At 73.1% G+C, this 54,906-nt stretch carries 60 protein-coding genes, 1 pseudogene and 2 riboswitches (2 of these 63 running past the window's edge); of the genes and pseudogenes, 28 read left to right on the forward strand and 33 right to left on the reverse strand.

The window, feature by feature from the left end; translation table 11 throughout:
- From B0I33_RS23690 to B0I33_RS30555, 7 genes and pseudogenes are all read left to right on the forward strand, one after another.
- Positions 1-1,093: the 3' portion of a Glu/Leu/Phe/Val dehydrogenase dimerization domain-containing protein gene (locus B0I33_RS23690; RefSeq protein ID WP_106181060.1), read on the forward strand. The gene continues 92 nt to the left of window position 1, outside the view; only the last 1,093 of its 1,185 coding nucleotides appear in the window; its start codon lies off the left edge, out of view; it ends in the stop codon at positions 1,091-1,093.
- Between the two features lie 166 nt (positions 1,094-1,259).
- Positions 1,260-1,847, forward strand: a complete 588-nt coding sequence (locus tag B0I33_RS23695) for a TetR/AcrR family transcriptional regulator (protein ID WP_106181061.1) — start codon at positions 1,260-1,262, stop codon at positions 1,845-1,847.
- Positions 1,848-2,042: 195 nt separating this feature from the next.
- Positions 2,043-3,365 (forward strand): hemolysin family protein, encoded by a 1,323-nt coding sequence (locus B0I33_RS23700; RefSeq protein WP_106181062.1) that lies wholly within the window; start codon positions 2,043-2,045, stop codon positions 3,363-3,365.
- On the forward strand, positions 3,362-4,411 hold the full coding sequence (locus tag B0I33_RS23705; RefSeq protein WP_106181063.1) for a hemolysin family protein: 1,050 nt from the start codon (positions 3,362-3,364) through the stop codon (positions 4,409-4,411). Before B0I33_RS23700 ends, B0I33_RS23705 begins: the two co-directional genes overlap by 4 nt.
- A gap of 3 nt (positions 4,412-4,414) precedes the next feature.
- Entirely contained in the window at positions 4,415-5,317 is a 903-nt protein-coding gene (locus B0I33_RS23710; protein ID WP_106181064.1) for a 3-methyladenine DNA glycosylase, read from the forward strand.
- A gap of 101 nt (positions 5,318-5,418) precedes the next feature.
- Positions 5,419-6,072, forward strand: a complete 654-nt coding sequence (locus tag B0I33_RS23715) for a hypothetical protein (RefSeq protein WP_106181065.1) — start codon at positions 5,419-5,421, stop codon at positions 6,070-6,072.
- Positions 6,073-6,121: 49 nt separating this feature from the next.
- Positions 6,122-7,234 (forward strand): annotated as a pseudogene (locus tag B0I33_RS30555) (MFS transporter); the annotation flags it as partial.
- A gap of 37 nt (positions 7,235-7,271) precedes the next feature.
- On the opposite strand, the gene B0I33_RS23725 reads toward B0I33_RS30555, so the two are convergent.
- The gene (locus B0I33_RS23725) at positions 7,272-8,093 is read right to left on the reverse strand and encodes a helix-turn-helix transcriptional regulator (RefSeq protein WP_106181067.1); all 822 of its coding nucleotides are present in this window, start codon (positions 8,091-8,093) and stop codon (positions 7,272-7,274) included.
- A gap of 153 nt (positions 8,094-8,246) precedes the next feature.
- Between B0I33_RS23725 and B0I33_RS23730 the strand changes: the two genes are divergently transcribed.
- The 4 genes from B0I33_RS23730 (at position 8,247) to B0I33_RS23745 (ending at position 11,050) form a co-directional block, all read left to right on the forward strand.
- Positions 8,247-8,612, forward strand: a complete 366-nt coding sequence (locus B0I33_RS23730) for a nuclear transport factor 2 family protein (RefSeq protein WP_106181068.1) — start codon at positions 8,247-8,249, stop codon at positions 8,610-8,612.
- Between the two features lie 130 nt (positions 8,613-8,742).
- Positions 8,743-9,135, forward strand: coding sequence for a GntR family transcriptional regulator (locus tag B0I33_RS23735; protein ID WP_106181069.1), 393 nt, complete (start codon positions 8,743-8,745; stop codon positions 9,133-9,135).
- A complete protein-coding gene (locus B0I33_RS23740) occupies positions 9,132-10,019 on the forward strand; it encodes an ABC transporter ATP-binding protein (RefSeq protein WP_106181070.1) in 888 nt (295 codons plus the stop codon). Before B0I33_RS23735 ends, B0I33_RS23740 begins: the two co-directional genes overlap by 4 nt.
- Positions 10,016-11,050: an ABC transporter permease subunit gene (locus tag B0I33_RS23745; RefSeq protein ID WP_106181071.1), complete on the forward strand. Its 1,035-nt coding sequence runs from the start codon at positions 10,016-10,018 to the stop codon at positions 11,048-11,050. Before B0I33_RS23740 ends, B0I33_RS23745 begins: the two co-directional genes overlap by 4 nt.
- Positions 11,051-11,068: 18 nt before the next feature.
- Here B0I33_RS23745 and gcvP read toward each other — a convergent pair whose 3' ends face one another.
- A complete protein-coding gene (gene gcvP / locus B0I33_RS23750; RefSeq protein ID WP_106181072.1) occupies positions 11,069-13,957 on the reverse strand; it encodes an aminomethyl-transferring glycine dehydrogenase in 2,889 nt (962 codons plus the stop codon).
- A 46-nt stretch (positions 13,958-14,003) separates the two neighbouring features.
- Positions 14,004-14,123, reverse strand: a riboswitch (glycine riboswitch).
- Positions 14,124-14,221, reverse strand: a riboswitch (glycine riboswitch). It lies immediately after the preceding riboswitch.
- An 18-nt stretch (positions 14,222-14,239) separates the two neighbouring features.
- Positions 14,240-14,704 carry a MarR family winged helix-turn-helix transcriptional regulator gene (locus B0I33_RS23755; RefSeq protein WP_106181073.1) on the reverse strand — a complete coding sequence of 155 codons (465 nt, stop codon included), beginning with the start codon at positions 14,702-14,704 and terminating at the stop codon, positions 14,240-14,242.
- Between the two features lie 87 nt (positions 14,705-14,791).
- Here B0I33_RS23755 and B0I33_RS23760 point away from each other — a divergent pair, with 87 nt between their 5' ends.
- Entirely contained in the window at positions 14,792-15,979 is a 1,188-nt protein-coding gene (locus B0I33_RS23760) for an MFS transporter (protein WP_106181074.1), read from the forward strand.
- Positions 15,980-15,985: 6 nt separating this feature from the next.
- On the opposite strand, the gene B0I33_RS23765 is transcribed toward B0I33_RS23760, so the two are convergent.
- Positions 15,986-16,552: a MerR family transcriptional regulator gene (locus B0I33_RS23765; protein WP_106181075.1), complete on the reverse strand. Its 567-nt coding sequence runs from the start codon at positions 16,550-16,552 to the stop codon at positions 15,986-15,988.
- A 249-nt stretch (positions 16,553-16,801) separates the two neighbouring features.
- On the opposite strand from B0I33_RS23765, the gene B0I33_RS23770 reads away from it, so the two are divergent.
- Positions 16,802-17,431, forward strand: a complete 630-nt coding sequence (locus tag B0I33_RS23770) for a TetR/AcrR family transcriptional regulator (protein ID WP_106181076.1) — start codon at positions 16,802-16,804, stop codon at positions 17,429-17,431.
- Positions 17,432-17,441: 10 nt separating this feature from the next.
- Here the strand turns inward: B0I33_RS23770 and B0I33_RS23775 are convergent, their stop codons facing one another.
- From B0I33_RS23775 to B0I33_RS23810, 8 genes are all read right to left on the reverse strand, one after another.
- The gene (locus B0I33_RS23775) at positions 17,442-17,915 is read right to left on the reverse strand and encodes a bifunctional nuclease family protein (protein ID WP_106181077.1); all 474 of its coding nucleotides are present in this window, start codon (positions 17,913-17,915) and stop codon (positions 17,442-17,444) included.
- A 227-nt stretch (positions 17,916-18,142) separates the two neighbouring features.
- On the reverse strand, positions 18,143-18,895 hold the full coding sequence (gene ftsR, locus B0I33_RS23780) for a transcriptional regulator FtsR (protein ID WP_181193427.1): 753 nt from the start codon (positions 18,893-18,895) through the stop codon (positions 18,143-18,145).
- On the reverse strand, positions 18,892-19,353 hold the full coding sequence (gene garA / locus B0I33_RS23785; protein ID WP_106181078.1) for a glycogen accumulation regulator GarA: 462 nt from the start codon (positions 19,351-19,353) through the stop codon (positions 18,892-18,894). Before garA ends, ftsR begins: the two co-directional genes overlap by 4 nt.
- 93 nt (positions 19,354-19,446) lie before the next feature.
- The gene (gcvH, locus tag B0I33_RS23790; protein ID WP_106181079.1) at positions 19,447-19,830 is read right to left on the reverse strand and encodes a glycine cleavage system protein GcvH; all 384 of its coding nucleotides are present in this window, start codon (positions 19,828-19,830) and stop codon (positions 19,447-19,449) included.
- A 54-nt stretch (positions 19,831-19,884) separates the two neighbouring features.
- Positions 19,885-20,538, reverse strand: coding sequence for a cardiolipin synthase ClsA (gene clsA, locus B0I33_RS23795; protein ID WP_106181080.1), 654 nt, complete (start codon positions 20,536-20,538; stop codon positions 19,885-19,887).
- Positions 20,539-20,579: 41 nt separating this feature from the next.
- Positions 20,580-20,804, reverse strand: a complete 225-nt coding sequence (locus tag B0I33_RS23800) for a hypothetical protein (RefSeq protein ID WP_106181081.1) — start codon at positions 20,802-20,804, stop codon at positions 20,580-20,582.
- 326 nt (positions 20,805-21,130) lie between these two features.
- On the reverse strand, positions 21,131-22,843 hold the full coding sequence (locus B0I33_RS23805) for an AMP-binding protein (protein ID WP_106181082.1): 1,713 nt from the start codon (positions 22,841-22,843) through the stop codon (positions 21,131-21,133).
- Positions 22,844-22,883: 40 nt separating this feature from the next.
- Complete coding sequence (locus tag B0I33_RS23810; protein ID WP_106181083.1) at positions 22,884-23,726, reverse strand: crotonase/enoyl-CoA hydratase family protein; 843 nt, start codon at positions 23,724-23,726, stop codon at positions 22,884-22,886.
- Between the two features lie 89 nt (positions 23,727-23,815).
- Here B0I33_RS23810 and B0I33_RS23815 point away from each other — a divergent pair, with 89 nt between their 5' ends.
- The gene (locus B0I33_RS23815; protein ID WP_106181084.1) at positions 23,816-24,691 is read left to right on the forward strand and encodes an alpha/beta fold hydrolase; all 876 of its coding nucleotides are present in this window, start codon (positions 23,816-23,818) and stop codon (positions 24,689-24,691) included.
- Here the strand turns inward: B0I33_RS23815 and cobA are convergent.
- The 5 genes from cobA to rpmB all read right to left on the reverse strand — a co-directional run bounded on the left by cobA (position 24,679) and on the right by rpmB (position 27,022).
- Positions 24,679-25,908 carry a uroporphyrinogen-III C-methyltransferase gene (gene cobA / locus B0I33_RS23820; protein WP_106181085.1) on the reverse strand — a complete coding sequence of 410 codons (1,230 nt, stop codon included), beginning with the start codon at positions 25,906-25,908 and terminating at the stop codon, positions 24,679-24,681. The two genes, B0I33_RS23815 and cobA, sit on opposite strands and share 13 nt — an antisense overlap.
- Before the next feature lie 160 nt (positions 25,909-26,068).
- The gene (gene rpsR, locus B0I33_RS23825; RefSeq protein ID WP_106181169.1) at positions 26,069-26,308 is read right to left on the reverse strand and encodes a 30S ribosomal protein S18; all 240 of its coding nucleotides are present in this window, start codon (positions 26,306-26,308) and stop codon (positions 26,069-26,071) included.
- Positions 26,309-26,316: 8 nt separating this feature from the next.
- Positions 26,317-26,622, reverse strand: a complete 306-nt coding sequence (gene rpsN, locus B0I33_RS23830) for a 30S ribosomal protein S14 (protein WP_106181086.1) — start codon at positions 26,620-26,622, stop codon at positions 26,317-26,319.
- Positions 26,622-26,786 (reverse strand): 50S ribosomal protein L33, encoded by a 165-nt coding sequence (rpmG, locus tag B0I33_RS23835; protein WP_106181087.1) that lies wholly within the window; start codon positions 26,784-26,786, stop codon positions 26,622-26,624. The genes rpsN and rpmG overlap by 1 nt, the downstream gene beginning before the upstream one ends.
- Positions 26,786-27,022: a 50S ribosomal protein L28 gene (rpmB, locus tag B0I33_RS23840; RefSeq protein ID WP_106181088.1), complete on the reverse strand. Its 237-nt coding sequence runs from the start codon at positions 27,020-27,022 to the stop codon at positions 26,786-26,788. Before rpmB ends, rpmG begins: the two co-directional genes overlap by 1 nt.
- Positions 27,023-27,071: 49 nt before the next feature.
- Here rpmB and mrf point away from each other — a divergent pair, with 49 nt between their 5' ends.
- Genes mrf through B0I33_RS23860 form a run of 4 tightly spaced genes read left to right on the forward strand, consistent with a single transcriptional unit; the run spans position 27,072 to position 29,550 of the window.
- On the forward strand, positions 27,072-28,322 hold the full coding sequence (mrf, locus tag B0I33_RS23845) for a ribosome hibernation factor-recruiting GTPase MRF (protein WP_106181089.1): 1,251 nt from the start codon (positions 27,072-27,074) through the stop codon (positions 28,320-28,322).
- Complete coding sequence (locus tag B0I33_RS23850; RefSeq protein WP_106181090.1) at positions 28,319-28,582, forward strand: type B 50S ribosomal protein L31; 264 nt, start codon at positions 28,319-28,321, stop codon at positions 28,580-28,582. Before mrf ends, B0I33_RS23850 begins: the two co-directional genes overlap by 4 nt.
- Positions 28,583-28,741 carry a 50S ribosomal protein L32 gene (gene rpmF, locus B0I33_RS23855; RefSeq protein WP_106181091.1) on the forward strand — a complete coding sequence of 53 codons (159 nt, stop codon included), beginning with the start codon at positions 28,583-28,585 and terminating at the stop codon, positions 28,739-28,741.
- Positions 28,738-29,550: a class I SAM-dependent methyltransferase gene (locus B0I33_RS23860; protein ID WP_106181092.1), complete on the forward strand. Its 813-nt coding sequence runs from the start codon at positions 28,738-28,740 to the stop codon at positions 29,548-29,550. The genes rpmF and B0I33_RS23860 overlap by 4 nt, the downstream gene beginning before the upstream one ends.
- Here B0I33_RS23860 and B0I33_RS23865 read toward each other — a convergent pair.
- The 4 genes from B0I33_RS23865 to B0I33_RS23880 form a co-directional block, all read right to left on the reverse strand.
- Positions 29,545-30,936 (reverse strand): pyridoxal phosphate-dependent decarboxylase family protein, encoded by a 1,392-nt coding sequence (locus tag B0I33_RS23865; RefSeq protein WP_106181170.1) that lies wholly within the window; start codon positions 30,934-30,936, stop codon positions 29,545-29,547. The genes B0I33_RS23860 and B0I33_RS23865 overlap by 6 nt on opposite strands.
- Positions 30,937-31,007: 71 nt before the next feature.
- A complete protein-coding gene (locus tag B0I33_RS23870; protein ID WP_106181093.1) occupies positions 31,008-32,342 on the reverse strand; it encodes an MFS transporter in 1,335 nt (444 codons plus the stop codon).
- A gap of 3 nt (positions 32,343-32,345) precedes the next feature.
- Positions 32,346-33,365 carry an LLM class F420-dependent oxidoreductase gene (locus tag B0I33_RS23875; RefSeq protein WP_106181094.1) on the reverse strand — a complete coding sequence of 340 codons (1,020 nt, stop codon included), beginning with the start codon at positions 33,363-33,365 and terminating at the stop codon, positions 32,346-32,348.
- 9 nt (positions 33,366-33,374) lie between these two features.
- Positions 33,375-34,334, reverse strand: coding sequence for an oxygenase MpaB family protein (locus tag B0I33_RS23880; RefSeq protein ID WP_106181095.1), 960 nt, complete (start codon positions 34,332-34,334; stop codon positions 33,375-33,377).
- 87 nt (positions 34,335-34,421) lie between these two features.
- Here B0I33_RS23880 and B0I33_RS23885 point away from each other — a divergent pair, with 87 nt between their 5' ends.
- Positions 34,422-35,030 carry a TetR/AcrR family transcriptional regulator gene (locus B0I33_RS23885; protein ID WP_106181096.1) on the forward strand — a complete coding sequence of 203 codons (609 nt, stop codon included), beginning with the start codon at positions 34,422-34,424 and terminating at the stop codon, positions 35,028-35,030.
- Here the strand turns inward: B0I33_RS23885 and dmpG are convergent, their stop codons facing one another.
- Positions 35,031-36,047, reverse strand: a complete 1,017-nt coding sequence (gene dmpG, locus B0I33_RS23890) for a 4-hydroxy-2-oxovalerate aldolase (protein ID WP_106181097.1) — start codon at positions 36,045-36,047, stop codon at positions 35,031-35,033.
- Complete coding sequence (locus B0I33_RS23895; RefSeq protein WP_106181098.1) at positions 36,044-36,958, reverse strand: acetaldehyde dehydrogenase (acetylating); 915 nt, start codon at positions 36,956-36,958, stop codon at positions 36,044-36,046. Before B0I33_RS23895 ends, dmpG begins: the two co-directional genes overlap by 4 nt.
- 40 nt (positions 36,959-36,998) lie before the next feature.
- On the opposite strand from B0I33_RS23895, the gene B0I33_RS23900 reads away from it, so the two are divergent.
- On the forward strand, positions 36,999-37,757 hold the full coding sequence (locus tag B0I33_RS23900; protein ID WP_106181099.1) for an IclR family transcriptional regulator: 759 nt from the start codon (positions 36,999-37,001) through the stop codon (positions 37,755-37,757).
- Positions 37,758-37,891: 134 nt separating this feature from the next.
- Here the strand turns inward: B0I33_RS23900 and xylA are convergent, their stop codons facing one another.
- Entirely contained in the window at positions 37,892-39,067 is a 1,176-nt protein-coding gene (xylA, locus tag B0I33_RS23905; protein WP_106181171.1) for a xylose isomerase, read from the reverse strand.
- Between the two features lie 102 nt (positions 39,068-39,169).
- Here xylA and B0I33_RS23910 point away from each other — a divergent pair, with 102 nt between their 5' ends.
- Positions 39,170-40,360 (forward strand): ROK family transcriptional regulator, encoded by a 1,191-nt coding sequence (locus B0I33_RS23910; RefSeq protein WP_106181100.1) that lies wholly within the window; start codon positions 39,170-39,172, stop codon positions 40,358-40,360.
- Here B0I33_RS23910 and B0I33_RS23915 read toward each other — a convergent pair.
- Positions 40,353-42,362, reverse strand: a complete 2,010-nt coding sequence (locus B0I33_RS23915) for a S9 family peptidase (RefSeq protein WP_106181101.1) — start codon at positions 42,360-42,362, stop codon at positions 40,353-40,355. The genes B0I33_RS23910 and B0I33_RS23915 overlap by 8 nt on opposite strands.
- Positions 42,363-42,439: 77 nt before the next feature.
- Between B0I33_RS23915 and B0I33_RS23920 the strand changes: the two genes are divergently transcribed.
- The 4 genes from B0I33_RS23920 to B0I33_RS23935 are packed head-to-tail and all read left to right on the forward strand — an operon-like array spanning position 42,440 to position 45,969.
- Entirely contained in the window at positions 42,440-43,078 is a 639-nt protein-coding gene (locus B0I33_RS23920; RefSeq protein WP_219927248.1) for a sigma-70 family RNA polymerase sigma factor, read from the forward strand.
- A complete protein-coding gene (locus tag B0I33_RS23925; protein WP_106181102.1) occupies positions 43,062-44,156 on the forward strand; it encodes a hypothetical protein in 1,095 nt (364 codons plus the stop codon). The genes B0I33_RS23920 and B0I33_RS23925 overlap by 17 nt, the downstream gene beginning before the upstream one ends.
- Positions 44,153-45,124 (forward strand): ABC transporter ATP-binding protein, encoded by a 972-nt coding sequence (locus B0I33_RS23930; RefSeq protein WP_106181103.1) that lies wholly within the window; start codon positions 44,153-44,155, stop codon positions 45,122-45,124. The genes B0I33_RS23925 and B0I33_RS23930 overlap by 4 nt, the downstream gene beginning before the upstream one ends.
- On the forward strand, positions 45,121-45,969 hold the full coding sequence (locus B0I33_RS23935) for an ABC transporter permease (protein WP_106181104.1): 849 nt from the start codon (positions 45,121-45,123) through the stop codon (positions 45,967-45,969). Before B0I33_RS23930 ends, B0I33_RS23935 begins: the two co-directional genes overlap by 4 nt.
- 13 nt (positions 45,970-45,982) lie before the next feature.
- Here the strand turns inward: B0I33_RS23935 and B0I33_RS23940 are convergent, their stop codons facing one another.
- The 5 genes from B0I33_RS23940 to B0I33_RS23960 are packed head-to-tail and all read right to left on the reverse strand — an operon-like array spanning position 45,983 to position 51,594.
- Positions 45,983-47,023 (reverse strand): LacI family DNA-binding transcriptional regulator, encoded by a 1,041-nt coding sequence (locus B0I33_RS23940; protein WP_106181105.1) that lies wholly within the window; start codon positions 47,021-47,023, stop codon positions 45,983-45,985.
- Entirely contained in the window at positions 47,020-48,444 is a 1,425-nt protein-coding gene (locus B0I33_RS23945) for a GH1 family beta-glucosidase (RefSeq protein ID WP_245900978.1), read from the reverse strand. Before B0I33_RS23945 ends, B0I33_RS23940 begins: the two co-directional genes overlap by 4 nt.
- A 4-nt stretch (positions 48,445-48,448) precedes the next feature.
- Positions 48,449-49,318 (reverse strand): carbohydrate ABC transporter permease, encoded by an 870-nt coding sequence (locus B0I33_RS23950; RefSeq protein WP_106181107.1) that lies wholly within the window; start codon positions 49,316-49,318, stop codon positions 48,449-48,451.
- Complete coding sequence (locus B0I33_RS23955; RefSeq protein ID WP_106181173.1) at positions 49,315-50,289, reverse strand: carbohydrate ABC transporter permease; 975 nt, start codon at positions 50,287-50,289, stop codon at positions 49,315-49,317. The genes B0I33_RS23950 and B0I33_RS23955 overlap by 4 nt, the downstream gene beginning before the upstream one ends.
- A gap of 36 nt (positions 50,290-50,325) precedes the next feature.
- Positions 50,326-51,594, reverse strand: coding sequence for an ABC transporter substrate-binding protein (locus B0I33_RS23960; RefSeq protein ID WP_106181174.1), 1,269 nt, complete (start codon positions 51,592-51,594; stop codon positions 50,326-50,328).
- Between the two features lie 237 nt (positions 51,595-51,831).
- Between B0I33_RS23960 and B0I33_RS23965 the strand changes: the two genes are divergently transcribed.
- Entirely contained in the window at positions 51,832-52,236 is a 405-nt protein-coding gene (locus tag B0I33_RS23965) for a pyridoxamine 5'-phosphate oxidase family protein (protein ID WP_425440514.1), read from the forward strand.
- A gap of 6 nt (positions 52,237-52,242) precedes the next feature.
- On the opposite strand, the gene B0I33_RS23970 is transcribed toward B0I33_RS23965, so the two are convergent.
- Both B0I33_RS23970 and B0I33_RS23975 read right to left on the reverse strand, forming a co-directional pair.
- Entirely contained in the window at positions 52,243-52,587 is a 345-nt protein-coding gene (locus tag B0I33_RS23970; RefSeq protein WP_106181108.1) for a nuclear transport factor 2 family protein, read from the reverse strand.
- 69 nt (positions 52,588-52,656) lie between these two features.
- Positions 52,657-53,367 carry an MBL fold metallo-hydrolase gene (locus B0I33_RS23975; protein WP_106181109.1) on the reverse strand — a complete coding sequence of 237 codons (711 nt, stop codon included), beginning with the start codon at positions 53,365-53,367 and terminating at the stop codon, positions 52,657-52,659.
- A 112-nt stretch (positions 53,368-53,479) separates the two neighbouring features.
- Between B0I33_RS23975 and B0I33_RS23980 the strand changes: the two genes are divergently transcribed.
- Both B0I33_RS23980 and dprE2 read left to right on the forward strand, forming a co-directional pair.
- Positions 53,480-53,899 carry a hypothetical protein gene (locus B0I33_RS23980; RefSeq protein WP_106181110.1) on the forward strand — a complete coding sequence of 140 codons (420 nt, stop codon included), beginning with the start codon at positions 53,480-53,482 and terminating at the stop codon, positions 53,897-53,899.
- A gap of 26 nt (positions 53,900-53,925) precedes the next feature.
- The gene (gene dprE2 / locus B0I33_RS23985; RefSeq protein ID WP_106181111.1) at positions 53,926-54,669 is read left to right on the forward strand and encodes a decaprenylphospho-beta-D-erythro-pentofuranosid-2-ulose 2-reductase; all 744 of its coding nucleotides are present in this window, start codon (positions 53,926-53,928) and stop codon (positions 54,667-54,669) included.
- 35 nt (positions 54,670-54,704) lie between these two features.
- On the opposite strand, the gene fahA is transcribed toward dprE2, so the two are convergent.
- On the reverse strand, positions 54,705-54,906 hold the 3' portion of the coding sequence (gene fahA, locus B0I33_RS23990) for a fumarylacetoacetase (RefSeq protein WP_106181112.1). The gene runs 992 nt beyond the window's last position; the window shows 202 of its 1,194 coding nt (coding positions 993-1,194); its start codon lies beyond the right edge, outside the window; it ends in the stop codon at positions 54,705-54,707.

A 54,906-nucleotide genomic window follows, 5' to 3' on the forward strand; every position in this document is an offset into this window, starting at 1 on the left:
CGTCTCGGGGCTGGCGACCGGCGGCACCCGGATGCGGCCCGGCTGCACGCTGTCCGAGGTGGAGGATCTGGCGCGCGGGATGGCCGCGAAGACCGCGACGTTCGGGCTCCCTGTCGGCGGCGCCAAGGGCGGCATCGACTTCGACCCGAAGGACCCGGGGGCGACGGAGGTGCTCGAGCGGTTCTGCGCGGCGATGCGCCCGTGGATCGACGCCCACTGGGTGACCGCCGAGGACCTCGGGGTGCCGCAGCACGTGATCGACGAGGTGTTCGCCAAGCTGGGCCTGCAACAGTCCTACCACGCGGCGATCCGCCGCTCGCCCGACCCGGAGCGCACGCTGCGCCGGGTGCACGCGGGCCTGCACGCACCGGTGCCCGGCGGCCTGCTGCTCGGCGACGTCATCGGCGGCTATGGCGTGGCGCAGGCCTGCCTCGGCGCCGCCGGGGCGTGGGGCTGGCCCGCCGAGGAGACGACAGTGGCGATCCAGGGCATCGGCACGATGGGCGGCGGCGCGGCCTGGTACCTGCACGAGGCGGGGATGAAGGTCGTCGCGGCGGCGGACGCCGCGGGGACGCTGTACGACCCGGCCGGGCTCGACGTGCCCGCGCTGCTGGAACTGCGCGACTCCTACGGCGAGGTGGACCGTTCGCGGCTGCCCGAGGGCGTGCGGCAACTGCCGCGGTCCGCGGTGATCGGGATCGAGGCCGACATCCTCGTGCCCGCCGCCATCTCCTACGCCATCACGCCGGACAACTCGTTCGACGTGGCCGCGCGGGTGGTGGTGGAGGCCGCCAACTCCGCGACGACGCCGGAGGCGGAGGCGATGCTCGCCGCCCGCGGCATTCCGGTGATCCCGGACTTCGTGGCCAACGCGGGCGCCGCCGCGTGGGCGTGGTGGCTGCTGCTCGGGCAGGTCGGCGCCGACCCCGCGGACTCGTTCCTCCGCCTGCGCACCGAGATGCAGGCGAAGGTGGCGCTGCTGCTGACCGAGTGGAACACCGACCGGGTGCCCCCGCGCCGCACCGCGCTGGCGTTCATCGAGACCCAGCGTGCCGCCCCGGCCACGGACGAGGCGCCGCTGCTCATCCCCTGAGACGCCGGGTAGCTCCCGAATGCCACATTCGGTGCGGTGAACGCACCGAATGTGGCATTCGGTGCGTTCACCGCCACCAATGCCACATTGGGGAGCTTGCTGGCACGTGGCTCTCAGTACGTACGTACGGATTGCGTCTGCCGGGTCGTGGTGTCAAGATCGTGGGATGCCACGGGTGAGCCAGGACCACCTCGACGCGCGCCGGCGCCAGATCCTCGACGGCGCGCGGGTGTGCTTCGCGCGCCACGGGTACGAGGGTGCCACGGTCCGGCGGCTGGAGGAAGCGACCGGGCTGTCCCGGGGCGCCATCTTCCACCACTTCCGGGACAAGGAGTCGCTGTTCCTCGCGCTCGCCGAGGACGACGCCGCCCGGATGGCCGAGGTCGTCGCCGAGCAGGGTCTCGTCCAGGTGATGCGGGACCTCCTCGCGGGCGGCAGCGCGCACCCGGCCGACTGGCTGGGCACGCGGCTGGAGGTCTCCCGCAGGCTGCGCACCGACCCGGAGTTCCGCGCCCGCTGGGCCGAACGGTCCGAGCAGCTCACCACCGCGACCAGGAAGCGCCTGCTGCGCCAGCGGGACGCGGGCAACCTCCGCGACGACGTCGACGTGGACGTGCTCACCGCCTACCTGGAACTCGTGCTGGAGGGTCTCGTCTCCCACCTGGCCATGGGCCTGCCCGCCGACGACCTGGAACGCGTGCTCGATCTCGTCGAGGAGAGCGTCCGCAGGCACAGCGCGCGGCCGCGCGGCTGACCCGCGACCCGCGCGCCGGGAACAGCACGGGCGCGCGAACCGTTCGACCTGGTTAAGATGACGCCACTTTCCTGGCTGTCCCCTACGAGGAGTGAAAACATCCGTGCGCGACGCGCAGTCACCTGACGGCAGTACCGAGCCGGGTGACGAACCCGGCTTCCTCGACTCTCCCGGCGCCCAGGACGGTGTCCGCTGATGGACGTCCTGCTCACCGTCGCCGGTGTCCTTTTCGTCCTTCTGCTGACCGTCGGCACCGGCCTGGCCGTCGCGGCGGAGTTCTCGCTGACCGCGCTGGAGCGCAGCACGGTCGAGGCCAATGTCCGGCAGGTGGGCGACCGGCGGTCCAAGAGGGTGCTGCACGCGCACCGGACCCTCTCGTTCCAGCTGTCCGGCGCCCAGGTCGCGATCACGATCACCACGCTGGTCACCGGTTACGTGGCCGAGCCGCTGATCGGCGGGCTCGTGCGGCCCGCCTTCACGGGGATGGGCCTCTCGGAGAGCGCCGCGGCGGGCGGTTCCCTGCTGGTGGCCCTGTTCCTGGCCACCTCACTGTCCATGGTGGTCGGCGAGATGCTGCCGAAGAACCTCGCCGTCGCCAGGCCGCTGCAGACCGCTCGCGCCGTGGCGGGCTACCACTCGCGGTTCTCGGCGCTGTTCCGCTGGCTCATCACGTTCATGAACAACAGCGCCAACTGGGTCGTGCGCAAGTTCGGCATCGAGCCGCAGGAGGAGCTGCGGTCCGCCCGATCCCCGCAGGAGCTCGGCTCGATCGTGCGCAGCAGCGCCGAGCGCGGGACCCTGGACGTGTCCACGGCGGAGCTGCTCGACCGGTCGCTGCGGTTCGGCGAGCGCACCGCGGGCGAGCTGATGACCCCGCGGGTACGGCTGGAAGCGCTCACCGTCGACGACACGATCCACGACCTCGTCGAGCTGGCGCGGCGCACCGGGTTCTCCCGTTTCCCCGTGCACAGCGAGGACCTCGACGACGTGCAGGGCGCGGTGCACGTGAAGCAGGCGTTCACGGTGCCGGCCGCCGAGCGCGACACGGTGCGGATCGGCTCGGTCATGCGGCCCATGCCGACCGTGCCGGAGTCGTTGCCGGGCGACGCGCTGCTCACCCGCCTGCGCGACTCCCGCTTCCAGCTCGCGATCGTGGTGGACGAGTACGGCGGCACCGCGGGGCTGGTGACGCTGGAGGACGTGGTCGAGGAGATCATCGGCGACGTCCGTGACGAGCACGACGAACGGGAGGCACCCACCTCGCAGCAGCTGACGGCCGACAGCTGGATGGTGTCCGGCCAGCTGCGCGACGACGAGGTGCGTGAGGTCACCGGCTTCCGCATGCCGGAAGGGGACTTCGAGACGATCGCGGGCCTGATGCTGGAGCGGCTCGGACGCATCCCCGACGTCGGCGACGCGATCGACATCGACGGCTGGCGGCTGGTCGTGACGAGCATGGACCGGCACCGGATCGCGGAGATCAACGTGCAGCGGCGGGAAGCGCGGGAGGAGTCATGAGCGACGGACTCGCGATCGGGCTGATCGCGGTGCTGCTGCTCGCCAACGCGTTCTTCGTCGGCGCCGAGTTCGCCCTGCTCTCCTCCCGCCGCGACCGGCTGGAGGCGCTGCTCGAACAGGGCAAGGGCCGCGCGCGGATCGTGATCAACGCGAGCCGCCACGTGTCGCAGATGCTGGCCGGCGCCCAGCTGGGCATCACGATCTGCTCGCTGCTGCTGCTGCAGTTCGGCGAGCCCGCCGTCGCCCACCAGCTGGAGGCGCTGTTCGCCGCGCTCGGCGTCCCGCTGCCCGGGTACGTGGTGCACCCCATCGCGTTCGCGGTCGCGCTCGTGGCGATGACCCTGCTGCACGTGCTGATCGGCGAGATGGTGCCGAAGAACATCGCCATCGCCGAGCCCGAGCGGCTGGCGCTGTGGCTCGTCCCCGTGCACGTCGCGTGGGTGCGGCTGGCCAACCCGTTCATCTGGCTGCTCAACACCGTCGCGAACTCGCTGCTGCGGCTGGCGCGGGTCCAGCCGAAGGACGAGCTCGAGACCGCCTACACGTCGGACGAGCTGGCCGAGCTGCTCAGCGAGTCGCGGCGGGAGGGCCTGCTGGAGCAGTCCGAGCACCACCGGCTCAGCCAGGCGCTGTCGTCGGTGGAGAAGACGGTGGGCGACGTGCTGGTGCCGACCGACCAGCTGACCACCCTGCCGCCCTCGCCCACGGTGGGGGATGTCGAGCGCGCGGTGTCGTCGACCGGCTTCTCCCGCTTCCCGGTCGAGACCGGGTCCGGCACGCTGACCGGCTACATCCACGTCAAGGACGTGCTCGACCAGGTGGGCGACGACCCGGCGGCGACCGTCCCGGTGACGAAGCGGCGCAACCTGACCGACCTGCCGGTGCACGCGCGCCTCGACGAGGCACTGTCGGCGATGCGCCGCGAGGGCAGTCACCTCGCCCGCGCGCTCGACGCGGAGGGCACCGTGGTCGGCGTCGTGGCGCTGGAGGACCTCGTCGAGCAGTACGTGGGTACGGTCCGCGACGGCACGCACGTCACCATGTAGGCGATGACCGAGTACCTGGCGCGCCTGGCCGAACCGGAGTGGCAGCGGCGGGAACGCGCGCACGCCGAGCGGATGCGCCGCTGGACGGAGCCCCACCAGCGGCGCCGCTCGCGCGGCGAGAAGCACCCCGTGCTGGACTTCCTGTTCACCTACTACTCGCATCCGCCGTCGCACCTGGAGCGGTGGCAGCCGGGGCCCGGTGTCGTGCTCGGGGGCGTCTCGGCGCGCCGGTTCCTCGACCGGCGCGGGTACCGCGACACCGGCGACGGAGTCGCGCTCGACCTGGCCGCGTGCACGCCGAGACGGGAGCGCACCCTCCGCCACGTCGCGTCCCTGCTGGAGGCGACGGCGGGCCGCGCGCCGCGGCTGAGCTGTTTCGGCCTGCACGAGTGGGCGATGGTGTACCGGCAGCCGCCGGACGAGGTACGGCACGCCCAGCTCCCGCTCCGCCTCGGCTCGGCCGGCACCGACGCGGTGGTCGACGAGCTGGGCGTGCGGTGCGGGCACTTCGACGCGTACCGCTTCTTCACGGAGCCGGCGCGGCCGCTGAACCGGCTGCGGCCCACGCGGGAGACACAGCGCGACTTCGAGCAGCCCGGCTGCCTGCACGCCAACATGGACCTCTACAAGTGGGCCTACAAGCTCGGTCCGTTCGTCCCGGCCGAGCTGGTCGGCGACTGCTTCGAGCTGGCCGCCGACATCCGGTTGCTCGACATGCGGGCGAGCCCGTACGACCTGTCCGCGCTGGGACACTCCCCCGTCCGGATCGAGACCCCGGAGGGACGCGCCGAGTACGCCCGCGCCCAGGCGGCGTTCGCGCGCCGGGCCGCTCCGCTGCGTGACCGCCTCCTCCGGCTCTGTCGCGACCTGCTGGACGTTACCGGCGCGGCCGGAAACACCGTCTGATCTTTGTCACACTCGGTTCCTACGCTTCGCCTGTTAGAGTGATAACGTTTTGGTTTCGGACACCGAGCGTATTCGCACGGTCGACAGGCGAGAGGACATCGATGGGGCGGCACAGCCGGGTCGAGACTCCGGAGCGTCCTGACAGCGTCACCTCCACCGGTACCCACCGCGCGGTCGGCAAGGCCGCGGGTCGCCGCCGCGTCGCGGCGTGGCCGATCGCTTGCCTGGTACTGGTCGGGCTGCTGGTGGCAGGCTGGTTCGGATGGAACTGGGCGGACGGCGTCCTGCAGAGCCGCGCGGAGGCCCTGGCGGCCGGCTGCCAGGAGGGCGACGCCCGGATCAGCGTGGTCGTGGATCCCGCCGCGGAGCAGCCGGTGACCACGGCGGCGCAGCGCTGGAACGCGGCCAGGACCGTGGTACACGGGCACTGCATCACCGTGGCCGTGCACACCGCGGCGTCCGACCAGGTGCTCGACGTGCTGCTCGGCGACGCGGACCCGGGCCCGATCGGCGGCACGCCCTCGGCCTGGCTGCCCGCCACCGGCGACGCCGCCGAGCGGCTGCGTGCCGAGCGGCCCGAGCTCGTCGGTTCGCTGCCCGAGTCGGTCACCGGCACCGACGGCGAGTACCCGTACCTCGCGCTCGCCGGTGCGGGTGTCGACGACGTGCAGGAGCGGGCGGCGCAGTCCTTCGGCGCCTACCTGACGCGGCCCGCACAACAGGCGGCCTTCACCGACGCCGGGCTGAGCAGCTGAGACAAGCGTCTCAGCGACCGGCACCCCCGCGGGTTGCCACGATGGTGAGGTGATCGTCCGTCGCCTGGCGCAGCCGCTGGTCCTGGTCGCGCTGGCGACACTCGGCGTGCACCTCACCACGTTCCTGGCCCGCCCCGTCGCCTCCTACCGCGTGCTCGCGCTCGGTGGGGACGCCAGGGCCGTCGGGCTGGTCGCGGCGGCGGGCGCGTTCCTGCCGATCTTCCTCGCCCTCCCGATGGGCCGCTCGGCCGACCGGGGGCGGCTGCCCTGGCTCCTGCTCGGCGGCGCACTGCTGCTGGCCGCGGGCACGTTCCTGCTGGCCAACGCCGGCTCGCTCGGTGCGATGGCCGGCGGCAACGTCGTGCTCGGCACCGGTCAGCTGGCACTGATGCTGGCCTTCCAGTCGCTGGTCGCCGCGCTGTCCGCGCCCGAGCACCAGGACCGCAACTTCGGCTGGTTCACCGCCGCGGCGTCGGCCGGGCAGCTGGCCGGACCGCTCGTCGGCGGCTGGGTCGTCGGCGGAGGGTCCGGCGACCTGCTCGCCGAGACCCGCGTCGCGTTCCTCATCGGCACCGCGGCGAGTGCCGCGATCCTGCTGTTGTGCGTCCCGCTGGCGGCGTCCGCCCGCCGCGGGGCGCCCACCGGCCGCACCCCCGTGCGGCGCGGCTCGGCGACCGTGCTGCTGCGCAACCGGCGGCTCCTCGTGGCGATCTTCACCAGCTTCGCGGTGATGTCCAGCGTCGACGTGCTGACCGCCTACCTGCCGGTCCTCGGTCACGAACGGGGCCTGGCCCCCTCCGTCGTCGGGGCGCTGCTGGCGGTGCGCGCCGGTTTCTCGTTCGTCTCCCGCCTGCTGATCCCCCTGCTGCTGGCCCGCGCGGGCAGGCTCACGGTGCTCATGGTCAGCGGAGCCCTCTCGGCGGCGAGCCTCGTCGCGCTGGTGTTCGCCACGCAGGCGTGGCACGTGGCCGTGCTGATGGCCGTGCTCGGCACGGTGCTCGGGCTGGGCCAGCCGCTGACGATGACCTGGACGGTCCGCGAGGCACCGGAGAACCTCCGGTCCACCGCGCTGGGCCTGCGGCTGACCGGCAACCGCGTGGCGCAGGCGGTGGCCCCCGCGGCGGCGGGTGCGGTGTCGGCACTGGTCGGCGTCGCCGGGCCGTTCCTGTTCATCGCCGCACTGCTCGCCGCCTCCACCGTCACGGTGCTGCCGGGCTGGCGGGCCGAGCGCGGCGCAGCAGGCTGGCGGTGGCGTCGTCGGCCGGGTAGAACGACTCGATCGACAACTCGGCCAGGGTCACGTCGAGCGGCGTGCCGAAGGTGGCCACCGTGCTGAACAACGCCAGCTCGGCGCCCCCGTGCCGGAGCCGCAGCGGCACCAGGAAGTCGCCGGGACCGGGCACCTCCACCTCGGGCACCGGCTGCGCGCACGGGTAGCCCCGCAGCTCGGCCAGCAGGTCGGCCAGCCCGGCGTCCGCCGTGGCCGCCACCTCCCTGCGCAGCCTGCCGAGCAGATGCGCTCGCCACTCGCCCAGGTTGACGATCGCGGGCGCCATGCCGTCCGGGTGCAGGGTCACCCGCAGCACGTTCACCGGCGGCCGGAGCAGCTCGGGGGCCACTCCCTCGAGCAGCAGCGCCGCCCCGGCGTTGGCCTCGACGAGGTTCCACCGGCGGTCCAGGACGACCGCCGGGTACGGCTCGTGACCCGTGAGCAGCCTGCGCACCGCCTCGCGCACCACCGCCATCTCGGGATCGTCCAGCGCGCTCTCGCCGTACACGGGCGCGTATCCCGCGGCGAGCAGCAGCCGGTTGCGCTCACGGAGCGGCACGCCGAGGTGTTCGCCGAGCCGCAGCACCATGTCGCGACTGGGCGTGGCCCGGCCCGTCTCGACGAAGCTGAGGTGCCGGGTGGACACCCCGGCTTCGAGGGCGAGGTCCAGCTGACTGATCCGGCGGCGGTCGCGCCACTCCCGCAGCAGCTCCCCCACCGGCCTTGTCCGGACGGGCGCACTGGTGGTCACGCGGTGGACGTTACGGGGCCCGCCGCCTCCGTGCCATGACCTCGCAGGTCATCGACGGGTGCCGCCGCCGAGGGCACAGTCTGCGAATGAGCCGCGACAAGGCGGCGCTGTATAGGTCGTTATACATCGACCGTTCCCGCAAGGAGGAGACCCGTGACCGACCACCAGCACCTCGCCGAACGCTACGTCGACGTGTGGAACACCACCGACGCCCGGCGCCGGCGGGACCTCGTGGAACGGCTGTTCGCGCCGGACGCGACCTACACCGACCCGCTCGGCGCCGTCCGCGGCTGGGACGGCATCGACGAGTTCATCGCGGGCGCCCAGCGGCAGTTCGCCGGGATGTCGTTCCGGCTCGGCGGACCGGTCGACGGTCACCACGACACCGCGCGGTTCACCTGGCTCCTCGGCGCGGACGGCACCGAGGAGCCGGTCGTGATCGGCTTCGACGTGATCGTCACCGAGGGTTCCGACCGCATCGGCCGGGTCTACGGCTTCCTGGACAAGGTCCCGGCCTGACACCGGGACCGGGCAGGCGCGCGGCGAGGGCTCCCGGTCCCCCGGGGACGGGAGCCCTCGCCGCGCCGTGCTTGACAGTCAATCCATCGAGGAGTCTATTGTACTAGTTAAATAGATAAATGGAGGATCGGTGATCGAGTTCCACTTGGATGCGCGCTCCGGCGTCTCGCCCTACCTGCAGCTGGTCCGCCAGGTACGGCAGGCGCTCCGGCTGGGACTGCTGCGCGAGGGTGACCAGCTGCCGACGGTCAAGGACGTGGTGGCGCGGCTGGCCATCAACCCGAACACCGTGCTCAAGGCGTACCGGGAGCTGGAGCACGAAGGGCTGATCGCCGCGAGGCCGGGTGTGGGGACGTTCGTCACCCGGACGCTCAGCGACGCTTCCCTCGCCGCGCACGGGCACCTCCGCCACGAGCTCCGGCGCTGGCTCTCCCGTGCCCGCCAGGCAGGCCTCGACGACGAGAGCATCGAAGCCCTGTTCATGACGACGTTTCGGGCCGCCGCTGAGGAGGACATCGCATGACCACCCTTCTTCGGACCCGTGAGCTGGGCAAGCGGTACCGGCGGCGCTGGGCGTTGCGCGACTGCACCCTGGACATCCCGGCCGGCCGGATCGTCGGCCTGGTGGGCCCCAACGGCGCGGGGAAGTCCACACTGCTGAACATCGCCGCGGGCCAGCTGGCACCGAGCGCGGGCAGCATCGAGGTGCTCGGCGGGCATCCGGCGAGCGGACCGGCCCAGCTCGCCAAGGTGGGGTTCGTCGCGCAGGACACCCCCGCCTATGCGGCGCTCACCGTGGCCGACCACCTGCGCCTCGGGGCCCGGCTCAACCCACGCTGGGACGCCGCCGCCGCGCGGAACCGCATCGAGCGCGTCGGTCTCGATCCCGCCCAGCGGACGGGCACACTGTCCGGCGGTCAACGCGCGCAGCTCGCGCTGACGCTCGGCGTCGCGAAACGACCCGAGTTGCTGATCCTCGACGAGCCCGTGGCCGCGGTGGACCCGCTCGCCAGGCGCGAGTTCCTGCAGGGTCTCATGGAGGCGGCCGCGGAGTACGAGCTCAGCGTCCTCCTGTCCTCCCACCTGGTGACCGATGTGGAACGGGTGTGCGACTACCTCGTGGTTCTCGTCGACTCCCACGTCCGGGTGGCCGGCGACGTCGACGAGCTGCTGTCCAGCCACCACCGGCTCACCGGCCCGCGGCGCGACCCCGGGACCCTCCCCGCGGGGCAGCACGTCGTGTCCGTCAGCCACACCGAACGGCAGACGACGCTGCTCCTGCGCGCCGAGTCCCCCATCCACGATCCGGCATGGACGGTGAGCCGTGTCGGCCTCGAGGACCTCGTCCTCGCCTACCTGTCCCCGCCCACCGCCGCCGGCAGGCCCGCACTGGAGGTGCTCCGGTGATCTGGCTGACCTGGCGGCAGTTCCGCGTCCAGGCCGCGGTCGTGTTCGGCGCGATCGTCGCGCTCGCCGTCGTGCTCGTGGTCACCGGCCGGGAACTCGCCGACAGCTACGCGGCGGGACTCGCCGCGTGCACGGCGAGCGGTGGCTGCTCCGCGTTTCTCACGAATTTCCTCCGCGACCACGACGCCCAGTACTACGGGCTCGCCGCCGTCACGATGGCCCTGCCCGGCATTCTCGGCGTGTTCTGGGGTGCGCCGCTGGTCAGCCGCGAGCTGGAGACCGGTACCCACCGGCTGGTGTGGAGCCAGAGCATCACCCGCACCCGCTGGCTGGCCGTCAAACTCGGGCTCGTGGGCCTCGCTTCGATGCTGGCCGCCGGCCTGCTGAGCCTGGCCGTGAGCTGGTGGGCCACGCCGCTCGACGAGGCCGGCGCGAGCGCCCGGCCCCGGCTGTCCCCGGTCGTCTTCGCGGCGCGCGACCTCGCCCCGATCGGCTACGTCGCCTTCGCCTTCGTGGTCGGCGTCGCGGTCGGCATGCTGGTCCGCCGCGCCCTGCCCGCGATGGCGGTCACGCTCGCGATCTTCGTCGCCCTCCAGATCGCGGTACCGCTGTGGGTCAGGCCGAGCCTCCTCCCTCCCGTGGAGGCGACCGTCGCGATCACGCCGGAGAACCTCCGCGGCATCGGTATGTCCAGTCCGGACGGTACGGCGCGGGAGCTCACCATCGCCGTCGAGGAATCCGGTTCCTGGATCCTCGACAGCGACACCGTCGGCGCGGACGGCGCGCCGGTCGGCGCGCTGCCGGCCTGGTTCTCCGAGTGCGACCCGATCATGTTGACCGGGCCGCCCACGGATCCGGCGGTCCGGAACTGCTTCGACCGGCTCGCCGAAGAGGGCTACCGGCAGCACATCACCTATCACCCGGGGAGCCGCTACTGGACGTTCCAATGGCTCGAGGTCGCACTGTACGGCGCCGCCACGCTGGCCGCCGCCGGGTTCGCCTTCTGGTGGCTCCGCAAGCGGCTGTGCTGACCGGTACCGCTCGGCGGCTCAGACGTAGGCGTCCACCGGCGGACAGGAGCACACCAGGTTCCGGTCCCCCGCGGCCTGGTCGATCCGCCGCACCGGAGGCCAGATCTTCTCGCCCCGGCCGCCCGCGGGGTACGCGGCCTCCTCCCGCGAGTACGGGTGGTTCCACTCCCCGGCAAGGCTGCGCGCGGTGTGCGGCGCGTGCCGCAACGGGCTGTCCGCCACCGTCCACTCGCCGTCGGCGACCCGGTCGATCTCGCCGCGGATCGCGATCATCGCGTCGCAGAACAGGTCGAGCTCGGCCAGCTCCTCGCTCTCGGTGGGCTCCACCATGAGCGTGCCCGCCACGGGGAACGACATCGTCGGCGCGTGCAGGCCGTAGTCCGCCAGCCGCTTGGCCACGTCGTCGACCGTCACCCCGGTCCGCTTCGTCAGCTCGCGCAGGTCGAGCACGCACTCGTGCGCGACCAGCCCGTCGTGCCCGGAGTAGAGCACCGGGAAGTACGGGTGGAGCCTGCGTGCCACGTAGTTCGCGGCGGCGACGGCGGTCAGGGTGGCCCTGCGCAGGCCCTCGGCTCCCATCATCCGCACGAAGGCCCACGAGATCGGCAGGATCGACGCGCTGCCCCACGGCGCGGCGCTGATCGGGCCCACCCCGGTCGCGGGCCCCGCGGCGGGCTGCAGCGGGTGGTTGGGCAGGAACGGCGCGAGGTGGGCACGCACGCCGATCGGGCCGACCCCGGGGCCGCCACCGCCGTGCGGGATGCAGAAGGTCTTGTGCAGGTTCAGGTGCGAGACGTCGGCACCGAACTCGCCGTACCGGGCCAGGCCGATGAGCGCATTGAGGTTGGCACCGTCCACGTAGACCTGCCCGCCCGCCTCGTGCACGAGCGAGCACACCTCGGTGATCGTGTCCTCGTACACGCCGTGCGTGGAAGGGTACGTCACCATGATCGCGGCGAGCACGTCGCGATGCTCCTCCACAGTGGACCTGAGGTGATCGATGTCCACATTGCCCTGCTCGTCACAACGCACGACGACCACCCGCATCCCGGCCATGACGGCGCTCGCCGCGTTGGTGCCGTGCGCGCTGGCCGGGATCAGGCAGACGTCGCGCCGCGCCTCCCCGCGGTCGCGATGGTAGGCACGGATGGCCAGCAGTCCGGCGAGCTCACCCTGGCTGCCCGCGTTCGGCTGCACCGACACGGCGTCGTAGCCCGTGATCTCCGCCAGCCAGCGCTCCAGGTCGGCCACCACGCGCAGCAGGCCGGCGGCGTCCTCCGCGGGCGCGAACGGGTGCAGCCCGGCGAACTCGGGCCAGGTGATCGGTTCCATCTCGGCGGCCGCGTTGAGCTTCATGGTGCACGAGCCGAGCGGGATCATGCTGCGGTCCAGCGCCACGTCCTTGTCGGCCAGCGCGCGCAGGTACCGCAACAGGGCGGTCTCCGAGCGATACCGGTGGAACACCGGATGCGTGAGGAACTCGCTCGTGCGGGCCAGCTCGGCGGGCAGGGCGTCCGCGCTGTCCGCGTCGAGGGAGTCCACATCGGACACGGCGACGCCGAAGGCCTTCCACACCAGCCCGAGGTGCTCGCGCGTGGTGGTCTCGTCACAAGCGATGCCGACGTGGTCGTCGTCCACCGGGCGCAGGTTCACGCCGAGGTCGCGGGCCGCGGCCACGACCGCTCCGGCACGGCCGGGAACGACGGCGGTGACGGTGTCGAAGAACTCGCCGTGCGCGACCTCGATGCCGCCCTCGGCGAGCCCGGCCGCGAGCACGGTGGCCATGCGGTGCGCCCGGGTCGCGATCCGGCGCAGCCCGTCCGGTCCGTGGTGGACGGCGTACATGGCGGCGAGCACGGCGAGCAGGACCTGGGCGGTGCAGATGTTGCTGGTGGCCTTCTCCCGGCGGATGTGCTGCTCGCGGGTCTGCAGCGCGAGCCGGTACGCGGGCGCGCCGTCGGCGTCGACGGACACCCCCACCAGCCTGCCGGGCAGCTGCCGCTGCAGCCCCTCGCGCACGGCGAGGTAGGCCGCGTGCGGCCCGCCGAACCCGAGCGGCACCCCGAACCGCTGCGTGGACCCCACGGCGACGTCGGCGCCGAGTTCGCCGGGCGGGCGCAGCAGGGTCAGCGCGAGCGGATCCGCCGCGACGACGACCGCGGCGCCGTGTTCCTTCGCCTCGCCGATGACCGGCGCGAGGTCGCGGACCGCGCCGGAGGCACCGGGGCAGGACAGCAGCACGCCGAAGAAGTCACCGCCGAGGCCGAGGCCGTGCAGGCCCTGGGCCAGGTCGGCGACGACGATCTCGATGCCGAGCGGCTCGGCGCGGGTGCGGAGCACCTCGATGGTCTGCGGCAGTGTGTCGGCGTCCACCACGAACCGGTTCGAGGACGGCCTGCCCGCACGGCGGACGAGCGTCATCGCCTCCGCCGCTGCGGTCGCCTCGTCCAGCATCGACGCGTTGGCGATCGGCAGCCCGGTGAGGTCGGCGACCATCGTCTGGAAGTTGAGCAGCGCCTCCAGCCTGCCCTGCGAGATCTCCGGCTGGTACGGCGTGTAGGCGGTGTACCAGGCCGGGTTCTCCAGCACGTTGCGCCGGATCACCGCGGGCGTGACCGTGTCGTGGTAGCCCAGCCCGATCATCTGGACCATCGGCCGGTTCCGCGCGGCCAGGTCGCGCAGCTCCGCCAGGGCCCGCGCCTCTCCGGCGGGCGCCGGCAGCCGCGGTGGCCCGGGTTCCGGTTCGGTGATCGAACGCGGAACGGCCCGCCGGGCCAGCTCCTCGAGCGAGCCCACGCCGATCACCTCGAGCATCCGGGCCAGTTCGTCCGGCCTCGGGCCAAGGTGGCGGTCGGCGAACGACCCGCCGTGCTCCAGCGCGGCGAGGGGAAGTCGGTCCGTACCCATGGGCGCACCTCCGGATCTCGGGTCGGGGCCAGGACGACCGTCGAGGCCCTCCCCCTCTGTCCCTGCCCGTGCGGGCGCCTGAGAGGTTCACCCGGCTTTTGCGCTGGGCTTGCACCTTCGGCGGGGGCGCCGGATGGTGGCCCGGCGACCCGCTTTCCAGAGGCGTCTCCCCCGCGCGGTCCTGGTGCCTGAGAGGTTCCGGGGAGGAGTTGCTCCTTCGGCGCCGGCCCACTGTTCGTGGCCGGACTCTCCCGCGCGGCGTCGTACGACTACCCGTCGAGCCTACCTCGCCGGCATGCGGGTGATGCGCACGAGGAGGTCGTACAGCTGCTCGCGCTCGGCCCCGGACAGCTCGGCGAGCAGCTCGGCGTTGGCCTCGTCCACGAGGACGTCGGTCCGGGCGAGCACCCGCGCGGTCTCGGATGTCGCGACGACGATGTTGCGCCTGCGGTCCTCGGGGTCGGGGTTGCGCCGGACCAGGTGCTCGGCCTCCAGCGCGTTGATGATCGCCACCATGTCGCTGCGGTCGACACCGAGCCTGCGCCCCAGCTCCGCCTGGGTCATGCCGCCGAACTCGAGCAGCGCCGCCAGCACGGCGTGGTGATGCTTGCGCAGGCCCTCCGCGGCGAGCTTGCCGGCGACCAGCTGGTGCGAGCGGGCGCCCGCCTGGCTCAGCTGCCAGCTCACCAGCCGGCGCAGTGCCGTGGGCGGCAGCGGGCGTTCCGCGGGATCGACGTAGTCCGACATGGGCTCATCGTACGCAGTTGTTGGACCTGCCAACAGTTGATACGTTGGCAATCCCAACATTGGTGCCACCAACGAGAAGGAGCCGCCGTGCCATCCACCCTCGGCACCGCCACCACGGCGGAGCGCGGACCCGCGCCGAGGGGCGCGCTGCCGCTGCTGCTGCTCGCCTCGACGCTGAGCGTCCTCGCGGGCGCCGTGATCAGCCCGGTGCTGCCCATGATCCGCGCCGACCTGCGGCTCTCGGGCACCGCCGTCGGACTCGTCCTCACCACCCACGGCCTGGTCATCGCGGTGGCGAGCCCGCTGGTGGGCCGGGCGGTCGACCGCTGGGGGTTCCGCGGGCCGCTCGCCGCGGGCCTGCTCGTCTACGCCCTCGCGGGGGCGGCCGGGCTGGTCGTCGAGTCCTACCGGCTGCTGATCGCCAGCCGGGTGGTCTTCGGCGTCGGAGCCGCCCTGCTGTTCGCCGCCACCACCACGGCCATGCTCACCCTCTACACCGGGCCGCACCGCGACCGCGCGATGGGCTGGCGGTCCAGCGCCACCGCGGCGGGCGGGATCGTCTGGCCGCTGGCCGGGGGCGCGCTCGGGGCCCTGTCGTGGCACGCGCCGTTCGGCGTGTACCTCATCGCGCTGCCGTTCGCGCTGGGCGCCCTGGCGCTGCTGCCGTCCGCCGCACCGGTGCCGGGCGAGCGGGAGCGCGGCGGTCTGCCCGCGCTGCTGCGGGCCCGTCCGGTGCTGCTGCTCTACTACGGCCTGCAGCTCACGATGGCCTCGCTGCTGTACTGCATCGTCGTGTTCCTGCCCCTGCGGCTCGCCGACCTCGGTGTGCGCTCGCCGCTCCTGCTGTCCGTCTTCACGGCGGTCACCTCGGCCGCGGCCACCGCCGTCGGGTTCGGCTACGCGCGGCTGCGGGCGACCGCGTCATACACCGCGCTGCTGCGCTCGTCGGTCGCACTGTGGGCGGCGGGGTTCCTGCTGCTGGGCGTGGCGGCCCACCCGGTGCCGCTCGGCGCGGGAGCGGCGCTGTTCGGACTGGGGCAGGGCGTCGCCTTCCCCGCGCTCACGGTGCTGATCGGCGACGCCGCGCCGGAGCGCCTGCGGGGCAGGGCCACCGCGCTGACCGGGACGACGATGTTCCTCGGGCAGTTCGCCACCCCGCTGCTGTTCGGCCCGCTGGCGGACCGGATCGGCGTCGCGCGCGGATACCTCATCGTGGCGGGGATCCTGGCGGCGCTGGCCACCGGGCTCGCGTGCTCGCGGCCCGGCCCGCGGTGATCGCGCTCAGCCGGTGCGGCGGGCGTTGCGCCGCTCCGACAGCTCGTCCGGCACGGCGGGCTCGAACACCCCGCCGTCCGCCCGCTCCGCGGGGAACTCGTGGATCGTGCCGCTGATCTCCTGCATCGCACCGCTCACCGCGATCCCGAACACGCCCTGCCCGCCCTGGAGTAAATCGACGATCTCCTCGGGGGACGTGCATTCGTAGACGGTGGTGCCGTCGGAGAACAGGGTGACGCGGGCGAGGTCCCGGACCCCCCGTGCGCGCAGGTGCTCGACGGCGACGCGGATGTTCTGCAGGGAGACACCCGTGTCGAGGAGCCGCTTCACGATCTTGAGGACGAGGATGTCCTTGAACGAGTACAGCCGCTGCGAACCGGAACCGTGTGCGCTGCGGATGCTCGGCGCGACCAGCTTCGTGCGCGCCCAGTAGTCGAGCTGCCGGTAGGTGATGCCGGCGATCTGACACGCCGCGGGCCCGCGGTAGCCGACCAGCTCGTCCGGCAGCGACGCGTCGGGAAACAGCTCACCCTGCTCACCGCCGGTACCACGGACGGGGCCTTCCTCGACCACGCACGCCTCCCCTCGCCCGGCCTCGCGGCCGGCGAAACAAGACCGCCGAACCCGCACGGGAACGGCCGGTATGGCAACCGCGCCGGGCAGAGTCGACCCAACCGGACTAATCACACCGGCGCGATTCATTCTCTCCGACGGTAAGCCTGCCCGCCGGGCCGGTCAACGCGACGCGCGGGCACCCTCGATCCGGTCTCGAGAGTTGCCTCCCGACCACGCGGTCTTACTCGGCCATGTAATCTTTTACTCATGCGGATAAACACCGGGACGTTCCTTCGCGGGTCCGGGATGACCCCCACGGAGGCAGCCCGGCGCGCCCAGATCATCGAGGCGACGATCGACACGGTGGCCGAACTCGGGTACGGGAAGGCGTCGTTCGCGCGGATCGTCGAGCGCGCGGGGCTGAGCAGCACGCGCATGATCTCCTACCACTTCGCGGGCAAGGAGGACCTGATGCTCGCGACCATGGGGGCCGTCGTCGACGCCTGCGACCGGTTCCTGGAGGAGCGGCTGCCGGCGGACGCGGACCGGGCGGCCATGCTGCGGGCCCGGATCGAGGCCGAGGCGGCGTTCGTGGGTGCCCATCCGCGCGCGGCACGGGCACTGATCGAGATCGGCACCCACGGCAGAACGGAGGACGGCGCGTCGCTGTCCGAGCTGGTGAGCCGGGACGTCCGGGTGGGGAGGCTGCAGCGGCTGCTGCTGCAGGGGCAGCGAGAGGGAGCGTTCGGCGAGTTCGACGCCGAGGTGATGGCGATGACGATCCGGCACGCCCTCGACGGGGTGGCGCTGCGCCGCACGCGGGAGCCGGGACTCGATGTCGAGGCCTACGGCCGCGAACTCGCGGGGCTTTTCGACCGGGCCACGCGGCCCGGCTGAGCCGCTCCGTTTACGTGTCGGCGCCCCGGAAGTCCTCCGGCGACACGGAGTCGAGGAACTCGCGGAACTTCTCGACCTCGTCCTCCTGCTCGTCCGGGATGATCAGCCCCGCCTCCTCCAGCACCGAGTCCTCGGCGTGGATCGGCACGCCCACGCGGAGCGCGAGGGCCACGGAGTCACTGGGCCGCGCCGAAACGCGGACATCCCCGTCGAACACGAGCTCCGCGAAGAAGGTGCCCTCGCGGAGGTCGGTGATCACCACCTGCTCGAGCTCCCGGCCCAACGCGCCGATGACCTCCTTGAGCAGGTCGTGCGTCAACGGCCGGGCGGGCCGCACACCCTGTTGCTCCAGTGCGATGGCGGTGGCCTCGACCGAGCCGATCCAGATCGGCAGGTACCGCTCGCCCTCGGTCTCCCGCAGCAACAAGATCGGCTGGTTCGCGGGCAGCTCGACCCGCACGCCGACGACGCGCATCTCGCTCATCGGGCTTCGCCTCCCTCTCCTGCGCGCGGGCTGCAGCGCTGTCCTGAGGATCCCGCATCGACTCCTGTCGACGCTACCCGTCATCTGGGCGCTGTGCTCGCCGCGAATTCTCTTGCCGGCTCCACTGCCAACTCTGCACCAACCGTACGACATCCGTGCCGGACCGTTGGCTCATCGATATCTGGCGTCGTGCACGCGAATTCCGTCGCAACCCTGCGATTCCGAGTCTACCCGCCGGTCACGCCGCGGATGCCCGCCTTGACCAGCAGGGTGTGAAGTGTGACCGACAACGCCGCGAGCTCGCGCACCAGTTCGTCGCCGCGGGCCCTCGCCTCGGTGTCGCGGTGCCGGTACACCGGAGCGACAATCTGCTCCAGCAGACCGACTTCGCGATCGGCGGACGCGCGGAACGCACGCAGATGTCTCGGCTCGATACCGAATTCCGTCATCGACTTGACAGTCCTCGCGATGAGAACCGCGTCGGAATCGTAGAATCCCGCGGCGCCGGGCCGCACGAGTCCGTACTGGCAGAGTTCGTCGAGCAGGGCGGTGTCGATTCCCGCCTCGGCGAGCAGCTCCTCCTGGGTGAGCCGCACCTCGTGGTCGGTGGCGAAGTCCCCGGGCGCCGGCAGGCCGGAACGGTCGCCGTCCCCCGCCCCGCGCAGGGACACGAGCCTGCGCGGCAGCCGCGGCGCAGGCATGGCCGGCTCGAGGCCGCGGTCGGCGGCGTCCAGCTGCTCCTTGATGACCTTGAGCGGCAGGTAGTGGTCGCGCTGCGCGGCCAGCACGAACCGCAGCCGCTCCACGTCCGCCGCTGTGAACTGCCGGTAGCCGGACGGCGTGCGGCCAGGCTGGACGAGCCCTTCGGACTCGAGAAACCTGATCTTGGAGATCGTCACGTCGGGGAACTCGCCGCGCAGCTGTGCGAGTACCGCCCCGATGCTCAGCCCGTCCCGCTGTGGCCGCCCGGCCGCCGTCACTGCGCCCCCTGACCCCCGTGCCCGGGGCCGGTCAGGAAGACGAGGCGGAACTTGCCGATCTGCACCTCGTCGCCGCCGGCGAGCACAGCCTGGTCGACCGGCTCGCGGTTGACATAGGTCCCGTTCAGGCTGCCGACGTCGATCACCACGAACTCCCCGCCCTCGCGGCGGAACTCCGCGTGCCGCCGGGACACGGTGACGTCATCGAGGAAGATGTCGCTGTCCGGGTGCCTGCCCGCGCTCGTGGTGTCACGATCGAGCAGGAAGCGGGAACCCGCGTTCGGCCCGCGCTTCACCACCAGCAGTGCCGAGCCTGCCGGAAGCGCGTCGACACCGGCGACCGGCGGCTCCGCCTGGGCCTCCTGGCCTTCCACCTCGGAAAGGAAGTCGGCCCGGAAGACGGAGGTCCGTTCCGGAGACTGCTCCGGGGGAACGCCGGGCCCGTCGTTCGTGCTCACCTGAGCTCTCCTTACGCACTGAAGTGTCGTCGTCGAAACGTGGTGTGGCCAACGTACCGTGCCTGGTCGGGCGAGAGAGCCCGGGCTCCCGGATCAGCCCTCGATCACCCGCTGGTAGGCATCCGCATCGAGCAGGCCGTCGATCGCGGCCGCGTCGGACACCCGGACCTCGACGAGCCAGCCCTCACCGTACGGATCGCTGTTGATCAGCTCCGGCGAGTCGGCGACCGCGCCGTTGACGGCGACGATCTCGCCGTCCAGCGGGGCGAACAGCTCGGACACGCTCTTGGTGGACTCGACCTCGCCGAACGCCTCGCCCGCGTCGACCTGGCGGCCGACCTCGGGCAGGTCGACGAAGACCACGTCACCGAGCTGGTCCTGCGCGTACTCGGTGATCCCGACGCGCACGGTGTCCGCGTCGCGGACCGCCACCCACTCGTGCTCCTCGGTGTACCGCAGCTCTTCCGGAGTCGACAACTCCGTCCCCTTTCGTGCTCCTCGCTGGTCACTGCTGCGCGCATCCTTGCACAGTCAGCCCGGTGCGGTGGCGCGCGAGCGCGGCGACACCGCCCGCACCGTCTGCAGCACGTAGAGCGCACCGGACCACAGGTACAGCGCACCACCCCAGATCGTGAAGGCGTACGCGAGCGGCCGCGCCACCTCGGCGACCGCCGAGTCCCCCTGCATGAGCAGCAGCAACGGGAAGGCGTACATGAGGTTGAACGTGGCGCCCTTGCCGACGTAGCTGACCTCGGGCGGCGCGAACCCGTACCGGCGCAGGACGAGCAGGCACCCGCCGACGACCAGCTCGCGGCCGAGCAGCGCCGCGACGACCCACCACGGCACGATGTCCCGGACGAGGAACGCGACCAGCGTCGCGACGATGTAGAGCCGGTCGGCGGCCGGGTCGAGCAGCTGGCCGAGCCTGCTGGTCTGGTCGAGCCAGCGGGCCAGCTTCCCGTCCAGCCAGTCCGACAGGGCGCTGACGACGAGGACGGTGAGGGCCCAGCCGTCCTCCTCGGGCCCGAGCAGCAGCCACAGGAACAGCGGCACGCCCGCGAGCCGCAGGATCGACAGGATGTTGGGCGCGGTCAGCGCCTGCCGGGCGAGGGACGGCTCGGCGGGTCTCGCGGGCCGGTCCGGCTCCGGGGAGCCGCCGTCGTCTGGGGTCGCCGACTCGGTCACCCGCTCACCGTATCCGCCGCGGGAGCGCCGTCCCTCCCGGCTCACCGGGAACGCCGGTAGCTCCAGCCCCTCCGCTGCAGGTCGGCGCCGGTGAGCTGCTGCGGCCTGCCGTGGTTGTCGGTGCCCATCCAGCGCGGCCTGCCCGACGCGCTCTCCAGGACGTACGGCCTGCCCTGGCTCCACACCACGGTGCACGGTGTGGTCGGCGGGGCCGACGTGGTGGGCTCGCCCGGGGTCTTCCCGTCTTCGTCCGTTTCCGTACTCATCGCTCTCCGTGCTCGATTCGGGTGGTCGTGCGAAAGTCCTGTTCTGCGGGTTGCCGCTGAGCCGGGACCTACACATGGCCGCTGTCGCGCTCACCGAAAGCATCGGTTCACCGAGCCGAACCGTTAACCCGCACGACGGCGCTTTCACCCGGGTGCGCGCGAGCACATTGGGAGAGCTGCTCAACCGTCGTCCACAAAGGACTCCGCGCGCAGCCCCGTTCATCACGGAGAGTGATCACCGGCGATGAGCAGTGCAGGCCACCTTCACTGCGTTCAGCGCACCGAAGGTGGCCTGCGCTGCCCCGGGGCCGCCCGCGGGGAGGGGCTCAGCCCTTGAGGGCCGGGAAGTCCTCCTCGCGGAACTCCGCGGGCTGCCGGGTCTCCCCCGCGGCCTCCTCCTTGCCGCGCAGCTCCACGCGCCGGATCTTGCCGGAGATCGTCTTGGGCAGCTCGGCGAACTCGAGGCGCCGGATGCGCTTGTACGGCGCGAGGTGCTCGCGGCAGAACCGCAGGATGCTCTCGGCCGTGCCGGCGTCCGGCTCGTGGCCGCTGGTGAGGACCACGTACGCCTTCGGCACCGCCAGCCGGATCGGGTCGGGCGCGGGCACCACGGCCGCCTCGGCCACCGCCTCGTGCTCCAGCAGCACGCTCTCCAGCTCGAACGGCGAGATCCGGTAGTCGGAGGCCTTGAACACGTCGTCGGTGCGCCCGACGTAGGTGATGTAGCCGTTCTCGTCGATCGAACCGACGTCGCCGGTGTGGTAGTACCCGCCCGCGAACGCCGCCGCCGTGCGCTCCTCGTCGTCGGTGTAGCCCACCATGAGCCCGGTCGGCCGCCGGGACAGGTCGAGGCAGATCTCGCCCTCGTCGGCGGGCTGCCCGGTGAGCGGGTCGAGCAGCGTCACCGTGAACCCCGGCACGGCCCGGCCCATCGACCCCGGCTTGACGTGCTGGCCGGGGGTGTTGGCGATCTGCACGCTGGTCTCGGTCTGGCCGAACCCGTCGCGGATCGTCACGCCCCACGCCTTGCCGATCTGCTCGATCACCTCGGGGTTGAGCGGCTCCCCCGCGCCGACGACCTTCCTCGGCGGGGTCCGCAGCGCGCCGAGGTCGGCCTGGATGAGCATCCGCCAGACGGTGGGCGGTGCGCAGAAGCTGGTGACGCCGCAGCGGTCCAGCTGTGCCATGAGGGCCGCCGGGTCGAACCGGGAGTAGTTGTAGAGGAACACCGTCGCCTCGGCGTTCCACGGCGCGAACACGTTGCTCCAGGCGTGCTTGGCCCAGCCCGGCGAGGAGATGTTGAGGTGCACGTCCCCGGGTTCCAGGCCGATCCAGTACATCGTCGAGAGGTGGCCCACCGGGTACGAGGTGTGCGTGTGCTGCACGAGCTTCGGCTTGGCGGTGGTGCCGGAGGTGAAGTACAGCAGCAGCGGGTCGTCCGCGGCGGTCGGGCCGTCGGGCGTGAAGTCCTCCGCCGCCGAGTACGCGTCCGCGAACGAGCGCCAGCCGTCCACCGGATCGCCCGCGACGATCCGCGTGTAGTCGCCGGGGACGTCGGCGAACTTCCCGGCGTCGGCGGAGCGGACGACGACGTGCCGGGCGTCGCCGCGCTCCACCCGGTCCCGCAGGTCGGCGGGCCCGAGCAGGGTCGAGGCCGGGATGATCACCGCGCCCAGCTTGATCGCGGCGAGGATGGTCTCCCACAGCTCGCCCTGGTTGCCGAGCATGAGGATGAGCCGGTCGCCGCGCCGCACGCCCTGCTCCCGCAGCCAGTTCGCCACCTGGGCGGACCGGCGGGACATCTCGGGGAAGGTCCAGCGGTTCTCCGAGCCGTCCTCCTCGACGATCCACAGGGCGGGGCGCTCGGCGTTGGCGGGATCGGCCGCGATGCGGTCGAACCAGTCGAGCGCCCAGTTGAACTCGGTGAACTCCGGCCAGGCGAAGTTCGCGTAGGCGGTGTCGTAGTCCTCGCGGTGGGCGAGCAGGTAGTCCCGCGCCGCGCGGAACTGCCCGTGGACGTCGGTGGCGCCGTTGCTCACGTTGGTCTCCTCGGTCGGCTGGGTCGGTGGGGTCGGCGTTTCACTCACCCCGGAACACAGGGTCCCGCCGTTCCATGAATGCTTGTACCGCCTCCTGGAGATCCCGGCTCGGCAGGAACGCGGAGTTCCACGCGGAGACGTACCGCAGACCGGCCGCGACCTGCTGCTCGGTGTTCACCGACAGCACGTCCTTCACGCCCTGCACGACCAGCGGCGGGTTGGCCGCGATCTCGGCGGCGAGGTCGCGGGCGGCGGCCAGCACGGTCTCCGCGTCCGGGTACACGTCGTTGACCAGGCCGATCCGTTCGGCCCGCGCCGCGTCGATGTCCTTGCCGGTGAACGCGAGCTCCCGCAGGTGCCCCTCCCCGATGATCGCGCCGAGCCGCTGCAGGCTGCCCAGGTCGGCGACGATCGCGACCTTCACCTCGCGGACACTGAACTTCGCGTCGGCGCTGGCCAGGCGGATGTCGGCGGCGCTGATCAGGTCCACGCCACCGCCGATGCACCAGCCGGCCACGGCCGCCACGACCGGCTTGCGGGTCGCCGCGACCGAGCCGACGGCGTCCTGCAGCCTGCGGACCTCGTCCAGGAACTTCGTCCGGGGCCCGGCCAGCGCCTCACCGCCCAGGTACTCGGCCCAGCTCGGCATCATCGCGGGCAGGTCGAGGCCGTAGGAGAAGTGGGCGCCACCGCCGGTGAGCACGATCGCCCTGACCTCCGGGTCGTCGTCCAGGGCGCCGAACACGAGTGGCAGCTCGCGCCAGAAGTCGGGCCCCATGGCGTTGCCCTTGCCCGGGCCGAGCAGCGTCACCTCGGCGACATGCCCGGTGCGGTCCACCGTCATCGACACCAGGTCGCGCAGGTTGTCGGAGCTTCGAGTCATGCCTGTCATCCTGACGTACGCCATTGGCGACCTGCCAGCGGCTACGGTGAGCGCACGGCTTCCGCCGAGTGGGAAGGACGGTGACCGCGATGAGCAGCCTGCCCGCACCGAACGAGCCGCCGCCCGCACCGGCGCCACCGCGGGCTTCCCGGGTCCGGCCGCTGGAGCTGGCGGGTGCGTTCACGTGCGGAGGTCACCGCCTCGCCTACACCGAGTACGGGGCGGGCGACGCCGTCGTGGTGCTCACCCACGGGATCATGTTCAGCCGGCGGATGCACACCCCGCTCGCGCGCGAGCTGGCCGCGGCGGGCTACCGCGTGGTCACCCTCGACCTGCTCGGCCACGGCGAGTCGGACCGGCCGCACGACTCGTGGGAGTACTCGATGCCCGCGTTCGCCGAGCAGGCCGTGGCGCTGCTCGACCACCTCGGCGTGGACCGGGCCGTGGTGGGCGGCACCTCGCTGGGCGCGAACGTGGCGCTGGAGGTCGCGGTGTCGGCGCCGGAGCGGCTGCACGGGATCGTCGTCGAGATGCCCGTGCTGGACAACGCGATCGTCGCCGGGTTGCTGACGTTCGGCCCGCTGCTGTTCGCCGCCCGGTTCGTGCCGCTGACCGTGCGCGCGGTCGGGGCGCTCGCCCGCGCGGTGCCGCGCGGCAGCCAGTGGGTCGACGTCGTCACCGACACCCTCGACCAGGAGCCGTCGGCCATGGCGGCACTGCTGCACGGCGTCCTGTTCGGCCGGGTGGCGCCGGAGCGGGCCCAGCGCCGCCGGATCACCGTGCCCGCGCTGGTGATCGGGCACGAACGGGATCCGATCCACCCGTTCGGCGACGCCGACACGCTGGCCGCGGACCTCCCGAGCGCCGAGTTCGTGCGGGCCCGCAGCCCGGTCGAGCTGCGCCTGCAGCCGGACCGGCTGACCGACGAGATCACCGCGTTCGTCGGCCGCTGCTACGGCCGCTGACCGGGCGCCAGCCCCGCGACCGGGCCGATCACGGTCACCGCGGGGGGCCGGATGCCCGCCTCCGCGGCGTCGGCGGCGATCTCCTTGAGCGTGGAGCGGACCACCCGCTGGCCGCGCATCGTGCCCTCCTGGATCATCGCGACCGGCGTGCCGGCGGGGCGGCCCGCCGCGAGCAGCGCGTCGGCGAACTGCCCGATGCGCTCGACGCCCATCATCAGCACGATCGTGCCGCGCATCCGGCCGAGGGCGTCCCAGTCGGTCAGCGACTGCTCGTGACCGGGCGGGACGTGCCCGGAGACGACCACGACCTCGTGCGCGACGCCACGGTGCGTGACGGGCACGTCGGCCACCGCGGGAACCGCGAAGGCACTGGTGATGCCGGGCACGATGGTGACCGGCACGCCCGCCTCGGCGCAGGCGAGGACCTCCTCGAACCCCCGTCCGAAGACGTACGGGTCGCCACCCTTGAGCCGGACGACGAACCGGCCCGCCCGCGCGTTGTCCACGAGCGCGCTGTTGATCACGTCCTGGCTGGCCGCGCGACCGTACGGGATCTTGGCCGCGTCGATCACCTCGACGTGCGGCGGCAGCTCGTCGAGCAGCTCGCGGGGGGCGAGCCGGTCGACCACCACGACGTCGGCCCTGGCGAGCAGCCGCCTGCCGCGCACGGTGATCAGCTCGGGGTCGCCGGGGCCGCCGCCGACCAGCGCGACGCCGGCCGGTTCACCGGAGGTGTCCAGGTCGGCGCCGGGGTCGGCGACGGTGCCCGCGCGCAGGCCGTCGAGCAGGTTGTCGCGGACGGTCGCCGAGCGGTGGTGGTTGCCGCCGGACAGCACGCCGACGAGCAGGCCGTCGTGCTCACCAGTGGCGGGGGTGACGGCGCTGCCCTCCGCCCCGGCGTCGGCCCGGACGCAGAACACCTTCTCGCGCTCGGCCTCGGCGCAGACGGCGGCGTTGACCGCGGGGTCGTCGGTGCAGGCCAGGGCGTACCAGGCGCCGGCGAGGTCGCCGTCGGCGTAGCGGCGCCCGTGCCAGGTGATCTCCCCGGCGTCCGCCATCGCGCTCACCGAGGGGGTGGTGTGCGGGGAGACGAGCTCCACCGCGGCTCCCGCCCGCACGAGCCGGGGCAGCCGCCGCTGGGCGACCGTGCCGCCACCGATCACGACGACCCGCCGCCCTTCGAGGTCCAGTCCGGCCAGGTAGTGCTCCTCCGCCATGCGCCAAGCATGCCGGGCGGCTCCCGGACCGCCTCGTCAGGGTTGCGGAAGAGTGAGCAGCTCCTCACTCCCGTGTGCGGGCGGCGGCGCGGCAGTGAAGGCCACCTTCACTGCGCTCAACGCACCCAGGGTGGCCTTCACTGCCGCCGGCGACGTCCGGTCAGCCGCCGCGCTTCGGGGTGGGGTACGGCAGCAGGGCCATCTCCCTGGCGTTCTTGATCGCCACGGCGACCTCCCGCTGCTGCCGGGGCGTGAGCCCGGTGACGCGCCGGGCGCGGATCTTCCCCCGGTCGGAGAGGAACGTGCGCAGCAGCGCGACGTCCTTCCAGTCGACCTCCTCGATCCCGGCCGCGTGCAGCGGGTTGCGCTTGCGGCGGACCGGCCGGTACGGCTTCGGCATGTCGCTGCTCACCAGCTCGACTTCGTGACGCCGGGCAGTTCGCCGCGGTGGGCCATCTCCCGCAGCCGGATCCGGGAGAGCCCGAACGCGCGGAAGTACCCGCGCGGCCGCCCGTCGACGGCGTCGCGGTTGCGCAGCCGGGTCGGGCTGGAGTCGCGCGGCAAGGCCTGCAGCGCGGACACCGCGGCCGCTCGCTCGTCCCCGGTGGAGCGCGGCGAGCGGATCACCGCCTTCAGCTCCGCCCTGCGCTCGGCGTGCCGGGCCACCAGCACCCGCCGCCGGGCGTCCTGCGCGATCTTGGACTTCTTCGCCATCAGCGCTCCTCCCGGTACTCGACGTGCCTGCGGACCACCGGGTCGTACTTGCGCAGGACCATCCGGTCGGGGTCGTTGCGCCGGTTCTTCCTGGTCACGTACGTGTGGCCGGTGCCGGCGGTGGAACGGAGCTTGATGATCGGGCGGATGTCGTTGCGCGCCATCAGAACTTCTCCCCCCGCGCCCGCAGGCCGGCGACCACGGCGTCGATCCCTCGCTTGTCGATCGTCCGCATCCCCTTGACCGACACCCGCAGCCGGACCCAGCGGCCCTCGCTCGGCACCCAGTACCGGCGGGTCTGCAGGTTCGGCTCCCAGCGCCGCGACGTCCGCCGGTGTGAGTGCGACACCTGCTTGCCGTATCCCGGCCTGCGGCCGGTGACCTGGCACACGGCTGACATGCACCCTCCCAAATGGTTTTGGTTTTCGTTTTCAATTACAGTACACGCCGTGACCGAGAACGACCGAGTACCCCTCACCCTGATCAGCGGCCTGTCCCCCGGGCCGGCCCTGCGGCTGGCCGACCTGCTGCACCACGCCGACCGCGCCACCGCGGTCGTGCACTACGACCTGCGCCAGGTGGAGCGCGGCATCGTGCACCGGAGGCTGCGGCTCGGCCCCCGTGACCAACTCACCGCGCTGGAACTGGGCCACGGCTGCGTGTCGTGCACGCTGCGCGAGGACCTGCTGCCCCTGCTGCGCAGGCTCAGCGGCATGCCGCAGGTCCGCCGCATCGCCGTCCACCTCGACGAGGCCATGGAGCCCGAACCGGTGTGCTGGGCCCTGGAGCACGTGCTGGTCGGTGACCGCCCGGTGAGCACGGACGTGGAGATCGACGCCGTGGTGACGGTGCTCGACAGGACGACCTGGCTCGACGACGCCACCGGCGACGACACGCTCGCCGACCGCGGCCTGCGCGCGAGCCCCGACGACGAGCGGACACTCGCCCAGGTGGCCCTGTCCCAGGTGGAGTTCGCCGACGTCCTCGTGCTCGCGGGAGCGGCGCCGGACGCCTGGCACGCGGCCCGCACCGGAGCGGTGCTGGACCGCGTCGCGCCCACGGCCGCGCTGGTCGAGCTGACCGGTCTGGACCCGGCCGGGCTGCGTGCCGCCGTCCCCGCCGGTGCGCGGCGCGGCACCCTCGTCGACCCGCACGGCCCGCTGCTCGCCGGGCAGCCGCCGCTGCACGCCGACTGCGGCATCGCCGTCCTCACCTTCACCGAACGCAGGCCCTTCCACCCGGAGCGGCTCCACGACGCCCTCGACGTCCTGCTCGACGGCGTCGTGCGCACCCGGGGCCGCGCGTGGGTGGCCAGCAGGCCGGACACCGCGCTGTGGCTCGAGTCCGCGGGCGGCGGACTCGGCATCGGCAACGCCGGGCCGTGGCTGGACTCTCCCGGCGGGCCCGCGTGGGAGGACGTGTCCCCCGAGCGGAGGGCCCTCGCGTCACTGCGCTGGGACCCGGTGTTCGGTGACCGCGCCCAGGAGCTGGTGGTCGTGACCCACCAGGCGGCACCGGCCGAGATCGAGGCCGCCCTGCGCGGCGCCCTGCTCACCGATGCCGAGCTCGCGGAGGGCCGCACGGCGTGGCGGGCCTATCCCGACCCGTTCGGCGAGTGGCACACCGAGCCGTGCGAGGACACCGAGGACAGGCAGCACCCCGGCGTCTCCGTCAACCAGGGAAGGGACGAGCGCCCGTGAGGAAAGGCATCCACCCCGACTACCACCCGGTGGTGTTCCAGGACTCGTCGACCGGCGACGCGTTCCTCACCCGGTCGACCATCACCTCCGACCGCACGATCGAGTGGAGCGACGGCAACACCTACCCGCTCGTGCTGGTCGACGTGAGCTCGTGGTCGCACCCGTTCTGGACCGGGACGCGGCGCATCATGGACACGGCGGGACAGGTGGAGAAGTTCCATCGCCGCTACGGCAGGCGAGGACAGGGAGGCGCGAGGTAGATGGCGGTTCCGAAGCGGAGGATGTCCCGCGCGAACACGCGGTCGCGGCGCGCGCGGTGGAAGGCCGAGGCACCGGACCTCGTTCCGGTCGTGGTGGACGGCGAGCGCAGGCTGGTGCCGCGCAGGCTCGTCCGGGACGCCCACCGGTCCGGCCGGTGAACCCCGAGTGGGTGGGCGGCGTGTTCGACGCCGCCCACCACGAGTTCGCACACTGGTCGGCCCGCCTGTGGCGGCCGCTCGGCGAGATCACCGCGGCCGTCGCCCGGCCCGCTCCTGGCGAACGCGTCCTCGACGCGTGCTGCGGCGCGGGCGCGTCCGCGATCCCCGCCGCGGTGGCGGTGGGCGGCGGGGACGAGGGTGGCACCGTGGACGCCGTGGACGTGTCCGGTTCGCTGCTGGAGCTGGGGCGGCGTGAGGCGGCCGAGCGCGGCCTGGACCGGATCCGGTTCACGCGGGCTGACGTGCTCGGCTGGCGGGGCGGCCCGTACGACCTCGTGCAGTGCTGCTACGGCGTGTTCTTCTTCCCCGACATGGACGCGGGCACGCGGCGGCTGCTCGGCCTGCTGCGCCCCGGCGGGCGGCTCGCGGTGAGCACGTGGCTGCGGGACGGTATGGCGCGGCTCGTGCCGATCGGCCGGGCGGCGGCGCTGCCCGAGCGGCCGGAGCTCGCCGAGTCGGCCGGGCAGCCCGACCCGAGTGCCCGGGTGAACACGCCGGAGCGGCTGCGCGACTGGCTCGGTTCCCTCGGCCTGCGCGACGTCGAGGTGCACGAGGTGCGGTTCGAGCAGCCGCTGCACCCCGATGACGCGTGGACGTTCCTGCTCAACGCGGCGATGCGCGGGTTCGTGGCGGGACTCGACGAACCCGCGCTGGACCGGGTGCGGACGCGGTTCCTCGACGGCCTCCGCGGCGCGGGAATCGACACGCTCGACGCCAGCTCCCTCGTCGGCGTCGGGCGCGTGTCATGAGCCGGGGCGGTAGAGCAGGCCGAGGAACTCCAGCAGCACCCGTTCGCGCAGCCGGGCGGGCGCGGCGGCCAGCAGGGCGTTGACCGGGGCCATCCGCTCGGGCAGCGCGCCGTCGCCCGCCAGCCCCGCACCCGCGAGCAGGCCTTCGAACTGCTCCGCCGTCAACGTGTCCGGGTCGAGCGCTCCGATCGCCGCCACCAGCTCGGGCGCGACCGCGACCGGTCCGGCCGCGCGGGCGGCGCGCACGGCGGCGGCGAGGTCGGTGAGGAAGGCGTCCTCACCGCCCCGGTTGGCGGCCGTGACGGTGAGGTGCAGGTTCACCGGTGACGAGCGGTGCGCGAACTGGGGCTGGACGTACCAGCCACGCGCCCGCATCTCGTCGGCCACGGTGAACAGGTCGAAGTCCGGCTCGCCGGTGGCGGGCCCGGCCGGCTCGCCGGTGAAGGCCAGCAGCGTGGCATCCGGGTCACCGAGCACGCGCAGGCCCGCGATCCGGCCGATGCCCTCACGCAGCGCGGCGGTCGCGGCACGTGTGTCGCGGGCGAGGCGGAGGTACCCGTCGTCGCCGACGTGCCGGAGCACCGCCCAGGCCGCCGCGAGCGGGCCACCGGACTTGGTCGACTGGATCGTGGTGTTGAGCATCGTGTAACCGGGCCAGTCCGCGCTGGCGAAGTAGTGCCCACCGCGCAGCGCCGGGTCGGCGTGCAGCAGCACGGAGACGCCCTTCGGGCAGTAGGCGTACTTGTGCAGGTCCACCGAGATGCTGGTGACCCCGGGCACGGAGAAGTCGAACGGCGGCACAGCGGCGCCGAGCCGCCGCAGGTACGGCAGCACCCAGCCGCCGATGCACGCGTCGACGTGCATCCGCACCCCGCGGGCCGCCGCGGCGGCGGCGATCTCGCCGACCGGGTCGACGACGCCGTGCGCGTACGACGGCGCGCTCGCCACCACCAGGACGGTGTGCTCGTCGATGGCCGCCGCCATGGCGGCCGGGTCGGCGCGGAACGTCACCGGGTCCACCGGCACCTCCACGGCCCGCACGCCGAACAGGTGCGCCGCCTTGCGGAACGCCGCGTGCGCGGTGGCGGGCAGCACGACGGCGGGCGCGGCCACGTCCCGCCTGCCCTCCCGCGCGGCGAGCACCGCCAGCAGGCACGACTCCGTGCCGCCGGAGGTCACCGAACCGACCGTGGCCGTGGTGCCGCCGAGCAGTCCGGCGGCGGCCGCCACCACGTCGTTCTCCATGCGCAGCAGGCTGGGGAACGCGGTCGGGTCGAGCCCGTTCGCCGGCGACGCCAGCGCGTACGCCGCCATGCCCAGCTCGTCGAGTCCCCGGCGCCCGCTGTCGTAGACGTAGGCCAGGGTGCGGCCGCCGTGGGTGGGCATGTCCGCCGAGCGCAGCGCGCGCAGCTGGGCCAGCACGTCCTCCGCGTCGAGCCCGTCCGGGGGCAGCGCCGTCACGAGCCCACCACCTCCGCCTTCCGTTCCCCGTCGAGGACGCTGCGCCGCAGCAGCGGGATACCCAGCAGGATCAGCACGGCGGGCAGCGCCGAGAACCCGACCGTGATCGCGGTGACCGCGCTGTCGGGCTGCGCCACCAGCCGGCCGCCCGCGCTGGAGACGTAACCGCCCGCGCCGAGCACCAGCCCGAACAGCCCGGGCCCGAGCGCGAGCCCGAGCGTCTCGGCGGCCGTCCACACGCCCGCCGTCACCCCGGCCCTGGTGGCGCCCGTGCGTTCCTCCTCGGCGGTGATCAGGTCGGGCAGGATCGCCAGCGGGAAGACCTGGATGCCCGCGTAGCCGACCCCGGCCGCGGCCACGAAACAGAACACCGCCGCCAGCGGCAGCACCTGCGCGAACAGCAGGCCCACCAGTGCCGCGCCGAACACCGCGGACGCGACGCGGAAGCCGGTGAGCTTGCCACCGGTGCGCCCGATCCGGTCCCACAGCGGCATCACCAGCAGCGCGGGACCGACGAACCCGGCGAACAGCAGCGCCTGCAGGTCGGCGTCGCCGAGCACGTACCGCGCCACGTAGCTGACCCCGGCGAGCAGCGTCGCGACGCCGAGCGCCTGAACGAAGTACACGGCGAGCAGCCAGCGGAACGACCGCCACCGCCGCATCGTGGCCAGCAGCGCCCGCCACGTGGGCGTGGGCTGCAGCAGCCGCCCGGCGGGCGCGCGCCGGAGGCCGAGGTACACGCCGATCGTGCCCGCGACGATGAGCACCCCGACGAAGACGCCCATCACCCGGTAACCGGGCACGCCGCCCAGCGCGCTCACGATCGCGGGGGCGCCCGCACCGGACACGAGGATGGCCAGCGCCAGCACGGCGATCCGCCACGTGGTGAGCCTGGTCCGCTCGTGGTAACCGGCGGTGAGCTCGGCGGGCAGCGCGTTGAACGGCACCTGGAAGAACGCGAACGCGGTGGCGCAGGCGAAGAACACCGCGACCACGTAGGCCGCGTCGGTGGCGGGGCTGCCGAAGCCGGGGTGGGCGAACAGCGCCGCGAAGCACACCGCCAGCGCCAGCCCGCCGAGCAGCAGCGAGCGCCGCCTGCTGCCGCGCCGGGCGAGGCCCGCGTCGGAGATGCGGCCCGCGACCGGGTTGAACAGCACGTCCCATGCCTTGGGCAGCAGCACGATCGCGCCGGCCGCGGCGGCGGGCACCGCCATCGTGTCGGTCAGGTAGGGCAACAGCAACAGCCCTGGCACGGTGCCGAACGCGCCGGTGACGAACGAGCCCAGCGAGTACCCGAGACGCGTCCGTCTCCCCAGCGCGACGTTGCTCACGGGTCAGGAGAGTACGGCAGCCACCTTCCGCAGCATGGCCGCATCGCCGCGGACGAGGATCGTGGTCACCACCGACTCCTCCCACGCGGCGAGCTCGTCCCTGATCTTCTCCGGCGGCCCGATGAGCGAGGTGTCCTCCACGAGGCTCGTCGGGATCGCGGCCGTCGCCTCCTCCTTGCGGCCGGACAGGTAGAGGTCCTGCACCTTGTCGGCGACGTCGGCGTAGCCCATGCGCGCGAACACGTCGTGGTGGAAGTTCATGTTCCGCGCGCCCATGCCGCCGATGTAGAGCGCCAGCGACGGCTTGATCCAGCTCGCGGCCTCCTCGACGTCGTCGTGCACGATGACCGGCACCGACGCGGCGACCTCGAAGTCGCCGGGCCGTTCCCCCCGGCGGGCGAAGCCCTCCTCCAGCGCGGCGCGGTAGAAGCCGTCACTGCGCGGCGAGAAGAACAGCGGCAGCCAGCCGTCGCAGATCTCGGCGGACAGCGCGACGTTCTTCGGCCCCTCCGCGGCGAGGTAGAGGGGGATCCGCGGGCGCAGCGGGTGCACCGTGGACTTCAGCGGCTTGCCGAGCCCGGTGCCGCCGGGCAGCGGCAGCCGGTACTGGTCGCCGTCGAACCGCACGGGTTCCTCGCGCGCGACCACGCGGCGGATGATCTCGACGTACTCCCGGGTGCGTGCCAGCGGCTTCGGGTACGGCTGGCCGTACCAGCCCTCCACCACCTGCGGCCCGGAGGCGCCGAGCCCGAGCACGAACCGGCCGCCGCTGAGATGGTCGAGCGTCATCGCGGCCATCGCGGTGGCCGTCGGCGTGCGCGCGGACAGCTGCACGATGTTGGTGCCGAGCGTGATGCGCGAGGTGGACGCGCCCCACCAGGCGAGCGGGGTGAGCGCGTCGGAGCCGTACCCCTCGGCCGTCCAGACGGAGTCGAAGCCGAGGTCCTCCGCCGTGGTGATCGCCTCCAGCGCGCCCTCCGGTGGACCGGACGACCAGTAGCCGAGGTGGTAGCCCAGTTTCACGTCGTCTCCCTACTCTCGAACGTCCGGTGCATAGTGCGTCGGGCTGTCGCGTTCGTCCAGTGGCGGCAGGTTCCGCGCCGGGGTCTCCACCGGCGGGGTGTCCACCGGATCCTTGCCGAGCGCCCGGCGCCAGCCCGCCCTGGCGCGCGGGTGGTAGCGGCGCTCGAACGGCACGAGCGTGAACGCCGCGTTGATGGCCCGGCCGGCCAGGCGGTGCAGCCGCTCGTCCCGCCGCGTCCAGCGGAAGCCGAGCAGGTCGCGGACCGGCTGGTCGTACATGCCGACCGTCAGCCAGACGAAGCCTTTCGCGACGGGCACGCGCAGCAGGCGCCACAGCGGGTCGGGCAGCCACCGCAGCGCCGGGGGCTTGGCGATCTCCCGGATGTCGAGCACGTCCCTGGTGGCCTTGTTGTCCTCCAGCACCTCGGTGCACATCCGCTGCCAGTACCGCTGGAAGTCCTCCCAGGTGCGCGGCACGGGACGCATGCTCATGTCGTACATCCGGTACCAGCGGACGTGCTCGTCGAACAGCTGCCTGCGCTGCGCCTCGGTGAGCCCGCCCATGAAGTGCTCGCCGATGCGGATCGTGCTCACGAAGAACGTGGCGTGCGCCCAGTAGTAGGTGTCCGGGTCGAGCGCGTGGTAGCGGCGCCCGCGCGCGTCGACCCCCTTGATCGTGTCGTGGTACCCGCGCACCTCGAGCGCGGTGCGGTGGGCGCGCGGGCCGTCGTAGACGACGCCGCCGATCGGGTAGAGCGAGCGGAACAGCCGTTCCCAGCGTTCCCGGAAGAACTGCGAGTGCTGCTCGACACCCGCGCCGAGCCCGGGGTGCATGTTCTGCATGGACCCCGCCCACAACGCGATGAGCAGGCCCCGCCAGTCCCCGAAGATCCGCCAGGTCAGCGAGTCCGGGCCGAGTGGCTCCGGCCTCGTCCGCCTGGCGGCGCCGCGTTCCCCGGCCTGTGTCATGGCAGCTCCCTCGCCGACGACCAAAGTGACCACACCTGTTGTCAGGCTAAGGTTGACAACGAACGTAGTCAATTGAGGAGCGCAGTGATGCCCGAAGCGGCCCGGACGTGGGCGGGGACGACGCTGGACGACCGGAGAGCGGCCCGGCGCAGGCTGCTCCTGGACACCGGCCTGGAACTGCTCGGCACCGGGAGCGCCGCCGCGGTCAGCGTGCGGGCCGTGTGCCGGCACGCCCGGCTGACCGAGCGGTACTTCTACGAGAACTTCACCGACCGCGACGAGCTGGTCCTCGCCGTGTACGACGAGGTGGTCACCGAAGCGCACCGGGCCCTGGTCGGCGCGGTGGAGTCGAGCGGGCCGGGGCCGCGGCAGCGGGCGGAGGCCGCCGTGCGCGCGTTCGTGGCGCTCATCCTCGACGACCCCCGCAAGGGACGGGTGCTGCTGCTGTCCCCCGTCACCGACCCCACGCTGAGCAGGCGCGGGGTGGAGCGGCTGCCGATGTTCGCCGCGCTCGTGCGCGAGCAGCTGGCCGACCGGGCCGACGAGGAGGACCGCGAGATGACCGCCACCGCGCTGGTCGGCGCACTCGCCAACGTGTTCAGCGCCTACCTCGCGGGCACGCTCGCGGTCAGCAGGGAGCGGCTGACCGCGCACTGCGTGCGGCTCGTGCTCGGCGCCAACGCGCTGCACTCGTGATCAGCCGTCCCGCTCGGCGGCCAGCTGCAGGGCGATGTCGATGATCATGTCCTCCTGGCCGCCGACGTAACGGCGCTCCCCCACCCGGTACAGGATCTCGTGGGCGGGCACGCCGTAGCGCTCCGCGGCGCGCTCGGCATGCAGCAGGAAGCTCGAGTACACCCCGGCGTAGCCCTGGACGATCGACGAGCGGTCCAGCACCGGCAGCCGGGTGATGTAGGGCTTCACCACGTTCTCCGCCGCGTCCATGAGAACGTCCTTGTCCACGCCGGTCGCCACCCCGAGCCGGTCGAAGACGGCGGCGAGCACCTCCGTGGGCGAGTTGCCCGCCCCGGCGCCCAGCGCGACGAGCGAGCCGTCGATCTGCCGCGCACCCGCCCGGTAGGCGAGCACGGAGTTGGCGACACCGAAGCTGAGGTTCTGGTGCCCGTGATAGCCGACCTGCGCCGCGTCGCCGAGCTCGGCGACGAGCGCGGCCACCCGGTCCGCGGCCTCCTCCAGGATGAGCGCACCCGCCGAGTCCACGACGTACACGCACTGGCAGCCCGCGTCGGCCATGATCCGGGCCTGCTTGGCCAGCTCCTCCGGCGTGACCATGTGCGCCAGCATCAGGAACCCCACCGTCTCCAGGCCCAGCGCGCGGGCCTCGGTGAAGTGCTGGACGGAGACGTCGGCCTCGGTGCAGTGGGTGGCGATGCGCACCGCGCCGGCGCCGAGCCCGGCGGCGGCCTTCAGGTCGGTGACCGTGCCCAGCCCGGGCAGCAGCAGCACGGCGATCGTCGCCCGCTCGGCCTCGTCGACGGCGGCGGCGATCAGCTCGCGTTCGTCCACCAGGGAGAACCCGTAGTTGAACGTCGAGCCGCCCAGGCCGTCGCCGTGCGTGACCTCGATGAGCGACACGCCCGCCCGGTCCAGCGCGCGGACGGTGTCGCGGACGTTCGCCTCGGTGAACCGGTGCGCCATCGCGTGGCTGCCGTCGCGCAGGGTGGTGTCGACCAACCGGACGTCGCGGTTCATGCCCGCACCTCCCTGCGCCCGGTGATCCGCTCCGCGAGGAGCTCCCCGACCCGCGCGGCCGCCGCGGTCATGATGTCGAGGTTGCCCGCGTAGGCGGGCAGGTAGTCACCGTTGCCCGCCACCTCGAGGAACACCGCCACCCGCGCGTGGCCGTTCCAGTCCGGCCGGGGATCGTCGAACTGCGGCTCCGCCTTGAGCGTGTACCCCGGGACGTAGGTGCGGACGTGCTCGACCATCCGGTGGACCGACTCCGCGACCGCGTCCCGGTCGGCGTCCGGGTCGATCGCGCAGAAGACCGTGTCGCGCATGATCATCGGCGGCTCCATCGGGTTGATGATGATGATCGCCTTGCCCTTGGCGGCGCCGCCGACCTCCTCCAGGCCGCGGGCGGTGGTCTCGGTGAACTCGTCGATGTTCGCGCGCGTGCCCGGGCCCGCCGAGCGGGACGACACTGACGCGACGATCTCCGCGTACGGCACCGGGGTGACCCGGGAGACCGCGTGCACGATCGGGATCGTGGCCTGCCCGCCGCAGGTGATGAGGTTGAGGTTGGGCGCGTCCAGCTGGTCGGGCAGGTTCACGGCGGGGCAGGTGAACGGCCCCACGGCGGCCGGGGTGAGGTCGACCGCCTGGATCCCGGCCTCGGCGTAGCGCGGCGCGCTCGCGAGGTGGGCCTTCGCCGAGGTCGCCTCGAACACCAGCTCCGGCGGCTCGTCGCGGGCGAGCAGCCAGTCCACGCCGCCCGCGGAGGTCTCGATGCCCAGCTCCGCGGCCCTGGCCAGCCCGTCGGACGCCGGGTCGACGCCGACCATGTAGCGCACCTCGACCCGCTCGCTGCGGAGCAGTTTGGCGAGCAGGTCCGTGCCGATGTTCCCCGGGCCGACTATCGCGGCCGCCGCGCGTTCGCTCATGCGGATGACCGTCGGGCACGGCATGCGGCATCATCAACGCATGTGTCCCGCTGAGCGGAACGACCCCGGCGACCCCGCCTCGGCGGCCGTGCGGGTGGCCGCCCTGCTCACGGCGTTCGCACCCGGCGACGAGGCGCTGGGCGTGTCGGAGCTGGCTCGCAGGACCGGGCTGCCGAAGTCGAGCGTGCACCGGCTGACCGGGCACCTGGTGCGCACCGGCCTGCTGGAGCGGGACGGCAGCGGCGTGCGGCTGGGGCTGCGGCTGTTCGAGATCGGGCAGCTGGCGACGCGGCAGCGCGGCCTCGTCGAGGCCGCCCGCCCGTACCTGGCCGACCTGCGCGAGGCGACCCGCAACACCGTGCACCTCGCGGTGCTGGAAGGCACCGAGGTGGTCTACCTCGACGTGCTCCGCGGTCCGGACGCGCCGCGGCTGCCCTCGCGGATCGGGGGCCGCTTCGCCGCGCACGCCACGGCCGTGGGAAAGGCGATCCTCGCGTTCTCACCGAAGTCCGTTGTGGACGGTGTGCTGGCGGCGGGGCTGCCGAGGATCAGCGCGCGCACGATCACCGCACCCGGGCTCCTGCGCCGGCAGCTCGGCCGGGTGCGGGAGGAGGGGCTGGCCTACGAGCGGGAGGAGTCGGGGCCGGGGGTGGTGTGCGCGGCCAGCCCGCTGTGCGGCAGCGACGGCACCGCCCGCGCCGCGATCTCGCTGTCCGGCTGGACCAACCGCATGCGCGTCGAGCGGGTGGCACCCGCCGTGCGCACCGCCGCCCTCGCCCTGTCCCGCACCCTCCCCTAGCCCCCGGCGCGCCCCAAACTCACCAATGTGGCATTGGTGGCGTCCAGCGCACCGAACGCCACATCGGGTGCGCGTGACGCACCCGATGTGGCATTGGGGAGCTTCGGGGCGGAAGAGTGACGCGACGCCGGGGGTCAGCTCTCCTGGTGGCCGAGCAGGTGCTCGAACGCCAGCTGCGACAGGTGCGCCAGGCCGTAGCCGCGCTCGGCGGCGGCGTCGGGGTCGAACTCCTCGAACGCGGAGCGGTCGGCCTTGAGGTCCGCCGGGCGCTCGCCCTCGGCCAGCGTCGGCTCGGCCAGTGCGGGCACGCGCGCGGCGGCCAGCGCCTCCTGCACCCGCGGGTCGGCCCGGAACGCCCGCGCCCGCTCCCGCAGCAGCAGGTAGCTGCGCATGTTCGCGGCCGCGCTGGCCCAGACCCCGTCGAAGTCCTCGGTGCGCAGCGGCTTGTAGTCGAAGTGCCGCGGACCCTCGTAGCCGCCGTTCTCCAGCAGGTCCACGAGGAAGAACGAGGACAGCACGTCGCCGTGCCCGAAGATCAGGTCCTGGTCGTAGCGGGGCCCGCGCTGGCCGTTGAGGTCGATGTGGAACAGCTTGCCCTGCCACAGCGCCTGCCCGATGCCGTGGACGACGTTGAGCCCGGCCATCTGCTCGTGGCCGACCTCGGGGTTGAGGCCCACCATCTCGTGGTGCTCGAGCGTCGCGATGAACGCCAGCGCGTGGCCGACGGTGGGCAGGAAGATGTCGCCGCGCGGCTCGTTGGGCTTCGGCTCGAGCGCCAGCCGCAGGTCGTAGCCCTGGTCGAGCACGTACTGGGCGACCGTGTCGATGCCCTCCCGGTAGCGGTCGAGCGCGGCCCGCACGTCCTTGCCCGCGTCGGTCTCGGAGCCTTCCCGGCCGCCCCACAGCACGTAGGTGGACGCGCCCAGCTCCGCCGCCAGGTCCACGTTGCGCATGATCTTGCGCAGCGCGTACCGCCGGATGTCGCGGTCGTTGTTGGTGAGCGCGCCCTCCTTGAACACCGGATGCCCGAACAGGTTGGTGGTCGCCATCGGCACCACCAGCCCGGTCTCGTCGAGCGCGGTGCGGAACCGCTTGATGTGCTGCTCGCGGCTGGCGTCGTCGCTGCCGAACGGGATCAGGTCGTCGTCGTGGAAGGTGATGCCCCACGCGCCGAGCCCGGCGAGCTTGTGCACCGCCTCGGCCGGGTCGAGCGGAGCCCGGGTGGCCGAGCCGAACGGGTCGACGGCTCGCCAGCCGACCGTCCAGAGACCGAAGCTGAACTTGTCCTCACGAGTGGGTTGCACGACCACGATGTCCTCCAGCACTGGAATAGTTCGGTCACTGAACTTATCCATCGCCACGCGGTCGGGTCAAGACCTTTCGTTCAACGGCTGAACCTTTAAGATCGTCCGGTGACCCAGCCCAGGCCCGCAGGCCAGCACACCGTCCGCAGGCACAACTCCGCGCTCGTGCTCGCCGCCGTCGCGGAGTCGCCCGGGATCTCCCGCGCGGGTGTGGCGGCACGCACCGGCCTGACCAAGGCGACCGTCTCCAGCCTGGTCGACCGGCTGATCGGGGCGTCCCTCGTGCACGACGCCGGGCCGGAACGGCGGCCAGGACCGGGCAGGCGGGGCACCTCCCTGTCGCTGTGCCCGTCCGGACCGCACGGGCTCGGCGTGGAGATCGGCGTGGACTACGTGGCGACCTGTCTGGTCGACCTCACCGGCCGGACCCGGCACGAACGGGTGCGGCCCGCGGAGAACCGGTCCCGGCCGGTGCCCGAGGTGCTGGCCGAGGTCGCCGCGGAGCTCACCGCGGCGCTCGGCGAGGCCGGGGCGCTCGGCGTCGCCGTCGGCGGGATCGGGGTCGCCGTGCCCGGCCTGGTCGAGGCGTCCACCGGGCTGCTGCGGCGCGCGCCCAACCTGGACTGGGACGACGTCGACGTGCCCGCCGAGCTGCGTGACCGGGCCGCCCTGCCCGACGTGGAGATCCTCGTGGGCAACGAGGCGAACTTCGCCGCGCTGGCCGAACTGTGGGCGGGCGGCCACACCGGGCCGCGCGACTTCGTCCACGTGTCCGGGGAGATCGGCATCGGCGCGGGCATCGTCATCGGCGGGGAACTGTTCGACGGCGTGCACGGGTTCGGCGGGGAGCTGGGGCACTTCCCGGTCACCCCGGACGGGCCACGCTGCACGTGCGGCGCTCGCGGCTGCCTGGAACGGCTCGCCGGGCAGGACGTGATCCTGGAGCGAGCCGGGGCCGCCGACCTCGGCGACCTGCTCGACCGGCTCGTCGCGGGCGAGGACCGGGCGGCCGGTGCGGTACGGGAGGCCGGACGCTGGCTGGGCACGGCGCTGTCCGCCGTGGTCAACCTGCTCGACGTGCCCGCCGTCGTGCTCGGTGGCACCTACGCGCACCTGCACCCGTGGCTGGCCGACCCGCTGCGGGCCGAGCTGCGGGCCAGGGTGCTCGGCGGACCCTGGTCTCCGGTCGAGGTGCTGCGCTCCGACCTCGGCACCGAGGCGGCGGTCCGCGGCGCGGCCGCCTCCGCCGTCCGCACCATCCTCGCCGATCCGGACGCCTTCATGGCCTCGCTCAGCTGAGCACCGCGGGCCTCCGCCACGGCGCACCGCGCACGTGGTGGTCGAGGAACGCGAGCACGGTGGCGTAGCAGGCCTTGATGTTGCCGGGCTTGCCGATGAAGTGCCCCTCGCCGGGGAAGAGCAGGAACTTGTGCGGCGCCGGGCCGCCCGGGACCGCCGACCGGGACGACAGGTCCCGCCACAGGTGCAGCGCCTCCCCGACCGGGACCCGGTGGTCCCGGTCGCCGTGCACGACGAGCATCGGCGTGGTGACCGCGTCGGCGAACCGGTGCGGCGAGTACCGCCGGGCGGTGTCCCGGGACCGCTGCCTGCGCATCAGGTGGGCCGTGTCGGCGGTGTCGGCCGACCGGTCCAGGTCCCAGATCGAGGCGTGCGTGACGATCGCGGCGAACCGTCCGGTGTGCCCGGCGATCCAGTTGGCCAGGTAGCCGCCGAACGACGCGCCCGCGACCGCGGCCCGGTCCGCGTCGATGTCCGGACGGCCCTGGGCGGCGCCGGTGAGCGCCAGGATGTCCGTGTACGGCGCGTCGCCGAAGGCGGCCCAGCCGCGCCGGACGAAATCCAGCCCGTACCCGGTGGACAGCGCGTAGTCCGGCAGCAGGACGGCGTACCCCCGGGCGACCGGGACCCACGGGTTCCACCGCCAGCTCCAGGTGTTGCCGGAGGCGAGCGGTCCGCCGTGGACCTGCACGAGCAGCGGCGCGGGCGAGCCCGCCCCCGCTCCGTGTGGGACGGCGAGCCAGGCTCGCAGCGGGGTCCCGTCGTCCCCGGCGGCGGTGACCTCCGCGAGGAAGCCGGGGAGCCGGACCCGCACGCCGAGGGCGTCCGCCGGGCCGGGCAGCGGCTCGGCCACCGGGGCACCGCCCAGCGGGACGCGGACGGGTGCGGGCGGGCCGTCCACCGCCGACCGCAGCGCGTACACCCACCGCCCGTCCGGCGAGACGCACGGGTCGGTGTAGGCACCGTGGTCACCGGTCAGCCGCGCGGCGTCGCCCGTGGCGAGGTCCACCCGCCACAACGGTGCCCGGCCGTGGTCGTCCGCGGCGACGACGACCGCGCCGCCGTCCGGGCTCCACCGGGGTTCCCGGGGCCAGCGGTCCCCGCCCGCCGCCACCGCGCGCGGCGCGCCGCCGGTGAGCGGGGCGACGCCGAGGCACACGTCGCCGGGATCGGCCGGGGTGTACCGGGTCCGCCGGAGGAACACCACGTGCGTACCGTCCGGGGAGACCCGCGGTGAGCCGTACTCGTGGCCGGGCTCGTCCGCCAGCGTCCGGCGCCGTCCCGTCCCGGCGTCGATGGCCACGAGCGTGTGCCGCTGCGCGCCGCCCGGCTCGGCCACCGCCCACAGGCTGACCACGGTGCGGCCGTCCGGGGTGATGTCCCACGTGCACTCGTCGCCGAGCGCGCGCCCCACGTGCCCGGTGAGGTCGGTGGGCGGCACCGGCCCGTCCCGGGCCGCGCCGAGGTCGACGGCGAGCAGGCGCGTCCGGCCGGGGCCGAGGTCGTGGTCCCAGTGCCGGACCGGGAACTCCTCGTGCAGCAGTGCCGAGACGCCCGCCCGTTCCCGGGCCGCCCGCGCCTGCTCGTCCTGGCGTACGTCCCGGGACCCCGGCAGCATCGCCGCGCCGACCACGGCCGTCTCGCCGCCGGCGACGAGCCCGCGCGCCCCGGCGGGCAGGCGCGCGACGGCCCGGGGCGCACCGCCCCCGGCCGGGCGGAGCCACAGCGACGGCTCCGGCGCGTCGGAGACGAACAGCAGATCGCCCCGGGAGGTGAACGCCACCGTGCCCGCGATGTCCCCCGCCACCCCGCCGGGGTCCAGGGGCCGCGCGGGCCGCGCACCGTGCGGATCGACGTCCCAGAGCCCGGTCCGGAACCGGTGGGCGTCGTGATCGGGCACCGCCACGCCGGTGACGAGCCGCCCGCCGTCCGGCGACAGCCACAGCCCGGCAGGCCGGGGCAGTTCGACGAACGCGTCCAGGTCTCCGAATTCTTCGAACACCTGTTCGATCCTGCCGCCCGGTCGCGGTCATGGCAAGGGCCGTGTCACATGCCGGGCTTCGGCGGTGCTCCGACAATGTGGGGAACGACGTGGAGGTCCCGGAGCGCCGGGGGACCGTGCCCGCCACCCTGTCCGCGACCGCGTCCCCGGGCAGCGGCGGCGTGACCGGGCGGACCGAGCGGAAGGACGAGGTGGCCGTGCCGGGTCCGCAGCGACGACGGGCCGTCCGGGCCGACCTCGAACAGGTCTTCCGCGCGTCCTATCCGCGGGTGGTCGCGGTCGCCGCGCGGGTGCTCGGTTCCCGCGACGGTGCCGAGGACGTGGCACAGGAGGTGTTCCTGGCCTTCGGGCGCTCGTCCGTGCCCGCCGGGGAGGCGGCGGGATGGTTGTCCGTCGCCGCCGCGCACACCGCGCTGAACCACCTCCGGTCCGGCCGCCGCCGGGCCTCCCGGGAGCAGTCCGCCCGGGGTGTCGACGCCGCCTCCCCCGACGTCGCCGATGCCGTCGTGACCCTCGACGAGCGCCGCCGCGTGCGGGCCGCGCTGGCCCGGCTTCCCCGGAGGCAGGCCGTGGCGCTGGTCCTGCGGCACAGCGGCCTCAGCTACGCCGAGGTCGCCGCCGCCCTCGGCCTGTCCCCCGGCAGCGTCGGCACCACCGTGCGGCGCGCCGAATCCGCCCTGCGTGAGGAGTTGAACCGTCATGCGTCATCCCACTGACGGCACGCTGCGCCGGCTCCTGGACGAGCCCGCCGGTGTCGCCGATGCCGATCGCCGGCACGTCGCGGGCTGCCCGGTGTGCCGTTCCGCACTGGCCGCCGTCCAGGAGGACGCGGCCGCGGCGGGCGCGGCGCTGCACGCCGGCCTCACCGTGGACGGCGCGGACACCGACGCGGGGTGGCACCGCCTGTCCCGGGAAGTCGCCTCCGGCCGTCCGCGGCCGCGCCCCGCGGCGGCCCGCACCGGCCGGTGGCGGGCGGCGCTGCGCAGCCCGGTCACCGCGGTGGTCGCCGTCGTCGCCCTGCTCACCGGCGCCGGTGCCGCCGCCGCCGCGAACTGGCTGCAGATCTTCCGCACCGAGCAGATCGCCCCGGTCACGATCAGCCAGGCCGACCTGGTCGCGCTGCCCGACCTGTCCGCCTACGGGGAGGTCGAGACGAGCGGGGACGTCGACCTGCGGCAGGTGGCCGGCCGGGCCGAGGCGGCGGAGGCCACCGGCATCCCGGTGCCGCGCGTGACCGCATTGCCCCGCGGCGTGACGGGAGAACCGGAATACCAGGTCGCCGGGCAGGTGAGCGCGGTGTTCACCTTCTCGGCGGAGAAGGCCGCACGGGCCGCCGAGGCGGCGGGCGAGACACTGCCGGCGCCACCGCCGGGCCTCGACGGCAGCCGGTTCCGGCTGACCGGAGGTCCCGGCTTCGCCGCGGTCTGGTCGGAGCCGCGCGGCGTGCCCGCCATGATCGTGGCCCGCGCGGTCGCGCCCTCCGCGTACTCCGAGGGCATCCCGTTCGAGACGGCCCGCGACTACCTGCTGTCCCTGCCCGGCCTCCCCCAGGACGTCGCGTCGCGGCTGCGCGGGTTCTCCGGTGCCGGGACGACGCTGCCCCTGCCGGTCCCGGACGGGCTGGTGACGACCTCCACCGCGGACGTGGGCGGGGCACCGGCCACGGTGCTCACGTCGCGGGACGGCCTGCTCGCGGGCGTGGTGTGGGTGGACGACGGCATCGTCACCGCGGTGGGCGGCCCGCTCACCGACGACGAGGTGCTGTCGGTGGCCCGCGAGGTGGCGTCGCGATGACCGCGGGCCCGTCCGGCGAGACCGCGGCACGGTTGCTCGCCGAGCTGCCCCCGTCGCCGGCGGTGTGGTGCTCGGGCCTGCGCAAGCGGTACCGGCGGCGCACCGCCGTCGAGGACGTGTCCTTCTCCGTCGGCCGCGGCGAGGTGGTCGGCCTGCTCGGGCCCAACGGGGCCGGGAAGACGAGCGTCGTCAAGATCCTGCTCGGCCTGGTCCGGCCCGACGCGGGCGAGGTGCTGCTGCTCGGGCGGCCCGCGCAGGACCCACGGGCCCGGGCCCGGGTCGGCTACCTGCCTGAGCTGTTCCGGTACCAGCCGTGGCTCAGCGCCGACGAGGTGCTGCGCCTGCACGTCCGGCTCACGGGCGCGGCGGTACCCGAGGGGGAACGCCGGGAGTGCCTGGCCCTCGTCGGCCTCGCCGACCGGGCGGGTGACCGGGTGGGCGGCTTCTCCAAGGGCATGCAGCAGCGCCTCGGCCTCGCCGTCGCCCTGGTGGCCCGTCCTGAGCTCGTGGTCCTCGACGAGCCGACGAGCGCCCTCGATCCACTCGGCCGGGCCGATGTGCGGGACCTGCTGCTCTCGCTCAAGGCGCGCGAGGTCGCCGTGCTGGTCAACTCGCACCTCATCAGCGAGGTCGAGCGGGTCTGCGACCGGGTCGTCATCCTCGACAAGGGCCGCCTCGCCGCGTCCGGCACCCTCCAGGAGCTGCTCGGCCAGCAGGAGGTCCGGCTGCGGCTCGACGGGGTGACCGCGCGGGCCGAGGCCCGGCTCGCCGCCGCGGGCGGGCTGACCCGGGAAGGGAACTCGTTCACCATCGCGCTCGCCGACGAGGACACCGCCACCGTCCCGGACCTCGTGGCGGATCTCGTCGCGCTCGGCGTGCGCGTGCACGCCGTCGAACCCGCGCGGATCACCCTCGAGGAGCGGCTGCTGGGGATCCTGCGCACCGGCTCCGGGGGTGAGCGGCCGTGACCGCGCGCACCGTGCCGACCGTGGCCGCGCTGACCGTCCAGGAGGCCGCCCGCCGCCGGGTGCTGCGCGCGCTCGCCGTGCTGACGGTCGTGCTCCTCGCCCTCAGCGCCTGGGGGTTCTCCCGGATCGACGCCGAGTTCGGCGGGCTGACCAGCGGGGAGGCCCGGCTGGCCGCCGCCACGGTGCTCAACCTGGTGATGTTCGGCCTGAGCCTGATCGCCGCCCTCGGCACGGCGTTCCTGGCCGGGCCCACCGTGGCCGGCGACGTCGAGTCGGGGGTCGCGCTGGCGGTCCTGGCGCGCCCGGTGCGCCGCGGGGCGGTACTGCTGGGCAAGTGGCTGGGTCTCGTCGTCTTCGGCTGCGGCTTCGTTGCCGTGGCCGGGCTCACCCAGCTCCTCATCGTCCTGGCCACCACGGGCTACTGGCCGCCGGATCCGCTGACCGGGCTGGCGCTGCTCGCCGCGCAGGCCGTCGTGCTGCTCACCCTGGGCCTGCTGCTGTCCACCGTCATCTCCCCGATGGCGTCGGGGATCGTGGCCGTCGGCCTGTTCGGCGCCACGTGGATCGCGGGCGTGGTCGGCGAGATCGGCGCAGCCTTCGGCAACGAGAGCGTGGCGCGGGTCGGCACCGTCTCCCGGATGCTGCTGCCGACCGACGGCCTGTGGCGCGGGGCCATGAACGCGTTCCAGGACCCGGCCTTGCTGACGCGGTTCAGCGACGCGTTCCGGGGCCATCCGTTCCTGAGCGAGGTGACCCCGACCCCGGCCTACCTCGGGTGGGCGGGAGTCTGGGTCGCCCTCGTTCTCGGGCTCGCGGTCATCGCGTTCACCCGCCGCGACCTGTGAGCCCGCGCCAGGGCTACGCGGACCCGCGGACCACCAGTTCGGTGGGCAGCAGGATCGAGGGTGGGAGGTGCCGCTCCCCCGCCAGCTGCGCGAGCAGCCGCCAGGTGAGCGTGCGGCCGAACTCCTCGACCGGCTGCCGCACCGTGGTCAGCGCGGGCGTCACCGAGGTCGCGAAGACGGAGTCGTCGAAGCCGACCACGGCCACGTCCTCCGGCACCCGCCTGCCCTGCCGCGTCAGCTCCCGCAGCGCGCCGACCGCGATGATGTCCGCCGCCGCGAACACCCCGTCGATGCCGGGGTGGCGCCGCAGCAGCTCCGCCATGGCGGCCGCGCCGCCGTCCACGGAGAAGTCGCTGTGCACCACCGCGTCGGTGGGCAGGTCCGCCTCGGACAGCCCCCGGCGCCACCCGACGAGCCGGTCGATGCCGACCGCCATGTCCTCGGGCCCGGCGATCGTCGCGATCCGGCGCCGCCCGCCCGACACCAGGTGCCGGGCGGCGAGCAGGCCACCGGTGAAGTTGTCCGCGTCCACGTAGGGCACCCCGGCGCCGCCGAGCGGGCGGCCGCCGGCGACGACCGGCACCCCGGCCGTCGCCAGCCGCCCGGGCAGCGGGTCGCTGCCGTGCATGCTCACCACCAGCGCACCATCGACGTGCCCGCTGCACAGGTAGTTCTCCAGGGCCTCCCCCTCGTCTCCGGCGTCGTCCCCGGCCAGCATCAGCACCAGCTGGCGCTTGCTGCCGGCCAGCCCGGCGTGGATGCCGCGCAGCACGCCCGCGAAGAACGGGTCACCGAACACCCGGTCACCGGGTTCCGAGACCACGAGCGCGATCGAGTTGGTCCGCCGCGTCACGAGGCTGCGGGCGGCCTCGTTCGGGACGTACCGCAGCCGCTCGATCGCCCGGTTCACCGCCTCGCGGGCGCGCGCGCTCACCCCCGGCAGGTCGTTGATCACCCGGGAGACGGTGGAGCGGGACACGCCGGCCTCCCGCGCCACCTCCTCCAGGGTCGGCGTCGGCCGCCCGTCGACCGTCGCCTCGGCGGGATCGATCATCGCTCTCCTGTCGCGGGCCCGCGCAGCCCGTTGTCCGCCATCACCCGCGAATACCATGACGCACTGAGTTTCGGGGTGCGGCGCTGGGTGCGGTAGTCCACGTGCACCAGGCCGAACCGCTTGGCGTAGCCCTCGGCCCACTCGAAGTTGTCCAGCAACGACCAGTGGAAGTAACCGCGCAGGTCCACGCCCTGCCGCACGGCCTCGTGCGCCGCGCGCAGGTGGCCGTCGATGAACGCCACCCGGTCGCCGTCCTCGACGGTGCCCCGCTCGGTGAGCTGGTCCGGGAAGGCCGCGCCGTTCTCGGTGATGTACAGCGGCAGCCTCGGGTACTCCTCGTGCAGCCGCAGCAGCAGCGTGGTCAGCTCGCCCGGGTTGATGTCCCACCCCGAGTCCGTCTGCGGGAGCCCGCGCTTCGGGAAGCTCGCGCTCTCCGCGCCCACCCACTCCGACGGTGGCCCGGACTTCTCGTCGGGCTTCGCGGAGACGTAGTGATCGCGGTAGTAGTTGATGCCGAGGAAGTCCAGCCGCGCGCCGATCGTGTCCAGATCGCCCGGCTGGACGAGTTCCCCGAGGCCATACGGCGCCAGGTCGACGAGCACGTCGTCCGGGTAGTGCCCGCGCAGCACCGGGTCGAGGAACACCCGGTTCTGCAGCCCGTCGATCCGCCTGCCCATCTCCACGTCGGCGGGGTCGTCCGGGTCGGCCACGTTGACCGGGAACAGGTTGAGCGTGATCCCCGCACCGGCCCCGGGCGCGAGGTCCCGGACGACCCGCGTGCCCAGCCCGTGTGCGAGCAGCAGGTGGTGCACGGCGGCCACCGCCGCCTCCGGCTCGGTGCGGCCCGGGGCGTGCCTGCCGGAGGCGTAGCCCGCGAACGCCGTGCACCACGGCTCGTTGAACGTCGTCCACCAGCCGACCCGGTCACCGAGGCGGCCGAGCACCGCCTCGGTGTAGTCGGCGAAACGGTGTGCGGTGTCCCGGTTCGCCCAGCCGCCGCGCTCCTCCAGTTCCTGCGGCAGGTCCCAGTGGTAGAGGGTCGGCCAGGGCACGATGTCCGCGGCCAGCAGCTCGTCGGTGAGCCGCTCGTAGAAGTCCAGCCCGGCGGGGTTCACCGCACCCCCGCCCGGGCGGATCCGCGGCCACGCGATCGAGAACCGGTAGGCCCGGACGCCCAGCTCGGACATCAGCCGCACGTCGTCGGCCATCCTGCGGTAGTGGTCGGCGGCGGGGTCCCCCGTGTCGCCGTTGGCCACCTTCCCCGGCCGTGCGCAGAAAGCGTCCCAGATGGAGGGACCTCGACCATCCACTGTGGTCGATCCCTCGATCTGAAAGGCCGCGGTGGAGACACCCCACAGGAAGTCCTGCGGGAACGTCACATCGGCTACGGCCGGGTCGGCCTCGGTACGGACAATCGACACGAATCTACCCCTTCACAGCGCCTTGCATGATGCCGGCCACGATCTGACGGCCGAGCAGGACGAACACGACGAGAACCGGAATGGTGGCCAGCGTGGTGCCGGCCAGGACGAGCGAGTAGTCGACGTAGTAGCCGCTCTGCAGTTTCTCCAGTGCCACCTGGACGGTGGGGTTGTCGGCGTTGAGCGCCACCAGCGGCCACAGGAAGTCGTTCCACGACGTCATGAACGTGAACATGCCGAGGAACGCCGCCGCGGGCCGCACCGCGGGCAGGCACACGTGCCAGAACACGCGGATCATGCTGCAGCCGTCCGCCCTGGCCGCCTCGATCAGCTCGTACGGCACGGCCTCCACCGTGTACTGCCGCATCCAGAACACCCCGATGGCGGTCACCAGGTTGGGCACGATGACGGCCTGCAGCTCGTTGGCCCAGCCGAACTCCGCCATCGCCATGTACAGCGGGATGATGCCGAGCTGCGTCGGGACCGCGAGCGTCGCGACGACGAGCACGAACAGCACGTTGCGCCCGCGGAAACGCAGCTTCGCGAAGGCGAACCCGGCGAGGGTGGAGAAGAACACCGTCGAGATCGTCACGGAGCCGGCCACGATGACGCTGTTGCCGAGCGCCTTCCAGAACGGCACCGTGTCGAACACGCGCTGGGCGTTGGCGAAGAAATTGCCCCCGGGGACCAGCGGCGGGATGTTCTCGGTGAGCATCGAGCTGTCCCGGCTGGCCACCAGGAACGACCAGTAGAACGGGAAGATCGACCCCAGCACCCACGCCGTCAGCAGGCCGTACACCCAGAGGTTCGCGCGCCCGAGCGTGCCACCCTGCTCGCGGGTGGCCCGCCGGAACGGCAGCGGGAACGTGGTCATCGTTTGCCCTCCCCCGTCGTGGCGATCCGCCTCGTCAGCAGGAAGTTCACCAGCGCGACGAGAATGATGATCACGAAGAGGACCCACGCGACGGCGGAGGCGTAGCCGAGGTCCTCGCGTTCGAACGCCGTTTGGTACATGTAGAGCGTGATCGTCTGGAACTGGTTGGTCGATCCGCCGTTGTTGGAGCCGGGCATGGCGTCGAACAGCTTCGGCTCGGTGAAGATCTGCAGGCCGCCGATCGTCGAGGTCACCACCACGAAGATCAGGGTCGGCCGCAGCAGCGGCAGGGTGACGCTGAAGAACCGGCGCACCGCGCCCGCGCCGTCCACCACCGCCGCCTCGAGGATCTCCCGGGGGATCGCCTGCATCGCGGCCAGCACGATCAGCGCGTTGTAACCCGTCCACCGCCAGTTCACCATGATGGCGATCGCGACGTGGCTGGAGAACCGGTCGGCCTGCCAGTCGATCCGGTCGAGACCGATCGTCTCCAGGATCCCGTTCACCAGGCCGTAGTTCGGCCCGAACAGGTTGGCGAAGATGATGCCGATCGCCACGAGGCTCGCCACGTACGGCATCAGCACGCCGACCCGCCAGCCGGTCGGCCCGCGCAGCCGCGTGTTCAGCAGTGCGGCCAGCAGCACCGCCATCATGATCTGCGGGCCGCTGGAGAGCACGAAGATGCTGACGGTGTTCACCAGCGTCTTCCAGAACTGCGCGTCGGCCAGCAGGATCGCGTAGTTCTCCAGGCCGATGAAGGTCGGGTTGTCGTCGATCAGCTCCCAGTCGAAGAACGACACGTAGAACGTGTAGAGCAGCGGGAACAGCCCGACGATGCCGAAGATGACGAAGAACGGGGAGACGTAGAGGTACGGGGACAGCCGGACGTCCCACCGGCTCAGCCGGTGGCGCCACGGGATGCGCGCCACGGCCTTGCCGGTGGGAGCCTCCGGCTCGTCATCCGTCCGCAGGTCGCGTCCGGTGCCGAGATCGGTACTCACGAGTACTTACCGGGCGATCTGCTTGGCCGCGTCGACGAACTGCTGCCAGCCGGCCTCCGGGGTCTTGCCCTGCTCGACCGCCTGCAGCGCCGGGCTCGACGCGTTCTCCTGGATCTTGCCGTCGCCCGGGCCCTTGTACTGGGCGTGCTCGACCTTGCGGGCCTGCGCGGCGAACAGCTCGCCGGTCTTGGCACCGCCGAAATAGTCGCTGGTCGCGGCGAGCAGCTCCGGTGAGTCGAGCGCCTCGACCGTGCTCGGGAACACGCCCTTGGCCTTGAACGCCTTGATCTGCTGCTCCGGCGCGGTCAGCCACGCCGCGAGCGCCGCGGCCTCCTCCGGGTGGTCGCTCTGCGTGGGCACGGTGAGGTAGGAGCCGCCCCAGTTGCCGCCGCCACCGGGGAACGCGTCGGTCACCGCCCACTTGCCCGCGTGCTCCGGCCCGGCCTGCTCCTCGATGACGCCGAGCATCCAGCCGGGGCAGGTCTTGGTGGCGAACGCGGAATTCTTGAAGCCGCTGTTCCACTCGTTGCTGAACGCCACGAGCCCGGCGGACTGGCCCCGCTTCACCGCCGCGGTGACCTGGTCCCAGTTCTGCTTGATCTCGGGGTTGCTCTCCACGACGAGGGTGTCGTCCCGGTCGAAGTAGCCGACCTCGAGCTGGTTCTGCATCGCGTTGAAGATCTGCGAGGCCGAGTCGAACCACGCGGCGCCGTCGGAGTTGCGCACGAACCGGTCGCCCGCCTCGAAGTAGGCGTCCCACGTCTCGAACAGTGGCTTGACCTGCTCCGGGTCGGACGGCAGGCCGGCCGCCTCGAACAGGTCCTTGCGGTAGCACATGGCGAGCGGCCCGATGTCGGTGCCGTAGCCGATGAGCTTGCCCTCCTTGTCCTTGCCGCCCTCGAACTTCCAGTCCAGCCACCGGTCGCCCGACACGTCCGCGGGACCGATCTCGGACAGGTCGTTGAAGCGGCTGGACTTGGCGAGGACGTCGGACATGTGTCCTTCCTCGACGGCCATCACGTCGTCGAGACCGGAACCCGCGCCGAGTTTGGTGAACAGCGCCTGGTGGTAGGGCCCGCCCTGGCCGGTGGTGTGCGGGACGATCTTGATGTCCGGATTCAGGCGCTCGTACTCGGCGTAGAGTTCGTCGTACCCGAACTCGCCGAAGGTGCCGATCGTCAGTTCGATCTTGCCGTCGGCGCCCGCCCCGCCGGAGCCGCCGTCGCCGCCGCAGGCGGCGAGCAGCAGTGCCGCCGAGGCGACGACCGAGGTGATGCCGAATACGTGTCTCCGCTGGTGTCGCACGGTAACCCCTCGTTGGGTCTGTCGATGGAGAGTGACCACGAGACTGGGAGCGCTCCCAGCCGTTGCGGGAACTCTGCACCGCACCCGGTCGGGTGTCAATAGTCCGTGTCCTGCGCGTTACCTGCGGAATGCGCGACGGCGCCCGCCAGTCGATCACCAACTATTGGGAGCGCTCTCACCCTTCGAGGTCACGCTATGCTCGCGCCCATGCCGATGGCCCCCACCACCGCGAGCGCCGAGGTCCGCGAGTTCTGGCGCGAGCGGCACGTCAGCACGCTCACCACCCTCCGCCCGGACGGCAGACCCCACGTCGTGCCCGTGGGGGTGACCGTCGACGACGAGTTCGGGATCGCCCGGGTGATCTGCTCACGCGGCAGCGTCAAGGCGCGCAACGTACGGGCCGCGGGCCCGGAGGGGGCGCCCGTGGCGGTGAGCCAGGTGGACCGGCGGCGCTGGTCGACGCTGGAGGGCCGCGCGGTGGTCCGCGACGACCCGGAGTCCGTGCGGGACGCCGAGGACCGCTACGCCGAGCGCTACCGGCGCCGCCCCCGGGAGAACCCGCAGCGCGTGGTGCTCGAGATCACCCTCGAGCGCCGTCTCGGCATGCCCTGACCCCGCTCAGGTGGCCTGTCGCACCCGGCCGCCGAAGAAGACCTGGGTCTTCACGATCCGGCCGTCGCGCACCGTGAGCACCTCGGTGTTGCGGTGCCGCTCACCGGTGCGCAGCTCGTACTCGTACAGCACGAACACGTCGTCGCCGGCGGTGGGCGTGACGTGCAGCAACGTCTGCCGGCGCAGCCGCCCCGCCGTGGGGAAGCAGCGCTCGAAGAACGTGGCCCGGTCGAGGTGGTCGTCCTGCGGGCTGGTGAACACGAAATCGTCGGCGATCAGCGTCTCCGCCGAGGCCCGGTCCTGGGCCAGGTAGCTCGCGAAGCATGCCCGCACCACGTCGGCGTTCGTCATGTTGTCCGCTCCTTCCGGTCGCGGGGTTTCTCCCCAAGTCCGACCACGGCGGAGCGGCGAACTCGTCGCTCAGCCGCCGAACAGGAGCCGCCACTCCTCCAGCGAGCGCGGGCGGAACACGAAGTTGCTGCTGCGGACCTCCGACAGCGCCGCGGACGGCTCGGCCGAGTACATGTGCCCCGGGTAGACGACCGGATCGCCGGACAGCCCGGCCAGCGACTGCAGGCTCCGGTACATCGCGTCGGCGTCGCCGCCGGGGAAGTCGGTGCGGCCGCACCCCTCGAGGAACAGCGTGTCGCCCGCGACCAGCCTGCCGTCCACCAGGAAGCACTGGCTGCCGGGTGTGTGTCCCGGCGTGTGCAGCAGCCGCAGGCCGACAGCCCCCACCTGCAGCACGTCGTCGTGGTCGTGCGGCACGAGGTCGGTGTCCGACACGCCCGTCGTCCGCCGTACCCACTCCGACTCCGACCGGTTCACGTGCACCGGCACCTGCTCGCGCGCCAGCAGCTCCGCGAGGCCGGGCAGGGAGAAACCCATGAGGTCGCCACCGACGTGGTCGGGATGGTGGTGGGTGGCGAGGACGCCGGTGAGCCGCATGTCGTCGGCGGCGAGCGCGTCGAGCAGGTCGCCCACCGCGTACGCCGGGTCGACGATGACCGCCTCCCGCGTCTCCCGGTCCCCGATGAGGTAGGCGAAGTTCCGCATCTGGGTGGCGACCGGATCGCCGACGGCGAAGTCGCGCCCGGAGAGCAGTTGCCGGAAGTAGAGACGGTCGGACATGCCGCGATGGTAACCACGGAGCGCGCGGCCGCGGACCGGGACGGCGGTCGGCGCTCGGTAGCCGGGGTGCGACAATCCGTGGCTCCGGCACCCACGCGGAAGGGAGCGGCCGTTGCGGCGCATCGTCCTGCTCGTGCTGGCCGCACTGGCCGTGCTCGCCGGGGGCGTGGCGAGCCGGGCGACCGCGCCCCCGGGCGGCGCCGGGGACGAGCGCGCGCCGCGGCCGGTGGCGCACCGGGTGCACGTGTGGGTGTCCGGGCCGCCCGACACCCTCATGTGGGTCGTCCGGGGCCGGGCCCGGACCCCGGTGGAGCTGGGCGGCGAGCCGTTCGACTTCTCCTTCGCCGAACCACCGGGCAGCACCGGGTACCGTGACATCGCCGTGTCCGCCACGAGTGAGCGGCCCACCCCGGACCGGCCGCTGACCTGCCGGATCACCGTCAACGGCGAGACGGTCGCGCAGCAGGAGATCACGAACGCCCCGGGCCCGCGGCCGGCCCGGGTGGTGTGCGAGGTCCCCGCCGAGGTGTAGCGGCGCGGCTGCGGCACACTGCCCGGGTGGACGGATCGGTGGTGGTGCTCGGCGGCCGCAGCGAGATCGGCCTGGCGGTGGCGACCCGCCTGGCGCGGGAGGGACACCGGGAGTTCGTGCTGGCCGCCCGGCCCGGTGCGGACCTGACCGCCGCCGAGCGGACGCTGCGCGAGGCCGGTGCCACGACCGTGACCAGGGTGGAGTTCGACGCCGACGACCTCGGCGGCCACGGCGAGGTGCTCGGGCGGATTGTCCGCGAGGCCGCTCCGGTGGACGTGGTCGTGACCGCGTTCGGCATCCTCGGCGACCAGGCGAGGGCCGAACGGGACGCCGGGCACGCGGTGCGGATCGTGCACACCGACTACACCGCGCACGTCAGCGTGCTCACCCACCTGGCGGGCCTGCTGCGCGCGCAGGGGCACGGCAGGCTGGTGGTGTTCTCGTCGGTGGCCGGGATCCGGGTGCGCCGCGCCAACTACGTGTACGGCTCGGCGAAGGCGGGGCTCGACGGGTTCGCCAGCGGGCTCGCCGACGCGCTGCACGGCAGCGGGGTGCGGCTGCTGCTGGTGCGGCCCGGGTTCGTCGTGGGGCGGATGACCGAGGGAATGTCGCCCGCGCCGTTCGCCAGCACGCCGGGCCAGGTCGCCGACGCGACGGTCGCGGCGCTGCGCCGGGGGCGGCAGGTGGTGTGGGTGCCGCCGGTGCTGCGGTTCGTGTTCGCCGCGCTGCGCCTGCTGCCCCGCCCGCTCTGGCGCCGCCTCCCCCGCTGAGCCGGCCGGTTCCCCAATGTGGCATTGGGGAGCTTTCAGGCGGGCAGGATGCGGCCGGTCACCTCGCCGAAGCCGATGCGCTCGCCGCCGGGACCCGGCGCGGTCGCGGTGATCGTCACCTCGTCCCCGTCCTCCAGGAAGCCGCGGGTGACGCCGTCGGCCAGCGTGAGCGGCTCCCGCCCGCCCCACGTCAGCTCGAGCAGTGAGCCGAACTGGTCGCGCTCGGGACCGGACACC

Source organism: Prauserella shujinwangii, from assembly GCF_003001955.1.
Taxonomy (GTDB): Bacteria; Actinomycetota; Actinomycetes; order Mycobacteriales; family Pseudonocardiaceae; genus Qaidamihabitans; species Qaidamihabitans shujinwangii.

Coding starts and splice junctions, on each gene's coding strand:
- B0I33_RS23930 (WP_106181103.1), top strand. CDS start 44,153: ATGACCGCGGGCCCGTCCGGCGAGACCGCGGCACGGTTGCTCGCCGAG.
- B0I33_RS23770 (WP_106181076.1), top strand. CDS start 16,802: ATGCGGATAAACACCGGGACGTTCCTTCGCGGGTCCGGGATGACCCCC.
- B0I33_RS23925 (WP_106181102.1), top strand. CDS start 43,062: ATGCGTCATCCCACTGACGGCACGCTGCGCCGGCTCCTGGACGAGCCC.
- B0I33_RS23900 (WP_106181099.1), top strand. CDS start 36,999: ATGTGTCCCGCTGAGCGGAACGACCCCGGCGACCCCGCCTCGGCGGCC.
- rpmG (WP_106181087.1), bottom strand. CDS start 26,786: ATGGCGCGCAACGACATCCGCCCGATCATCAAGCTCCGTTCCACCGCC.
- B0I33_RS23815 (WP_106181084.1), top strand. CDS start 23,816: ATGAGCAGCCTGCCCGCACCGAACGAGCCGCCGCCCGCACCGGCGCCA.
- B0I33_RS23970 (WP_106181108.1), bottom strand. CDS start 52,587: ATGACGAACGCCGACGTGGTGCGGGCATGCTTCGCGAGCTACCTGGCC.
- cobA (WP_106181085.1), bottom strand. CDS start 25,908: ATGGCGGAGGAGCACTACCTGGCCGGACTGGACCTCGAAGGGCGGCGG.
- B0I33_RS23940 (WP_106181105.1), bottom strand. CDS start 47,023: ATGATCGATCCCGCCGAGGCGACGGTCGACGGGCGGCCGACGCCGACC.
- B0I33_RS23810 (WP_106181083.1), bottom strand. CDS start 23,726: ATGACTCGAAGCTCCGACAACCTGCGCGACCTGGTGTCGATGACGGTG.
- B0I33_RS23755 (WP_106181073.1), bottom strand. CDS start 14,704: ATGTCGGACTACGTCGATCCCGCGGAACGCCCGCTGCCGCCCACGGCA.
- B0I33_RS23885 (WP_106181096.1), top strand. CDS start 34,422: ATGCCCGAAGCGGCCCGGACGTGGGCGGGGACGACGCTGGACGACCGG.
- B0I33_RS23950 (WP_106181107.1), bottom strand. CDS start 49,318: ATGACCACGTTCCCGCTGCCGTTCCGGCGGGCCACCCGCGAGCAGGGT.
- rpsR (WP_106181169.1), bottom strand. CDS start 26,308: ATGCCGAAGCCGTACCGGCCGGTCCGCCGCAAGCGCAACCCGCTGCAC.
- rpmB (WP_106181088.1), bottom strand. CDS start 27,022: ATGTCAGCCGTGTGCCAGGTCACCGGCCGCAGGCCGGGATACGGCAAG.
- B0I33_RS23715 (WP_106181065.1), top strand. CDS start 5,419: ATGGGGCGGCACAGCCGGGTCGAGACTCCGGAGCGTCCTGACAGCGTC.
- B0I33_RS23800 (WP_106181081.1), bottom strand. CDS start 20,804: ATGAGTACGGAAACGGACGAAGACGGGAAGACCCCGGGCGAGCCCACC.
- B0I33_RS23695 (WP_106181061.1), top strand. CDS start 1,260: ATGCCACGGGTGAGCCAGGACCACCTCGACGCGCGCCGGCGCCAGATC.
- B0I33_RS23880 (WP_106181095.1), bottom strand. CDS start 34,334: ATGACACAGGCCGGGGAACGCGGCGCCGCCAGGCGGACGAGGCCGGAG.
- B0I33_RS23710 (WP_106181064.1), top strand. CDS start 4,415: ATGACCGAGTACCTGGCGCGCCTGGCCGAACCGGAGTGGCAGCGGCGG.
- B0I33_RS23775 (WP_106181077.1), bottom strand. CDS start 17,915: ATGAGCGAGATGCGCGTCGTCGGCGTGCGGGTCGAGCTGCCCGCGAAC.
- B0I33_RS23895 (WP_106181098.1), bottom strand. CDS start 36,958: ATGAGCGAACGCGCGGCGGCCGCGATAGTCGGCCCGGGGAACATCGGC.
- B0I33_RS23740 (WP_106181070.1), top strand. CDS start 9,132: ATGACCACCCTTCTTCGGACCCGTGAGCTGGGCAAGCGGTACCGGCGG.
- gcvP (WP_106181072.1), bottom strand. CDS start 13,957: ATGGGTACGGACCGACTTCCCCTCGCCGCGCTGGAGCACGGCGGGTCG.
- B0I33_RS23705 (WP_106181063.1), top strand. CDS start 3,362: ATGAGCGACGGACTCGCGATCGGGCTGATCGCGGTGCTGCTGCTCGCC.
- B0I33_RS23975 (WP_106181109.1), bottom strand. CDS start 53,367: ATGTCCGACCGTCTCTACTTCCGGCAACTGCTCTCCGGGCGCGACTTC.
- B0I33_RS23700 (WP_106181062.1), top strand. CDS start 2,043: ATGGACGTCCTGCTCACCGTCGCCGGTGTCCTTTTCGTCCTTCTGCTG.
- dmpG (WP_106181097.1), bottom strand. CDS start 36,047: ATGAACCGCGACGTCCGGTTGGTCGACACCACCCTGCGCGACGGCAGC.
- B0I33_RS23865 (WP_106181170.1), bottom strand. CDS start 30,936: ATGCCCACCCACGGCGGCCGCACCCTGGCCTACGTCTACGACAGCGGG.
- rpsN (WP_106181086.1), bottom strand. CDS start 26,622: ATGGCGAAGAAGTCCAAGATCGCGCAGGACGCCCGGCGGCGGGTGCTG.
- B0I33_RS23965 (WP_425440514.1), top strand. CDS start 51,832: ATGCCGATGGCCCCCACCACCGCGAGCGCCGAGGTCCGCGAGTTCTGG.
- rpmF (WP_106181091.1), top strand. CDS start 28,583: ATGGCGGTTCCGAAGCGGAGGATGTCCCGCGCGAACACGCGGTCGCGG.